Raw genomic sequence first — 57,671 nt, 5'->3', positions numbered from 1 at the left:
CGCCGAGGGCGTCGTCATGGTGATGACCGCCGAGGACCTGCCCTTTGCCAATGACGTCTCGCCCTCGGTCCATGACGAGCCGCTGCTGGCGGACGGGACGGTTCACTATGTCGGCCAGCCCGTGTTTCTGGTCGTTGCCACCAGCCATCTGGCGGCGCGCAAGGCGGCGCGGCTGGGCAAGATCGACTATGCCGAGGAAACGCCCATTCTGACCATCGAGGAGGCCCTGGCCGCCGACAGCCGGTTCGAGGACGGCCCGCGGATCTACGCCAAGGGCGATGCCGATGCGGCCATCGCGCAGGCGGCGCATGTGGTCGAAGGCACGTTCGAGATCGGCGGGCAGGAGCATTTCTACCTGGAAGGTCAGGCCGCGCTGGCGGTGCCGAACGAGGGGGGCGACATGCTGGTGCATTCCTCGACCCAGCACCCGACCGAGATTCAGCACAAAGTGGCCGACGCTCTGGGTGTTCCGATGCACGCCGTCCGGGTCGAGACCCGCCGCATGGGCGGAGGGTTTGGCGGCAAGGAAAGTCAGGGCAACGCTTTGGCAGTGGCCTGCGCCGTGGCCGCCCGCGCAACCGGCAAGGCCTGCAAGATGCGCTATGACCGTGACGATGACATGATCATCACCGGCAAGCGACATGCGTTTCGCATCAGCTACAAGGCCGGGTTCGACGCGGAGGGGCGCGTTCAGGGGGTCTCGTTCAAGCACTACGCCATCTGCGGCTGGGCACAGGACCTGTCGCTGCCGGTGGCCGACCGGGCAATGCTGCATGCCGACAATGCCTATCTGCTGCCCAATGCGCGGATCGAGAGCCATCGGCTGAAGACAAACACGCAATCGGCCACCGCCTATCGCGGCTTTGGCGGGCCGCAGGGCATGGTGGGGATCGAGCGCGTGATGGATCACGCGGCGCATGTGCTGGGGCTGGACCCGGTCGAGCTGCGGCGGCGGAATTATTATGCGGCTGCGGTCGAGGGGGGCGCTGCCCCCCGGCCTGCGGCCTCCCCCCGGAGTATTTCCGAAAAGATGAAGGAGAATACCACGCCTTACGGGCAGGTGGTCGAGGATTTCGAGCTGCACGGGATGACCGAGGCCCTGCTGGCGTCAAGCGACTATGCCGCGCGCAAGGCGGCGGTCGCGGCGTGGAATGCCGAGAACCGCGTGATCAAGAAGGGCATCGCCTTTTCGCCGGTGAAATTCGGGATCTCCTTTACCCTGACCCACCTGAACCAGGCCGGGGCGCTGGTGCATGTGTATCAGGATGGCTCGGTGCATCTGAACCATGGCGGCACCGAAATGGGCCAGGGCCTGTTTCAGAAGGTGGCGCAGGTCGCGACCGCGCGGTTCGGCATTCCGCTGGAGATGGTGAAGATCACCGCGACGGATACCGCCAAGGTGCCGAACACTTCGGCCACGGCGGCCTCGTCCGGCAGCGATCTGAACGGGATGGCCGTGAAGGCCGCCTGTGACACGATCCGCGACCGGATGGCGGCATTTCTGGCCGAACGGCATCAGGCCGATCCGGCCAGCGTGCGGTTTGCCGATGGCCATGTCGAGGTGGGTGATGCCCGCTACAGCTTTGCCGAAGCTGCGGCGCTGGCCTATCAGGGGCGTGTCAGCCTGTCGGCGACGGGGTTCTACAAGACGCCCAAGATCGAGTGGGACCGGATCAAGGGCCGGGGGCGTCCGTTCTATTACTTCGCCTATGGCGCGGCGGTGACCGAGGTGGCGGTGGATACCCTGACCGGGGAAAACCGGATTCTGCGGGCGGATATCCTGCATGATGCCGGCGCCTCGCTGAATCCGGCGCTGGATATCGGGCAGGTCGAAGGCGGCTATGTGCAGGGCGCGGGCTGGCTGACGACCGAGGAACTGGTCTGGGACGACAAGGGCCGGCTGCGTACCCATGCGCCATCGACCTACAAGATTCCGGCCTGCTCGGACCGGCCGGGCGTCTTCAACGTGGCGCTCTGGGACGGCGCGAACCGCGAGGACACGATCTATCGCTCGAAGGCGGTGGGTGAGCCGCCCTTCATGCTGGGGATCTCGGCCTGGCTGGCGCTGTCGAACGCGGTGGCGGCCTGTGGCGACGGGTATCCGGCGCTGAACGCTCCGGCTACGGCCGAAGAAGTCTGGCGTGCCATTCAACGCCTGCGTGGAGGCACCTGATGGGATTTGACCGGGAGGCATTGAGGGAGGCGGTCAGAAAACACGGCAAGGTGACACGCGTGGTCATCGCGGCAATACGCGGGTCGTCCCCGCGCGAGGTCGGCGCTGCGATGCTGGTCTGGGACGGAGGACAGTCGGGCACGATCGGCGGCGGCACGCTCGAGTTTCAGGCGGCCGAGGCGGCCCGAGCCCAGCAGGACCGGTCCCGCCTGTCCCGACATGCGCTGGGGCCGGACCTTGGGCAATGCTGCGGCGGCGCCGTTACGCTGCTGAGCGAGGTCTATGACGCGGAAGCTGTCGCGCAATTGGACCCCGAAGTGATCGCCCGCCCGGTCGCGGAAGGGCCGATGCCGCTTTCGGTGAAACGTCTGCTGGCACAGGCCCGCAACCAGGGCATACGCCCCGAGCCACAACTGATCGACGGCTGGATGGTCGAACCGGTGCACAGCCCCCACCGCCAGCTGTGGATCTGGGGGGCCGGCCATGTGGGGCGGGCGCTGGTCGATGTGATGGCCCCCCTGCCCGATCTGGCAATCACCTGGGTGGACACCGCGCCCGATCGGTTTCCCGGCACGGTCCCCGCCGGCGTGGCGGTCGTGCCTGCGGCGAAACCGGCCGAACTGGTGCAACATGTGCCGCGCGACGCCGAACATCTGGTGCTGACTTATTCACACAATCTGGATCTTGAACTGTGCAACCGGCTGCTGACGCACGGTTTTCGCTTTGCGGGGCTGATCGGCTCGGCTACGAAATGGGCGCGATTCCGTTCGCGCCTTGCCGCGCTGGGGCATTCACCGGCGCAGATCGGCCGGATCACCTGCCCCATCGGGGACCCGGCCCTGGGCAAGCACCCGCAGATGATCGCAATCGGTGTGGCGGCACAGATCCTGCGCCCCGCCCGGCAGAATGACTTGAAGAAGGACCAGAGCGCGTGACCATTCCACTTCTGAGCCTGCAGGGGCTGACCAAGGCCTATCCCGGCGTCGTGGCCAATGACCATGTGTCCTTTGATATCGGCGACGGTGAGGTCCATGCCCTGCTGGGCGAGAACGGCGCCGGCAAGTCCACCCTGGTCAAGATGATCTATGGACTGATCAAGCCCGACAGCGGCACGATGTTGATGCGCGGCCAGCCCTACGCTCCAAGCGAACCGCGCGCAGCGCGCGCCGACGGCATCGCGATGGTGTTCCAGCATTTCTCGCTGTTCGACGCGCTGAACGTGGCCGAGAACATCGCCCTGGGCATGGAAAACCCGCCGCCCATGGGCGATCTGGCTGCGCGCATCCGCGAGGTCTCGGAAAATTACGGCCTGCCGCTTGACCCGTACCGGACCGTGGGCGACCTGTCCGCGGGCGAACGCCAGCGGGTCGAGATCATCCGTTGCCTGCTGCAGGACCCCAAGCTGCTGATCATGGACGAACCCACTTCGGTTCTGACCCCGCAAGAGGTGGAAATCCTGTTCGAGACACTGAAAAAGCTGCGCTCGGAGGGCACCTCGATCCTGTACATCTCGCACAAGCTGGAAGAGATCCGTACGCTGTGCGACCACGCGACCATTCTGCGGCTGGGCAAGAACGTGGGCGAATGCGTGCCGGCCGAGACCTCGGCCCGCGACATGGCCGAACTGATGGTGGGCTCGGCCTTGCAGACACCGGAACGCGCGGGGCGCGCGCTCGGCCCGGTGGCGTTGGATGTGACCGGCCTGTCGGTGCCGTCTCCGTCCGAGTTCGGCACAGCGCTGAAAAACGTGCATCTGACCGTGCGCAAGGGCGAGGTTCTGGGCATCGGCGGCGTCGCCGGCAACGGGCAGGACGAATTGCTGGGCGCGCTGTCGGGCGAGATCACGACCGCGGCCGACGCCATCAAGTTCAACGGTCAGCCCATCGGCCGGCTGGGGCCGACCGCTCGGCGCAAGCTGGGCGTACTGACCGCACCCGAGGAACGTCTGGGTCATGCGGCGGCACCGGACATGAGCCTGACTGAAAACGCCCTGTTGACCGGATCGGTGCGGGAAAACCTTGAAACCCGCGGCTTTCTGAAATGGAGCGACGCCCGGGTGTTCGCCGAACGGATCATCAAATCCTTCGACGTCCGCACGCCCGGCCCCGAGAACGCCGCGCGGTCGCTGTCGGGCGGCAACCTGCAGAAATTCGTGATCGGCCGCGAGGTGCTGCAGAACCCCGAGGTTCTGGTGGTGAACCAGCCGACCTGGGGGGTCGATGCCGCCGCGGCCGCCGCGATCCGGCAGGCCATACTGGACCTTGCGGCCCAGGGTACGGCCGTGGTCTGCATCAGCCAGGACCTCGACGAGTTGATGGAGATTTCCGACAGTTTCGCCGCGCTGAACGAGGGGCGGCTGAGCACGCCGCGTCCAACCGCCGGGCTGACGGTCGAGGAGATCGGCCTGATGATGGGCGGCGCGCATGGCATGGAGGTGGCGCATGTATGAACGTCGGCGCAGCCTGCGGCCCGCAGAAAACAACAAAGATGAAACAGGCAGGGGGATGACGGGATGATCGTGCTGGAGAAACGGCCACAGCCGTCCAAGGCGTGGTCCTACGCCACGCCGCTGGTGGCGGTGGTGGCCACGATGGTGTTCGGGGGGCTGTTGTTCGCCATCTTGGGCAAAAACCCCGTCGAGGCGATCGGCACGATCTTCTGGGAGCCCCTGTTCGGCGAGTTCTCATTCTACTACCGGCCTCAATTGCTGGTGAAAGGCGCGCCGCTGGTCCTGATCGCCATCGGGCTGTCGCTGGGCTTTCGCGCCGGGATCTGGAATATCGGCGCCGAAGGGCAGTACATCATGGGGGCGATCTTCGGCGCGGGTGTCGGGCTGGCCTTCTATCCGCTGGATGCCTGGTATGTATTTCCGCTGATGGTCATTGCCGGGGCCTTCGGTGGCTGGATCTGGGCGATGATCCCGGCCTTTCTGAAAGTGCGCTTCGGCACCAACGAGATCCTTGTCTCGCTGATGCTGGTCTATGTGGCCGAGCAATTCCTGGCCTCGGTCTCGCTGGGGCTGCTGAAAAACCCCGAAGGCTTTGGCTTTCCCGGCTCGCGCAACCTGCAATCCTATGACGCCGCCCACAACGCCGAACTGATCGCGGGGTCCGGTATGCACTGGGGCGTGGTTGCGGCCTTCGTCTCGGTGATCTTTGCCTATGTCCTGCTGAACCGGCACATGCTGGGCTTTCACATCCGCCTGACGGGCGAGGCCCCGCGCGCAGCAAAATTCGCGGGCGTGAACCCGCCCCGGCTGATCCTGTTCTGCCTGGGGGTTTCGGGTGCCCTGGCGGGGCTGGCAGGCATGTTCGAAGTGTCCGGCCCGTCGGGTGTGGTCAGCATCGACTTCAACGTGGGCTACGGGTTTACCGCCATCATCGTGGCTTTCCTGGGCCGCCTGCATCCCATCGGCATCCTTCTGGCGGGCGGCCTGATGGCGCTGACCTATATCGGCGGCGAGATCGCGCAGTCTCAGCTGGGCCTGCCCGCGGCCGCGATTCAGGTGTTCCAGGGGATGCTGCTGTTCTTCCTGCTGGCCTTCGACCTATTGACCAACTACCGCATCCGTGCGGCCCGCAGCGAGGTGGCGTGACATGAACCTTGGTGAAATCAACCCCATTCTGCTGATCGCCTCGCTGATGGTGGCGGCCACTCCGCTGTTGCTGGCTGCGATCGGAGAGCTGGTCGTCGAGAAGGCCGGCGTGCTGAACCTTGGCGTCGAGGGCATGATGATCGTGGGCGCGATCAGCGGCTTTGCGATCTCGGTCGAGACCGGCTCGCCCTGGCTGGGTTTCGTGGCGGCGGCCATGGGCGGCGCGCTGCTGTCGCTGCTGTTCGTGCTGCTGACCCAGTTCGCACTGGCCAACCAGGTGGCCAGCGGACTGGCCCTGACCCTGTTCGGCCTGGGCCTCAGCGCGCTGTTGGGCCAAAGCTACGTGGGCATCAAACCCCCCAGTATGGGCGATATCCACATCCCCGTCCTGAGCGACCTGCCGGTGATCGGCCCGATCCTGTTCCAGCATGATCCGATCCTGTACGTCGGCATCGCGCTGACCGCAGGGGTGTGGGCGATGTTGAAATACACCCGCGCCGGCCTGATCCTGCGCGCGGTGGGCGAAAACCACGATGCCGCCCATGCGCTGGGCTACAAGGTGGTGCGCATCCGCGTTCTGGCCCTCCTGTTCGGCGGCGCCTGCGCGGGACTGGGCGGGGCCTATATCAGCCTGATCCGGGTGCCACAGTGGACCGAAGGCATGACCGCCGGCGTCGGCTGGATCGCATTGGCGCTGGTGGTCTTTGCCAGCTGGAAACCCTGGCGCACCTTGCTGGGTGCCTATCTGTTCGGCGGCATCACCGTTCTGCAGCTGAATTTGCAGGCAGCGGGCGTTGCCATCCCCGTCGAGTATCTGGCAATGTCGCCCTACATCATTACGATCCTTGTGCTCGTGATCCTTTCGGCCGACAAGAGCAGGGCACCTGCCTCACTGGGCCGCATCTTCCATGCCTCGCACTAGGTGGGGCCAACTGTACCAACTTGGGGAGTAACTCGATGAAATTCACTTCACTTCTGGCCAGCGCCGCCATGGCACTGGGCTTGGCGACGGGCGCCGTGGCCGAGGACAAGACCAAGGTCGGCTTCGTCTATGTCGGCCCGGTGGGCGACGGCGGCTGGACCTATGAACACGACAAGGGCCGCCAGGCGGTCGAAAAGCATTTCGGCGACAAGGTCGAAACCGTGTACGTGGAATCGGTGCCCGAGGGCCCCGATGCCGAGCGTGTGATGACCCAGATGGCGCTGGAAGGGGCCGATCTGATCTTTACCACCTCGTTCGGCTACATGGACCCGACCATCAACGTGGCCAAGAAATTCCCGAACGTAAAATTCGAGCACGCCACCGGCTACAAGACCGCGCCGAACGTGTCGGTCTACTCGGCCCGCTTCTATGAAGGCCGCGCGGTTCAGGGCACCATCGCGGGGCGCATGACCAAGTCGAACATCATCGGCTACATCGGGTCCTACCCGATCCCCGAAGTGATCCGCGGCATCAACTCGGCCTATATCCACGCCAAGAAGGTCAACCCGGACGTGCAGTTCAAGATCGTCTGGGCCTACACTTGGTTCGACCCGGCGAAAGAGGCCGACGCCGCCAAGGTTCTGATCGAACAGGGCGCCGACGTCATCCTGCAGCACACCGACTCGACCGCGCCGCAGGCCGCCGCGCAAGAGGCCGGCAACGTCATCACCTTCGGCCAAGCCTCGGACATGAGCGAATACGCTCCGCTGCCGCGCGTCAGCTCGATCATTGACAACTGGGCGCCGTACTACATCGCGCGCACCCAGGCGGTGATGGACGGCACCTGGGAAAGCGTGAACACCTGGCACGGCATCAAGGAAGGCATGGTCGAGATCGGCGAGATCTCCGAGGCCGTTCCGGCCGACGTAAAGGCGGAAGCACTGGCCCTGAAGGACGCGATCGCATCCGGCGAGTATCACCCCTTCACCGGCCCGCTGAACAAGCAGGACGGCAGCCCCTGGCTGGCCGAGGGTGAAGTGGCCGATGACGGCACGCTGGCCGGCATGAACTTCTATGTCGAAGGCCTGGAAGGCGAAATTCCGCAGTAAGCCGGATGGCAAAAGCACAGGAAAGCCCGCCCCATTCGGCGGGCTTTTTTATTGCCCTTTGTCCTGAAAACTGCGCCAGGCCAGAAGAACTCGTGACGCCGCCGTCAGGAAACATAGCCCCCCAAACACCCAGGCCATGGGCGCGAATGCCTGCGGCAGCAGGCAAAGCAGAACCAGGAAAGCGATCGTCTCGGTGCCTTCCAGCAGACCGCCGGTGAAATACAGCGCCTTCTTCCCCCGTGCCGCGGACTTCAGACCGTGTCGGTCGGCCAGCAGGGCAAAGCCCAGAAAGCTGGTGCCGTTGACGTAGAAAGACAGCAGCAGAAAGGCCCCGGCCAAGCCGTTGGCCGCAGGGTCGGCGACGACGAACGCGAACGGGACCGCGCCGTAGAACAGGAAATCGCAGGTAATATCCAGATAGCCGCCGAAATCGGTGCCACCCCGCGCGCGGGCCACGGCGCCATCCAGCCCATCCGCCAGACGCGAGAACAGAAGCGGGAGCAAGGCCCAGAGCGTCTTTTCCACAGCGATCAGACCGCAGGCCAGCAGCCCCAGCCCTAGCCCGATCAGCGTGATCTGGTTGGCGGTAAAGCCCAACCGGGCCAGAACGCGCCCCTGCGCGTTCAGCACCGGATCAATCATGGGGCGGATCTGTGCATCGAACATGCGCGGCACCTAGCCTGCGGTCCCGGTTTTGGCCAGACACAATGGCGCGAGCGCAGATTCCCTCACGCGGCTAGTGCCCACTGAGCACCAATGTGTTGACCGGCATCAGGATCAGCCGCAAGCGCAGACCCGCCGCATGAACGACACCAATCGTGTCGACCACATGGTAAAAGGCCCTTTGCCAGAAACCCAGGCTTTCATCCTCGAGCTTGTGGTGATTGTCGGTATAGACATTGGCCAGACAGTTGCTGCCCGGCGGGATCGTGTCGGCCATGCCGTCATACAGCGGCTCGAGATAGACGAGGATCGAGCCCGGATTGGTATTGGCCTGCACGTCGCGCAGCTCGTCCGTGGGCCGGATCTGCCCCGATGGGATCACGTCCTGCACCTGCACCACCACGACCGGGATCACCGTGAACGGCTTGGTCATGCAGCCCAGCTCTCCGATCATGCCGGGTTTGATCACCTGCGCACTCATCTGGTTGAAGGCGGCCTGGAACCTATCACGCCCCGAGGTTGAAGGTACAAGAATGCCCGCCGGACGCAGAAGCGGGCTGACATAGTCGCCGACTTGCAGCCCGAACTGCTCGACCCGGCCGGTCACGCCGGCACTGACGACCGTCTTGTCCAACTCGGCCAAGGCGGCATCCAGCTGCGCGTTTGCGCTGGCCAGTTGGGCGGGGATCAATTCTTCGATCTGCTGGACGACGGCGGCCTTCTTCGACTCGGCCGCGCGCACCTGAGCCTGACGCTCGGCCACCAGGTTTTCCAGCCGGTCGATCTCGGCCAGCCGCACGGCGCTGGAGCCCTCGTCGCGCAAAGTCGTGTTGCGCTCGAGGTCCTCAAGGGCCTGATCCAGCGCGGCCTTGGCCGCCGCAATGCCGGCCTCGGCTTCGGCCAGATCGGTCTCGGCCACTTTCAACGAGGCCTGGATCTGGGCGATCTGCGCATGGGCCGCCTCGACCTGGGCCTTCTGGGTGAAATCCTCGATCCGGAAGATCGGCTGCCCTGCGGTGACGGTCTGGTTGTTGGTCACATAGACCTCGGACACCCGCCCGCCCAACTGCGGCAGGATCGTCACCGTGCGGAAATACGACGCCGCGGTCTTGCTGGCCGGGTGAAAGTAGAACAGCGTGGTGATCACGGTCAGCGCGAGGATCGCACAGGTGGTCAGGCCCCAGCGCAGCTCGTACCACATGGTGAACAGGGTGATTTCATGCCCGATCCGCTTGCCCTGCACGAACCTGCGGAACAGGAAATCCGGCAGAACGGTGACCAACGCGCACATCAATGTTTCAAGCATCGGCCACGTCCCCCTCGGTGCGGGTCCCCTGGTCGGTCACCGGCGCTGGGGGCGCCTCCGGCTCGGGTGGCAGGCCGCGACCCGGTGCCAATGACCGGATGGCGTCGGCAATCGAACGCAGCGGCGCCGCGAAATCGGGAAACTGGAAACCCGCCACCAGGATCGCGGCAATCCAGAAGATGCCGTTGTGGGTGAACAGGGCCAGCAGCGCCAGAATCCCGACCAACTGAAATTGAGGATGGTTGTTTTCATGCGCCATCTTTTCCGGCACCGAATGCAGGGTCAGGTACCCGACCCCGATCAGAACGACCACACCCACGGTGAAGAATACCATGAAGGTGAACAGAAAGTCGCTTCCATCCGCCTGCGTCACATATGAGGGGATATGCCCCGTGGCCATCGGGTGAATGTCTGCGCCGGTCAATTCCGCCTCCTGAAAATCTTGCAGAACAGGATTGGATGGGTTGATGCGCAAATTCAACCCCGCTTTAACAAGGGGGACGGATTGTTCCGGCGTTTCGTCCAAACAGCCACCATTCGGGCGCAGACATGACCCAGTACCTTACCACCCTCAACGGCGCACCCGTGCGCGGATACGCCTTCGGCACGATGCAGTTCGGCGGCCGCGCCGACGCAGACCAGAGCCGGGAGATGTTTGATGCCTGCCGGGCGGCCGGGATCAGGCATTTCGACACGGCATATGTCTACGCCGATGGCGCCTCGGAAACCTTGCTGGGCCAGATGATCGCGCCCGAGCGCGACGATCTGCTGATTGCGACCAAGGTCGGGTATACGGGCGGCGCGGGGGCGGCAAACATCGAAAGCCAGTTCGAGATCTCGCGCGCCCGGCTTGGGCAGGACGTGATCGACCTGCTGTACCTGCACCGGTTCGATCCCGAAACCGATCTGGCCGAGACGATGGAGTGTTTCGCCCGCCTGAAACAGGCCGGCAAGATCCGATATGTGGGCCTGTCGAACTTTGCCGCCTGGCAGGTGATGAAAGCCGCACGGGTCGCCGCGCAGTTCGATCTGACGATCGACGCGCTGCAGCCGATGTACAACCTCGTCAAGCGTCAGGCCGAGGTCGAGATCCTGCCCATGTGTTCCGACCAGGGAATCGCCGTGTTTTCCTATTCTCCGCTGGGCGGCGGTCTGCTGACCGGCAAGTACGCGCGCGGCGGCGGCGGGCGGCTGGCCGAAGATGAACGCTATGCAAGCCGCTACGGGGCCGGCTGGATGGCCGAGGCCGCGACCCGGTTGGCCGAGCTGGCGGCCGAAATCGGAGTCGATCCGGCGACTTTGGCGGTGGCCTGGGTCGCGGCAAGCCCCTATCACCCGATGCCGATCATCTCGGCCCGAAACGCCGAACAACTGGCGCCGTCGTTGGCGGCGCTGTCCCATGAGCTGTCCCCCGAGCTGTATCAGACAATTACTTCCTTCAGTCCAACCCCACCGCCGGCCACGGACCGGCTGGAGGAGCAAACATGATCGACTTTCTGGTAATCGGCGGCGGCATCGCCGGGTTGAGCGCGGGCGCACGGCTGTCATCCCACGGCAAGGTGGTGGTGCTCGAGGCCGAGGAGGCGCTGGGGTATCACGCCTCGGGGCGGTCGGCGGCCCTCTATGAGGCGAATTACGGGTTGCCGGAGGTCGTGACCCTCAGCAAGGCCAGCGGCGACTATCACCGCAGCGCGAATGGCGGATATCTCAGCCCGCGAGGCCTGATGCTGGTGGCCGGCCCCGACCAGCGGGCAGATTTCGAGGCGGATACGGAAACCCTGGGGCTGACCCCGATCCCGATGGATCAGGCAATCGCCCGCGTGCCGATCCTGAACCCCGAAACCGTGGGCTTTGCCGCCTGGCACGAGGCGGCCTGGGACATCGACACCGACCGGATGCTGCAGGACTTTGCCCGCGAAATCCGTGGCAACGGCGGTCAGGTTTTGACCAGGCAGAAGGTCGCGGAAATCCGTCGTGACGGTCACTGGATCGTTCAGGCCACAGAGGCGTTCGAAGCCCGGATGCTGGTCAACGCGGCCGGGGCCTGGGCCGATGAGGTTGCAAAACTGGCGGGTGTCGCGCCAATCGGTATTACGCCCTGCCGCCGCTCGATGGCGCGCATCCCTGCCCCGGGCGGGCAGGACGTCTCGACATGGCCGATGCTCTTGGGGGTGAACGAAAGCTGGTATGCCAAGCCGGACGCCGGCAAGTTGCTGGTGTCGCCCGCCGATGCCGACCTGGTCGAGCCGCATGACGCCTGGGCCGACGACATGGTGCTGGCCGAGGGGCTGGCGCGCTACGAGGCGATGGTGACCGAGCCCGTCACCCGGCTGGAGACCAGCTGGGCCGGGCTGCGCAGTTTCTCGCCCGACCGGCGGCTGGTTCTGGGGCCCGATCCCGCGACGCCCGGCTTTGTCTGGTGCGCGGGTCAGGGCGGCTATGGCTTCCAGACCGCGCCGGCGGCGTCCAGGCTGGTGGCGGATCTGGTTGCGGGCACGGCGCCGGAACTGGATGCGGTCACGGTTGCCGCCCTGCGCCCGGGCAGGTTCAGAACATGAGCAAACGCAAGCTTCCTCCGACAGCAAGTGTCGCCGAGCCGGCGGAAGGTGCCCGCCTGTTCTCACCCTCGGCCGCGCGCAACACGGGGCCATTGAGCGAACTGCTAGAGCAGGTGGCGCCGGCGGGTGGCAAGGCGCTGGAACTGGCCAGCGGTACCGGCCAGCATGTTGCCGCTTTTGCCGAACGGCTGCCCGCGCTCAGATGGCAGCCGACCGAGATCGACGCCGCGCGGCGCGCCAGCATCGACGATTATGCCAGGGACCTGCCGAACGTAGCCCCGGCCATCGCGCTGGACGCGACCGAGCGTGGCTGGGCGGACCGGCACGGTGGGCAGGACCTGATCGTGCTGATCAACCTACTGCACCTCATCAGCCAGCCCGAGGCAGAGGCCATCATCACCGAGGCCGCCCGTGCCCTTGCACCCGGCGGGCGTTTCGTCCTGTATGGCCCGTTCATGCGGGCCGGGGAACTGACCAGCGAAGGCGATGCCAGATTTCATGCCACCCTGACCGCGCAGGATCCCGAAATCGGCTACAAGGACGATTTCGACATGATCGACCTTATGCAGGACGCGGGGCTGGAACTGGCGCGGGTCGTCGAGATGCCTGCAAACAATCTGGCCCTTGTCGCGGAAAAACCGGTCACCTGATCGAGATCAAAGAGGCAGCCCCCAGACCCTATACACATGCGGGCAATGAGATGTTTTCGAAAGGTAGCTGCACATGAGCTGGAAAGAAAAACTCTCGGCCACGCGATCGGGGCTGAGGAACCTGAACGGCGCGATCCCCGACACGGCCCGTGCCTTCGGTGCGTTGGGCAAATCCGTCAAGGAGGGCGGAACGCTTGATTTCAAGACCAAGGAATTCGTCGCCCTCGGCATCTCGGTCGCGGTGCGGTGCGAGCCCTGCATCTCGCTGCATGTCGAAGCCCTGATCAAGGCGGGCGCAACGCGCGAAGAGGTTGCCGATGTTCTGGCGATGAGCATTCAGATGGGCGGCGGGCCGTCGATGATGTATGCGGCCAAGGCGCTGGAATGTTTCGATGAACTGACCTCGGACTGAACCAGATGCCGCGCCGGGAAAGCCTGCCAAGGCAGGCTTGCCTCCGGCGGAGGTATTTTCAAACAGAAGAAGCAGCCGGATCGAGAAATGATCCAGCCCCCCGCCTGTGGCAGGGGGCCTTCTCCTGTTGCGGTCATCGGCGCCTCCGCCTGTACCGCATCTCCAGACTTGCAGAGAATGGTAAACAAATCCCTTCTTCTGTTCTAAAATACCTCTGCCGGAGGCATGGGCCGCCGCAGGCGGCGCATTCAGGGCGCGCCGCCTGACAGCGGGAGCAATCAGCCGTCCTTGCGGATGGTCTCGTTCTTGGGATCATAGGGGCTGTCGCAGGTCACGACCGCATCCCACAGCTTGTCGAACATCTTGACCTTCAGCTTCGTGCCCTCCACGGCCAGCTCGGGCTTGACGTAGCCCATGCCGATCGATTTCTCGAATGCCACCGAGTAGCCGCCCGAGGTCAGACGGCCCACACGCTCGCCTTCGGGCGTATAGAGCGCCTCGCGGCCCCACGGGTCGGCATCCTCGGGCCCGTCGATCAGCAGGGTGCAGCATTTCACCCGCACGCCGGTCTCGATCAGCTTGTCCTTGCCGTGGAACTCCTTGTCCAGATCGACGAAACGCGGCAGGTCGGCCTCGAGCGGGGTGGCGTCGCGGCCCAGTTCGGTGCCGAAGGCGCGATAGGATTTCTCCTGCCGCAGCCAGTTCTGCGCACGCGCACCGACCAGCTTCATGCCGTGCTTCTCGCCGGCCTGTTCCAGCAGGTCGAACAGGTAGTTCTGCATCTCGATCGGGTGGTGCAGCTCCCAGCCCAGTTCGCCGGTATAGGCCACGCGGATCGCATTGACCGGGCACATGCCCAGTTCGATCCGGCGGGCCGACAGCCACGGGAAACGCTTGTTCGACAGGGCGGTTTCGGGCTCGGCGTCCTTGATGACCTCTTTCAGCACGTCGCGCGATTTCGGCCCGGCGATGGCGAAGACGCCCCACTGGGTGGTCACGTCCTGGATCTCGATGTAGCCGAACTCGTCCATCTTGTCCTCGGCCGCCTTGCGCAGGAAGTCGGCGTCATACTCGGTCCAGGCACCGGCCGAGACGAGGTAATACTCGTGCTCTTTCAGGCGAACGATGGTGTATTCGGTGCGGGTGGTGCCGTGATCGGTCAGCGCATAGGTCAGGTTGATGCGGCCGACCTTGGGCAGCTTGTTGCAGGTGAACCAGTCGAGGAACTGGGTCGCACCCGGCCCTTTGACGATGTGCTTGGTAAAGGCGGTGGCGTCGATCAGGCCGACGCCGTTACGGATCGCCTTGGCCTCTTCCACGGCATATTGCCACCAGCCGCCGCGGCGGAAGCTGCGGGCGTCGTGGTCGAAATTCTCGGGCGCATCCAGCGGGCCAAAGTAGTTCGGACGTTCCCAGCCGTTGACCCAGCCGAACTGCGCGCCGCGCGCCTTCTGGCGGTCATAGGCCGGGGCGGTGCGCAGCGGGCGGCAGGCCTCGCGCTCTTCGTCCGGGTGGTGCAGGATGTAGATGTGCTCGTAGCACTCCTCGTTCTTGCGGGCCGCGAACTCGGTGGTCATCCAGTTGCTGGAATAGCGTTTCGGGTCCAGCGAGGCCATGTCGATCTCGGCCTCGCCCTCGACCATCATCTGCGCCAGGTAATAGCCGGTGCCGCCGGCGGCGGTGATGCCGAACGAGAAGCCCTCGGCCAGCCACATGTTGCGCAGACCCGGCGCGGGGCCGACCAGCGGGTTGCCGTCGGGGGTATAGCAGATCGGGCCGTTGAAATCGTCCTTGAGACCAACGGTTTCCGTGGACGGAATCCGGTGGATCATGCTCATGTATTCCTCTTCGATCCGCTCGAGATCCAGCGGGAAGAGGTCGGCGCGGAAGCTGTCGGGCACGCCATATTCGAACCGGGCCGGCGCGTTGCGCTCGTAGGGGCCCAGGATCCAGCCGCCGCGTTCCTCGCGGACATACCACTTGGCGTCGGCGTCGCGCAGAACCGGATGCTCGGGGTTGCCGGCCTCGCGGAACTTGACCAACTCGGCATCGGGTTCGGTGACGATGAACTGATGCTCGACCGGGATCGCGGGAATCTTGATCCCCAGCATCCGCGCCGTGCGCTGCGCGTGGTTGCCCGAGGCGGTCACCACATGTTCGGCCGAGACCACGATCTGCTCGTCCGACGGGACCAGGTTGCCGCCCTTTTCGACCATCTTGGTCAGGGTCACGTCCCAGTGGTCGCCTTTCCATTCAAAGGCGTCGGCCTGCCACTTGCGCTCGATCGTCACGCCGCGCTGACGGGCGCCCTTGGCCATCGCCATGGTCACGTCGGCCGGGTTGATGTAGCCGTCGGTCGGGTGATAGATCGCGCCGACCAGGTCCTCGGTCCGCACCAGCGGCCAACGCTCCTTGATCTGGGCCGGGCTCAGCCATTCATAGGGCACGCCACAGGTCTCGGCGGTCGAGGCGTAGAGCATGTATTCGTCCATACGCTCCTGCGTCTGGGCCATGCGCAGGTTGCCCACCACCGAGAAGCCCGCATTCAGACCCGTTTCCGCCTCGAGCGTCTTGTAGAAGTCCACCGAATACTTGTGGATGTGGGTCGTCGCGTAGGACATGTTGAACAGCGGCAGCAGACCCGCCGCGTGCCAGGTGGACCCCGCAGTCAGTTCGTCGCGTTCGATCAGCATGACATCGTCCCAGCCCGCCTTGGCCAGGTGATAGGCAATCGACGTGCCGATGGCGCCGCCGCCAACGATCAATGCTTTGACTTGGGTTTTCATGTGCCCGCTCTCCGGATTGAGTCTGTTTGGCAAGGTTTATGCCCAAGCGCATGGCAAACCGCCAAGTCCATCCGACGCAAAACGGTACAAAACCGACCTGCGCGCCCTCAGCGCCGGAGAATACTCGGCAAAACGGGAAGTTCGGGGGCCCGACGGCCGATGAAGCGCCGAAGCCGCGTCACCTGTTCCCGACTGCCTTTGCCAGGACCGACCATCCGGTTCAGATCAGACGATCTTGCCCGGGTTCATGATGTCGTGCGGGTCCAGCGCGGCCTTGATCGCCCGCATGCAATCGACGGCCGACCCAAGTTCCCGCACCAAGTAAGGCTTCTTGCCCTGCCCGATCCCGTGCTCGCCCGTACACGTTCCCTCCATCGAGATGGCCAGATCGTTCAGCCAGCCGACGAAATCCTCGGCCTTGGCGACCTCGTCCGGATTGTCGATGTCGATCAGCAGCAGCGTGTGGAAATTGCCGTCGCCGACGTGGCCCACGACGGGCGCCAACAGGCCAAGCTCTGCTGCCTTGTCCTGCGCCGCGGTCACGCATTCCGCCAGGCGCGAAATCGGCACGCAGACATCGGTCGAGATCCCGCGCGCGCCCGGCCGCAACTGCAACGAGGCCCAGTACATGTCGTGCCGCGCCTGCCACAGCTTGTTGCGCTCTTCCACGGTGGCGGTTGCCGCGAACCCGGTCCCACCGAATTCGTCGGCGATGTCGCCGAAAGTCTCGGCCTGTTCGGCGGCGCCCGCGTCCGAGCCGTGGAATTCGAGCAGCAGCAGCGGTGTCTCGGGCAGATCGAGGCCGGAATAGGCATTGGCGGCCCGGACGGACAGTTGGTCCAGCAGTTCGATCCGCGCCACCGGCACGCCGTATTGGATGGTGGCCATCACCGCCTGGCAGGCCGCATCGACCGACGGAAAGGAACACCGCGCCGCGGTGATCGCCTCGGGGATTCCATGCAGGCGCAAGGTCAACTGGGTGATCACCCCCAGCGTGCCCTCGGCGCCGATCAGCAACCGGGTCAGGTCATACCCGGCCGAGGATTTCTTTGCGCGGTGCCCGGTGCGGATGATCCGGCCGTCGGGCATGACGGCTTCCAGGCTCAGGACATTGTCCTTCATCGTCCCGTAGCGCACCGCGTTGGTGCCGGATGCCCGCGTTGCGGCCATGCCGCCAAGCGAGGCATTCGCACCCGGATCGATGGGAAAGAAAAGCCCCTTGTCGCGCAGGTGGGTGTTCAACTGCTCACGCGTGACACCGGGCTGGACGATGCAGTCCAGATCGCCCTCGTTCACGGCCAGAATCCGGTTCATCTGACCCAGATCGATGCAGACCCCGCCCGCCGGCGCGTTCACATGCCCTTCCAGCGACGTGCCCGTTCCGAACGGAATGACCGGCACCTTGTGCGCGGCGCAAGTGGCAACGATTGCGGCCACTTCTTCGGTCGAGGTGGCAAAGATCACTGCATCCGGGCTCTGGTTCTCGATCCAGGTCGTGGTGTGCCCGTGCTGCTCGCGCACCGAGCCGCCGGTTTGCAAACGGTCGCCGAAACGCTGCTTGAGAATGCCGATCGCGGTCTCGATCCCCGCCGCGTTTCTCTCCAATGTGGCTGCACGGCCCATGGCATCCCCCCTTTTTTGATCCAGTCTGCGCAAAGCGTTTCAATGACTAGATTGCCCGCACGCGGCGGGCAATCCCCGGCCCCTGCGACGTGATCACTCGCCCAGCGCGATCCCCTCGCGCCGGGGGTCCGCGCCGCCGCGCAACCCGTCGCGGATCTCGATCGCATGCAGGCCCGATGTCAGATCCCGCGCGTTCACCTCGAAGCCCAGTTCGGTCAGCGCATCGGCAAGCCCTTCGGCCTCGGTGCCGGCTTCGACGTCATAGGTGCCGAAGCGGTTGACCAGATGCGGCAGGGCGACCGCCTGCTGCACGTCCATGTCCCAATCGGCCCAGGCAATGATGGATTTGGCCACATAGCCGATGATCCGGCTGCCGCCGGGCGACCCGATCGCCAGAACCGGCGCTCCGTCCTGCAGGACGATGGTTGGGCTCATCGACGACCGGGGACGCTTGCCCGGCTCCAGCCGGTTGGCGATGGGCACGCCGTCCCTGTGGGTGCGGAACGAAAAATCGGTCAGTTCGTTGTTCAGCAGGAACCCGTTGGTCATCAGGCGCGAGCCGAACCCGTTCTCGATGGTCGTGGTCATCGACAGGACGTTGCCATCGGCATCGACGATGGAAATGTGCGAGGTCGAGGGCAGTTCGATCGAATCATCGTCGGCCCATTTCAGGGCGTGATCGAATTCGGGCATTCCCGGCGCAACTTCGGTCAGGGCCGCGGGGCCGGTCAGCAATGCGGCGCGCGCCGACAGATAGGCCGGATCGACCAACCCCTGCGTGGGCATGGGCACAAAATCGCTGTCGGCCATGTACCGGCCCCGATCCGCGAAGGCCAGGCGCGAGGCATCGCCGATCAACCGCCAGGCCTCGGCGCTGTCAGGGCCCAGCGCCGCCAGATCGAACCCGTTCAACAGCCCCAGGATCTGCCCCACCGTCAGCGCGCCCGAGGACGGCGGCCCCATGCCGCAGACTTCATAGGCGCGATATTCAGCGCAGACCGGTTCGCGTTCGATCACCTGATACAGCGCCAGATCCGCCCCCGACAGGACACCCGGGTTGCCCGGTGCGTTGCGGACGGTGCGGACGATATCCGCCGCGATCTCGCCGCCATAGAAACCAGCGGCCCCCTCGCGGGCCAGAATGCGCAGGGTCCGGGCGTAGTCGGGGTTGGTCAGCCGCTGGCCTTGCTGAATGGGCGTGCCGCCCGGAAGAAAGTAGTCCGCTGTTGCCGGGAACCGCGACAGGCGCTCGGCATCGGCGGCCACCAGACCGGCCAGCCGGGGCGAGACCGCGAAGCCTTCCTCGGCCAGACGGATGGCATCCTCGAACAGGCCGGGCCACGGCGTGCGCCCCCAGCGCCGGTGCGCGTCCTCCAGCAGCGCCGGTGTGCCGGGCGTACCGACCGACAACCCGCCCACAACCGCATCGAAGAACTTCAGCGGCTCGCCGTTTTCGTCCTGAAACAGGGTCGGCGTGGCAGCGCGCGGCGCGGTTTCCCGCCCGTCGAGTGTGGTCAAAGACCGCGTGGCGGCATCATACCAGACCAGGAACGCACCGCCGCCCAGGCCTGATGATTGCGGCTCGACCAACCCCAAAACAACTTGTACGGCGACCATCGCATCGGCCGCCGAGCCTCCGTTGCGCAGCACCCTGGCGCCCGCCTCGACCGCCAGAGGATTGGCTGCGGCCACCATCCAGTTCTGCGCCGAAACCGGCCGACCCGCCGCCTTGGCCTCGAGCGCGGCAACGGCCTGTTCGGTCAGCGCCTGAACCTGACCTTCCGAGGCGGCTTCGGGGGCCACGGCATCGGCGGCTTCCTGTGCAGTCAAGGGGCCGGCCAAAGCCAGCGCCGCAAGCGTCAATCCTGAAAACAAAACACGCATCCTCAAGTCCTCCCAAAAAAAATTTTGCTGTGGACCGCACATGGCGGGCCAAAAAAAAAATCTCGGCCGCGCGATGTCTGGCCGGGAGCAAATTCACAACATCGCGGGCACGACCTGATCGGGCGGGCGATGCCCATCTTCGAAGGTCTTGATGTTGATGATGACCTTTTCGCCCATCTCGATCCGGCCTTCCAGCGTGGCCGACCCCATATGCGGCAGCAACACGACGTTCGGCATCTGACGCAGGCGGGGGTTCACGTCGGTTCCGTGTTCATAGACATCCAGCCCGGCGCCCGCGATCTCGCCCGCGCGGATCATCCGGGTCAGCGCATTTTCATCCAGCACCTCGCCACGCGACGTGTTCACGATCACCGCGCTGGGTTTCATCAACTTCAACCGCCGCGCATTCATCAGGTGAAAGGTGGACGGGGTCGAGGGGCAGTTGATCGAGATCACGTCCATCCGCGCCACCATCTGGTCCAGGCTTTCCCAATAGGTGGCCTGCAACTCCTGTTCGATTTCGGGGCGCAGGCGACGACGGCTGTGATAGTGGATCTGCATGCCAAAGGCCGCGGCACGGCGCGCGACGGCTTGCCCGATACGCCCCATGCCCAGGATCCCCAGACGTCGCCCGCCGATGCGGCCGCCCAGCAAGGCGGTCGGCGCCCAGCCGGCCCAATCGCCCTTCTGCATGATCGAAAGCCCTTCGGGGATGCGGCGTGTCACCGCCAGTATCAGCGCCATGGTCATGTCGGCTGTATCATCGGTCAGCACGCCGGGGGTGTTGGACACCAGAATGCCGCGCTGTCTGGCGGTGGCGACGTCGATGTGGTCGACCCCGGCGCCGTAATTCGCAATCAGGCGCAGCCGTTCGCCGGCCTGGCCCAAAAGCCCCGCATCGATCGTGTCGGTGATCGTCGGAACCAAAACGTCGGCCTCTTTCACGGCGGCCACCAGTTCGTCGCGCGTCATGGGCGTGTCATCGTCCCGCAGCCTGACATCGAACAGCTCGCTCAGCCGTGTTTCCACCGCTTCGGGCAACCGTCGCGTTACGACAACACTCAGACGTTCTTTCGGCACCACTGCCCTCCTCCCGCTTTGCAATCCGACGCGCGCCATGGCATCGTGGCTTAGGATCAGTTGGGGCACAAGAACCCCCGGGGCTTCATCCCCACCTTTTTTTGAATCACGATCGACAGGCGTAAGAGCAGGCAGTGAGCGCTTTTTTCCGGCTGAGACGCCCGCTTCTGGGCATTGTGACAACGCTGTTCGGTGGTCTCGGCGTTTCTTTCGCCCATGCAGAGCAGCTCCGTGGCCCGGTCACCAACCTGCCGATTCCACGCTATGTCTCGATGAAGGCCGCCGAGGCCAACGTGCGCCGCGGCCCGTCGCTGACCCACCGGATCGACTGGGTGTTCAAACGGCGCGGCATGCCGCTGCAGGTGGTGGCCGAATACGGCAACTGGCGCAAGGTTCAGGACCATGACGGCGCCGGAGGCTGGGTGCATTATGCCCTGCTGTCGGGCGTTCGCACCGTTCTGGTCGAAACCGACATGCTGCCAGTGCGCGCCAGCCCCGATCCGGGCGCACTGATCAACGCGCGATTCGAATCCGGCGTGGTGGCCCGCCTGGGCAGTTGCAACATCGACTGGTGTCGCATTTCGGCCGGCGGCTATGGCGGCTGGGCACCCAAAAGCAACCTGTGGGGCGTGGACCCGGACGAAATCCGCGAATAACCCGGATCACAACGCGCCCCGGAAATAACCCGATATGGTTTTGACCGGCGCGGCGGGCACATCCTAATGCACACAATGCCCTGCGTTGGGCAGAATTTCGTGCCACCGTCCCGCTTCATCCGGGCAGAGTTTTTTTGAAACACCCGGTCCAAGCCGGCCACGATCCGATCTTCGGCGCCAAGGTCCGTCAGCACCAGCGCCCGTAGGTTTCGGATCTCGGTCGTGGCCTTGTGATTCGGTTCGGAATCCGCGTCGTCCGGCCGATCGGGTACCAATACAGAAAACAGGCGCGCACCGGAAGCATGTCGGTTGTGGGGCGGCAGTTTGAACGACACGAAACCAAGCCCGTTCTGGAGGCAAGTCGCCAACAGCCCCGCAGTGGTCCTGTCGCCAGTGTTCTGGCCCTGCGCGCGATCGAATCCCGGCATGCGGACCAGGCGAACACCCTTGTGCGCCGTCCAAATCGGATGATGGGGGCGTTCAGGATCGAAACCGAGTCCGCAAAACTGCCCGACCGGAAACAGGGCGGAGACATCACCGCCGCACACCTGGCGAGGCAGGTGCAAAAAAGTGTTCCTTCGTCCGATTTTTTTCCTCGAAAGCCCTTGAACCCCACAGACAACAATCGTAAGTAGCCGCTCACCGATGGGGTGTAGCCAAGTGGTAAGGCAGCGGTTTTTGGTACCGTGTATCGTAGGTTCGAATCCTACCACCCCAGCCACCTTTTCCAGACAGCGCAATGAAATCAACGACTTGGGTCGTCCTTCATCGCGCGCTGTGTCACAGTCCGAAGAAACTGTGACACAGACTGTAACACAAGACGTCGCGCGATATGCCCGCCGGGCCGTCGACTCGCGCCGTCGGAAACCCCGACATCGTGCCGGTCCCTACCTCCTCCGCCGGGGCCGGGTCTTCTACTTCAGAAAGCGATTGCCGACATGGGTCTCAAACAAGCATCCAAACCTGTTTCTGTGCCTTTCCCTCCGCACCGACCTTCCGCTCGAAGCCGTGAAGCGGGCCGCGAGGCTGCTCACTGCTCTTGAGCAGAAGGAACAAGACCTGATGGAAAAGAACACCGAAACCCTCACCGCAGCTGACACCAAGGCCCTGCTGACAGAGGTTCTGCGCGCGGAACTGGGCCGTATCCTGGCCGCACAGAACCAGGCAGGCGCGACTTCCGATGCGGAACTTGACCATCGCATCGCGGAGCTCGAAGAAGAGAACAGAATGCTGCGCCGGGCCGCGCGCAGTGAGAACTGGAACAGCGTTCAGGAACTTCTCGAGAAGGCGAGCCAGCTGATCGCGATCTCCCTCCCACAGCCAATTTCGAGCGACTTGGGGCGTCAGGCAAGTTCACTCAAGCGCCGGATCAACGATGTCGAACTCGACGTAATCGAGGGTGATGACGTCCGGCACGCAAGCCGTTCCCTTATCTCCGAGCAGGGCATTTCTGACTTTGACGCCTTCGTCAAAGCTCCCGTCCTGGTGTCCCGGGCCTTTGCGCAGGTGCGGGTGAATTACCCCAAGCCATCGATGCAGGGGAATATCAACGCACTGGAAAACCTCATGTTGGAGTTCTTCGGCGACATCCCAGTCACCGCGATCACCAAGGAGCGTCAGAAAGAGTTCTTCGCCTGGCAGGCCCGCTTGCCGCGGGTTCAGGGCAGAGCTCATGGCAAGAACCGTTTCAACAAGGTCGGCAAAATCCGCTCGAAATCTGAGGAAATCTCGGATGCCGATGCCCATGACATGATGGTGACCGAAGAGCTCAGGGAAAGAGATGACATCTCGGTTGCGGAAAAGCGGGCGCTTCTCGGCGAGAGACTGGTCCCAAGACGAACATTCGCCACAATCAAGCGGGATCGGGACGGATTGAACCGCTTATTCAAGAGCGCTGTCGACCTTGGCGTCGAGCCACCCGCAGTTCTGTCCTACAAGGAGATCGAACGCCATATTGCGGCCCAGGCACCAACAGACGAACTGTATGTGCGAGTCACAAAACCCAAGCTTCGTAAGCCGTGGACCGAAGAACGGCTGGCCAAGCTCCTGACCTCATCGATCTACACCGGGTGCCAGTCAAAACATCGGCGTTGGAAACGCGGTCCTCTGATTATTCGCGATGCGACCTATTGGGTGCCACTCATTGTCCTGACCATCGGATCCCGAATTGCCGAGATTTTGCTGCTGAAACGCAGTGACATCCTGTATCGCAATGGCCACTATTGCTTTGCGATTTCGAGTGGCCCCGCCGAACCTGGAAAAACCGAAGACAGCAGACGTGTCATCCCGATTCCGCAACTTCTTCTGGATCTGGGATTTGTCGAGTGGTTCCATGCGCTGCCCGAAGACCACGGCGTGCTCTTGTTCCCCGAGGCGGTCAAAAGATCATCAAACGGCGACGTCACAAGTGCCTTCGGCAAACATCTCCGCAGAATTTTCGACCACCTCGACCTTGGTGATTTCGACGAAGATTTCTACGCCATGCGCAAGACTTTCCATAGCATTCTGCGAAGCGAGGAAGTCAATGATGGGCAGCGCAAAGCTATTGCCGGGCATAGGCATGGCGACGTGCTGAATATCCACTACACGGCCCACCAAACAAAGGACCTGAAAGCTGCAGTGGACAAGGTCAACTTAAAGATCGAAATCGGTCGACGCAGACAATACGGTTTCCCGGTGATCAAAAGCTGCGCTCTCGCGAAGTCATCCGCTCTGGATGTTGAGGTAACCCTAAACGATCACTCGGAAGCCGCCAGCATCATCATCCGCGACAAGCAGTTGGTCGACCCCTTGTTCAAATATGACCAACGTTTGCAAAAAAAGGCGGAAGACCGGAAACACGCTGCGCGACAATTACGCGACATCATAGCTCAGCGACCACTTAACTTCCCCAAAAACACTCTGAAAAGAGCTGCTTTCGAGCACCTCATGGCATTGGCATGAAATTGTCTCCAGAACTCCGTGTCATAGGCTCATCTCTGCCAACCTATTGCGCTCTGCTTCAGGGGATTAAAGTGTGTTGTTTTCTTAATGACACCTCCGGGTTCCACGCCACCAATCCCCAATGATAGGGGGCCGCAACTTCCACACGAATTTGGGGAGGGTGCATTTCCACCCAAAGGATTGCAACTGGACGGCTAATTCTGTGGCTTTCATCTTGAAACCTCAGGGAATATGGGGATGCTCATTGAAAAAGTGCCGGCTTGGCCGGCACTACAATCACGGCAGGGGCAAATCATGCGCGCGTTTGAATTCGACGCATCAGTTTTGGACGAATATGCAAACTTTTCGCGGTCATTTTCCAAGATTCGCGCCGAGGATCTCGCTCGAGAGATCGACCGTCACTACGATGACGGGCACTTCTGGCCGGCCCCCCTCCTGTCGCTCAACCCGGCCTATGAACACGGCCCCTCGGTTGAAAAGCTGGCCGCTGAAGGCATTTTGGCGCCGGAAACCGCTGCCGTTTTTCGCAGCAATGGCGCACCGCTTCGTCTTCATCGGCACCAGGGAGAGGCAGTCGCCAAGGCCACAGCGGGTCAAAGCTTCGTGGTCACGACGGGCACCGGCTCAGGCAAATCTCTTTGCTTTTTCATTCCGATTATCGACCAAATCTTGAAGGCAAGAACCGACGGAGAGGCTGCACGCACCCGAGCAATCATTGTCTATCCGATGAACGCGCTCGCCAACAGCCAGCTTGGCGAAATCGAAAAGTTCGTCGATCAGTCGGACCTACCGGAGACAATGCGCCCAACTGTTGCTCGTTACACAGGGCAGGAATCCGAGGCAGAGCGAAAAACGGTAGCAGCAAATCCGCCGGACATCCTGCTGACCAACTACATGATGCTGGAGCTCCTGCTCACGCGCCAAGACGCCACCGATACTCGAGTCATACAGAACTGTCACGGCCTCGAGTTTATCGTTCTCGACGAATTGCACACCTACCGGGGGCGCCAGGGGGCAGACGTTTCCCTCCTCGTCAGGCGACTGAAGGACAAGTGCAGAAACAGCAAGGATCCTGTCTGCATCGGCACATCCGCGACCATGGCCAGCGAAGATGTCGCTGCAGAACCTCGTGAAGCTGTCGCTCGAGTGGCTTCGCGCATCTTCGGAACCAAGATTTCATCGGATGCCGTTATAACTGAGAGCCTGCGCCGCGCAACTCGCGACGATCTCAGCGCAGACTGGGCGCGTGAACGGTTAAAAGAAACATTGGCCAAGGAGATACCGGATCACCTTCCAGATTCCGAACTCCAGGAACATCCCCTGGCAGTTTGGGCAGAGCTCGAGCTGGGCATTGACGAAGCAAAATCCCGAGCGCGTCGCCCCCCTACTCCACTCGATGAGGCTGTATCCAAGTTGGCGGCCGACAGTAGTGTCAGCAAAGAAATCGCGGCCAAGCGACTGGCGGAGTTTCTTGCCCGAACAGCACTGCCGGAAACGGAACGAGGGGGCAGCGGTGGAGAAGCGTTCATGGCATTCAAGCTTCACCGGTTCATTTCCGGCGCGGGTGATGTTCTGACAACCCTCAAGTCAAGACCGCGAAACGTCTTGCTCGAGGGGCAGCGGCGAGACCCCAAAGACCCGAATGCACGGCTTTATCCGACGCGGTTCTGCCGAGCGTGCGGTCAGGAATACCATGTCATTTCACTTCACGAGCGGGGAGAAGGCCTCGTTGCCCTCCCTCGTGACATCGACGACACGCCATCATCGACACAAGCCGCAGAAGAGGAACCCGGCTACCTCACGCCCTTTGAGCCGGAAAATGACAACTTCTTGTTTTCCGGAGACATCGAAACCTTTCCCGAGGAATGGCGCGAGGAAAGGCGCGGCGTCTTCGTGCTGCGCCAGAACCGAAAGAAGCAGCAACCTCGGCTTGTCTCGGTCAGGCCCGACGGTCTGCTCGCGGAGGATGGCGCGCCGTTCTGGTTTCTCCCCGGGCGTTTCGGTTTCTGCTTGGCTTGCCACGACCAACCATCGCCACAAGCACGCGAACGCAACAAGCTCGGCGGGCTGTCGGCGGAAGGGCGTAGTTCCGCAACAACGACAATCGTCACGGCGATGCTGCGTGCAATGAGCCAACCTGAAACCGGAATCGAGGATGAGCACAAGCGCAAGACGCTCGGCTTTGGTGACAACCGCCAGGATTCCGCATTGCAAGCTGGACATTTCAACGACTCTGTCTTTGTCACACTACTCCGCGGCGCGATACTTCGGGCGGTGCTCGATGCGGGCGCCGGTGGGCTTGCAGACGACGAGTTCGGAACTAAGGTCCAAAAGGCGCTGGGGTATCTGCCCGAAAACAAGGATCTGCGCGCTTTCTGGATGGCTCATCCAGAGACCAAGGGCGCGACAGTCAACATTGCTGCCGGAACACTTGCCAAGGTTCTCGAACACCGCGTCTGGGCGGACATGCGACGTGGTTGGCGCTTCACCTACCCCAACCTGTTCGGGGTGGGCTTACTGCGGGCCGAGTTCATTGCCCTGGATGATTTTCTTCAGGACACGGAAATTCTTGCCGAGGCGCCAGACGTCTGGCGGAGACAGGATGCTTCCGCCCGGGAGGAAATCGCGCGTAAAATCCTCTCTGCGATGATGGAAGGGCTGGCGTTTGCAACCTCGGCGCTGGATCCGATGGAGACGGAACCCATGAAGGGGCGTGCACGCACGCTGCTATGTTCCCCTTGGTCCATCGACCCTCGTGAAGAGTTGCGCGGGCAAGCCGCGCTGGTATTGGATGCACCACCAAGGCGCGAACAATCCAAGCGAGACGACCTTCTGATCATGCGTGCAGGGTTCCGCAGCGGACTTGCCCGGAGCATCAACAAGGTTGGCTTGTTGGGAGAGCGCCTGCGCGAAGAGAACTATCACGGTCTTATGACCTGGCTCTTGGGCGCATTGGAGACGTGGGGGATCCTGCGCGCTGTCCGAACAACATCCGACCTTGATGGTTGGCAGATCATGCCAAGCGTGCTGCGCCTCCTGCCGGGACCAGCTGTCGCCGACGACGGCGCCGCTCAAAATTCCTATTTTCGAAATCTCTACCTCGACGTCGCCCGGGACCTGAAGGAGGGTCGCAGCGCGCTGATGGGGATGGAGTCGCGCGAACACACGGCACAAGTAACGGCGACGCAAAGGGAATGGCGGGAATGGCGGTTCCGCTACGGCGAACCCGACCAAAAAAAGATTGCGGAACACCGCGCCGAAATGATCAAGGACGGCGAAGGCACTTCATTCCTGCCAGCTCTTTTCTGCTCGCCAACCATGGAGCTTGGTGTCGATATCTCGTCCTTGAACGCCGTCTACCTTCGGAATGTGCCTCCCACGCCAGCCAATTATGCGCAGCGCGCAGGCCGCGCAGGCCGTTCTGGTCAGGCAGCAACGATCACTACCTACTGCGCGGCCCAAAGCCCCCACGACCAGTATTATTTCCGTCGCATTCCGGAAATGGTAGCGGGCAGTGTCCGTCCCCCCGCACTGGACTTGGCAAACGAAGACCTGGTGCGAGCTCATCTGCAAGCAATATGGCTGGCAGAAACCAAGTTTCCTCTCTCGGCCAATATTCCCGAGGTTCTCGACCTCGAGCAGGAAGGCCTGCCGCTACGCAATGACCTTAAGTCGGCGATCCTTGATCCCGCTGTCGTCAACCGCGCACGCCCGGCGATGAAGCACATAGTCGAAGCAATCCTTGAGCACTTTGACGGCCCCAAACCGGAGTGGCTCGAAGATGTGGACGCATGGGTGGAAGCGACCGCTGCGAACTCGGCCTCCGTATTCAATAAGTCGTTCGATCGGTGGCGCACCCTGCATGCGTCCGCTCATGCGCAACTGAAAGAAACTCAGGAGAAACTGCGCGGGGCCGGCCTGTCAGGGCGGGATCGAGCCCGGCTTGATGCGCAGGCTCAGTCTGCCAGTCAACAGATAGGGATCCTGGAGAATGGCAAGGCCAAGAACGGCTCTGATTTCTACACCTACCGGTATCTGGCGACCGAAGGCTTCCTTCCCGGTTACAATTTCCCCCGGCTACCTCTCTATGCCTTTGTGCCCTCAGGCGGGTCGGATAATCGCTCGGCCTTTCTGCAACGCGCGCGGTTCCTCGCGATCTCCGAGTTCGGACCTCGTAGCCTGATCTATCATGAAGGGCGTGCTTACCGCGTCCACAAGGCCAAGCTGCCACCAGGGGCTGTGTCTGCCGATGGGAAGTCGCTCGCTACTGAGAAGGTGTTTATTTGCCCCACTTGCGGTGCTGGCCATACCGTCGAACGTGAGCGCTGCCATGCATGCAACACCCCCATGGCCGGATGCCTCGCCATTCACAAGACACTCAGGATCGACAACGTCGAAACCCTGCCGGCAGAGCGCATTACTGCAAACGACGAGGAAAGGGTGCGCCAAGGTTTCGAGATCCGGACGGTGTTTTCATGGCCGGAGAGAAGTGGGCGCAAGGATCTGGCAGAATGCCGCCTTTCCCTTGATGGCGCGCTCTTCGCGACGCTGCAATATGCAAACTCCGCTGACATCATGCGGTTGAATCTTGGCCTGAAGCGCCGCTCCAACACAGATAGCCATGGTTTCCTGATCGATCCCAGCACTGGACGATGGGCCCGGTTGCAGGACGAAGTCAGTGAGGCGGACCGAGATCCCGATCAGACCTACCCAGATCGGATCGTTCCCATCGTTCACGACCGAAAGAACGCGCTCCTTATCCGTTTCGCGAGCCCGGAGGCTTGGTCATCCGCTGCGATCGCGACGGCACAGCACGCGCTCCTGCGTGGTATCGAAGTCGTTTTCCAGCTTGAGGAGGGTGAGATCCTCGGCGAACCCCTTCCGGACCGCGACCAGAGGCGGGCTATTCTGGTCTACGAAGCCACGGAAGGCGGAGCCGGTGTCCTGAGCCGAATGATGCGCGATCCGTCCCTGCTGGATCAGGTCGTCAGAGAAGCATTGAGCCTGATGCACTACGAAGGCGGCAAAGACGCTGTTGCCAAGCGCGACCGAAGCCTTCTGACCGACAAGGACGCGCCCTGCGTCGCTGGCTGTTACCGCTGCTTGCTTTCCTATTTCAACCAGCCGGATCATGATCTGATCGATCGCCAGGATGAAGAAGCGCTCGACCTCCTGATCTCTCTTGCCGCAGCCACACCAGAACTGGTCGAAACCACGACCGCAGGCGACGGCTGGGTCTCAACCTTCGAAGCTGCCGGAATGCGCGCTCCCGATAGCGAACCTTTGACCATTGGTGGTTCGGAAGTGCCGTATGTATGGCGCGAAGATACAGTCGCGGCTTTTCCGGGAAAGGTATCAGAGGAACTCAAAAAAGCTGCGGAACTGATGGGGTTTGACCTCTTCCAACTCCCCGACAACCCGGAACTTGGGATCCCGGAAGAATTGCGCAGTATTTTGGGAGGTGACGCATGACAGTGAACTTCGCACCCGGAGATCTCGTTCACGCACGAGGAAGAGAATGGGTAGCCCTTCCTTCCCCTAAGGATGGGTGGTTGCATTTGCGCCCCCTTTCCGGCTCGGAAGGCGACGCGACACTACTCATCCCGGATCTCGAACTCACGCCCCCCAAGCCGGCACGATTTGAATTGCCACATGATGCACGCCCCGCTGTCCAAGCAACGGCAGAACTTCTCTCCGAGGCATTGCGGCTGTCCCTTCGACGAGGGGCCGGCCCCTTCCGCTCGGCTGCCAGCCTGAACTTCGAGCCGCGCTCCTATCAGTTGGTGCCGCTCCTGATGGCACTCAGGCTCGAAACACCTCGGCTGCTGATCGCTGACGATGTCGGCATCGGCAAAACCATTGAGGCCGGGCTGATCCTGCGTGAGTTTATGGATCGCGGCGAGGTAGAGGCATTCTCTGTGCTTTGCCCACCGCATCTGGTGGAACAATGGACGCGCGAACTGAAGGACCGGTTCGGCATCGACGCGACCACCGTGACCGCCGCTTCGGCAGCCCGGCTCGAACGTGGCCTGCCGATCTCCCAATCGCTTTTTGACGCGCACCGCCATACGGTGGTCAGCCTTGACTACATCAAATCGGAAAAACGCCGGGATGCCTTCGCCCGCGCTTGTCCAGGTTTTGTCATCGTGGACGAGGCGCATTCATGCGTCGGAACGCACAAGGGAAAACAGCAACGCTTTGCTCTATTGCGAGGACTTGCCCAAAACATGGATCGGGCAATGGTCATGTTGACGGCCACTCCCCATTCCGGCGACGAAGATGCCTTTGCGCGGCTTCTCTCGTTGATCCAGCCGGAATTCGGGTCGCTCAACTTCGAGGATGAAAAATACCGCGAACGACTGTCGCGCCATTTCGTGCAACGCCGCCGCAGAGATCTGACCGAAGATTCCTGGCAGGAAGCGTCGGCATTCCCGCGGCACCTGACCCGTGAAGAACCTTACGACCTGTCTCCGGATCATCGCGCGTTCCACGAGGCTGTGCTCGACTACTGCTTCGGGGTGGTCGAAAAAGCCGGGTCAGAGCAGCGCGAACGGCGCTTGGCCTTCTGGGGAACGCTTGCGCTGATGCGGTGCGTCGGCTCTTCGCCAGCGGCTGCATTGTCAGCCCTGCGCAATCGCGCCGGTCTTGAGGAAGATCGCCTCGAACCCCAGCTCTATGACGAGGACGGCGACGACGAAGACGCCGTCGATGTGGAGCCAACTCCACTGGAAATAGAGGATTCCGCTCTGGCAGACCTGATCGCCCGGGCCGACGCTTTGACAACAACATCAGACCCCAAGGCCGAGCGTCTTAAGAAGATCTTGGCACCTTTGGTGAAGGAGGGGGCATGCCCGGTCGTCTTCTGCCGGTATATCGCCACGGCGGAACATGTAGGCCAGATACTCCGTTCGGCATTCCCGAAGGCGCGTGTCGAGGTGGTCACGGGGCTTTTGACGCCGGATGAGCGCCGGGACCGGGTCACCGAAATGACCGAGGATCCATCGCGCATTCTGGTCGCCACGGATTGCCTTTCGGAAGGTATCAACCTCCAGCTCTTGTTCGACACGGTGGTTCACTATGACCTCAGTTGGAACCCGACCCGGCACCAACAGCGGGAAGGCCGTGTGGACCGCTTCGGCCAACCGTCGCCGACTGTTCGATCTATCCTGATGTATTCCCCGGACAGCGCGATCGACGGGGCTGTGCTTGATGTGATCCTGCGCAAGGCCGAAGCTATCCGTAAGGCGACGGGTGTGACTGTGCCGCTGCCGGATGAGCGGGGTCCCGTGACCGACGCGCTCATGGCCGCGATGCTGCTCAAGCGGCAGGACCGCCGCCAATACGACTTCCTCGACACGCTCACCCAAGGGCAGCGAGAGGTTGAGGCAATGTGGCGGGATGCCGAGGAGAACGAGAAGAAATCTCGCTCCCGGTTTGCCCAGAACGCGCTGAAACCCGAGCATGTAACTCCAGAATGGGACAAGACCCGCGACGTGATCGGAGATCCGACCGCCGCCCGGGAGTTCATTTCCCGGGCGATGTCCCGGTTCGACACCCCGATCACTCGAAAAGGCGGCTTGGTTCACGCTTCAATGGACAGCCTGCCGCACATCCTGCGGGAACGGCTTGCTGAGCGCGGTCTGAAGGGCACCGTGCGCCTTGCCGAGAAGGAGCCGGCCCCCTCCGGCACGGCACTTGCAGGGCGGGCACACCCGCTTGTGGCAACGCTCTCCGAATCTCTACTTGAAGCCGCGCTTGAGCCAGATGCCCTGCCCGGACTTGAGATCGGGCGCGTCGGCGCTTGGTCAACGCCTGCCGTAAAAACCGTGACAACGGTTGTCCTTGCTCGTCTACGCTTCAAGATCACAGTGCATGCGCGATCTGGAAGACTGCTTCTCGCCGAGGAAGCAGCCCTGATCGCCGTTGGCCCCGACGGCCGCACCCTATCCGGCCAGGCGGTCCGGGACATGCTGTCAACGACGGCATCCGGGGACCTCACCCCCGCCGCACGGGATCGCCAGGTCCAGAAGGCGCGTGAACGCCTCGACTCCCTCATGGCCGGCCCCATCGCGGACCATGTTCGGGCCCGCGCAGAGGAATTGGCCGATGATCATGGGAGAGTTCGCTCGGCCATCAAGGGCATTTCGCGGGTCAGCGTCGATCCGGTCTTGCCGCCAGATATCATCGGACTGTTCGTATTGATCCCGGGGGACGTGTGATGGCACGCAAGACGACTCACAGCGCCACGTTCCCTTCCCTCACGGTCGAGGGCAACCTGCTGACGTCCGCCATGCTCGGCGCGATTTATTCGCTCGAGGCGGAAGAGCAATCGCCCGAGGCCTACAGGGTCCGCAAGGGCCTGTCCCTTCGCGACGAGTTCTCCCTGTCCTTCCGCGTAGCCCAAGCGCATTTCGACAAGTTCGCCAAGATTGAAACACCCACAGCTCGCGCCACCAAGACTTTCATCCAGGGGCTTCTGAGCGAGGCGTTCGGCTTCGACGATCTGACCGAGGCGTCGCTCCCGCTTGCCCTGATAGCCGGCGCCGACCGGGTGCCGGTCGTCGTTGTCCCCACTTCTGACGAACTCGACAAGGCCTCCGATGCCCTGTCGCATGACCGCCGCCGCTCAGCCGCCTTCGCTTTGCAGGACTATCTCAACGACCGCGAGGAAGCGCTTTGGGGCCTGGTCACCAACGGGCGCAAGCTGCGGCTGATGCGGGACAACGCCTCACTCACCCGCCCGGCCTATATCGAGGCCGACCTCGCCCAAATCTTCGAGACCGAGGACATCGCCTCCTTCGCAACGCTCTGGCTGCTGATCCACCGCACACGCTTTGGCAAGACAGGCACACCGGCCACCGACTGCGCGCTCGAGCGTTGGCGCGACTCCGGTGCGCGCGAGGGCGAAGCAGCACGCGACCGTCTGGCCGTGCAGGTCGAGGACGCGCTTCGCACCCTCGGTTCCGGTTTCCTGGCCGAAAACCCGGAGTTGCGTGCCCGCATCCAGTCGGGCGAGCTGAAACTGACCGACTTCTTCAACGAACTCCTAAAACTCGTCTACCGCCTGATCTTCCTCATGGTGGCCGAGGATCGCAGCCTCCTGCATCCCGACAGCGCCAGCGCCCCGGCCCGCGAGGTCTTCGAGCGCGGCTATTCGCTTCGGATGCTGCGCCAGTTCGCCCTCCGCCGCAGCGCCTGGGACCGGCACCACGACCGCTTCGAGGGGATGAAAATCATCTTCTCTGCACTGTCCGAGGGCGAGAAGCGTCTCGGCCTGCCCGCGCTCGGCGGCCTCTTTGCCAAGGGCCAGATGCCGGACCTGCGCGCTGCCCGACTGCCCAACCGCGCCTTCCTCGAGGCGATCTTCAAGCTCGGCTGGCTCCGGCAGGACGGAACCCTCGTCCCGGTCAACTGGCGCGCGATGGAGACCGAGGAACTGGGCTCAGTCTATGAATCCCTGCTTGAACTTCAGCCGCAGGTCGAAACCGATGGCCGCACCCTGACCTTCGCCACCGACGTGGCCGAGCAAAAAGGCAACCAGCGCAAGACCACAGGCTCTTACTACACGCCGGACAGCCTGGTGCAGGCGCTCCTGGATACCGCGCTCGACCCGGTGCTCGACCGGACCGAGGCCGAAGCGGAAGATCCCGCCGACGCGCTATTGAACCTCACCGTCATCGATCCGGCCTGCGGATCCGGCCACTTCCTGCTGGCCGCCGCCCGCCGCATCGCCACCCGCGTTGCGCGTCACCGCGCCGAAGGCACCCCCTCGGCCGCGGATTTCCGCCATGCCCTGCGTGACGTGGCCCGGCGCTGTATCCACGGGGTGGACCGCAACCCTATGGCCGTGGAACTGACCAAGGTCGCGCTGTGGATCGAGACGGTGGACCCGGGCCTGCCGCTTGGCTTCTTCGATGCGCAGATCCGCTGCGGTGACGCGCTGCTCGGCGTGTTCGACATGAAGGTGCTGGAAGACGGCATCCCAGACGATGCCTACAAGCCGCTGACCGGTGACGACAAGGACGTCGCCAAATTCTACCTCAAGGCCAACCGCGACGCGAAATCGGGCCAGGGCAGTCTCGACTTTACCGGCGGCCCCTCGACCCTACCGACCGCGCCGATGGCGGCCGAGTTCGCCGATCTGCGCGACCTGCCCGAGGAAACAGTGGCCGATATCGAGGCCAAGAAATCCGCATGGAAATCTCTGCGCCAGAAACAGGCGTTCCAGCGGGCGCGCATGGGCTGCAACCTCTACACCGCCGCCTTCCTGCTGCCGAAAACCGGCGAGGTGCCGCGCGGCGATGGCGAGCGCACGGTGCCCACATCCGAAGACGTCTGGCTGGCCGTGGGTCAGGGCAAGGGGCGGCGCAAGGTGATGGAAAACGCCCGCGCCGCCAGCCGCGCCCGCGCGCTGCACTGGCCGCTGGAATTTCCCGATGTCATGGCGCGCGGTGGCTTTGACGTGGTGCTGGGCAACCCGCCGTGGGAGGTGATGCAACTATCTGACAAGGAATATTTCGCCGCCCGCAAGCCCGAGATCGCGGCCCTCGCCGGGGCCGCGCGCAAACGCGTCATCGAGGCATTGCGAGAGACCGACCCGCCCGCATGGGACGAGTTTGTTGCCGCCAAGCGCCAGTTCGATGCGGTCAACGAGTTTACCCGCGCCTCCGGGCGCTTTGATCTCACCGCCAAGGGCAAGGTGAACACCTACAGCCTATTCGCCGAACTCTTCGCCAATCTCGCCCGGGGCCGCGCCGGGGTCATCGTGCCCACCGGCATCGCCACCGACGCCACCACCGCGCCCTTCTTTGCCCATCTGGTGGAAACGAAACGTCTGGCGCGGCTGGTGGATTTCGAGAACCGCGCAGGGCTTTTCCCGGCGGTGGACAGCCGCATGAAATTCTGCCTACTCACCCTGGGGCGCGACGAGCCCACGGCGCATTTCGCCTTTTTCCTGACCGAACCGGCCCAAGTGGCCGAGCCCGAGCGCAACTTCACCCTCTCGCCCGATCAAATCGCTGCGATCAACCCCAACACCCGCACAGCACCCGTCTTCCGCTCCCGCGCCGATGCGGAGCTGACGGCGAAGATCTACAGAGGCGCCCCGGTGCTGATTGACGAGGGCAAGGGTGCAGCGGGCAACCCGTGGGGCGTGGAGTTCCGGCAGGGGCTGTTCAACATGACCTCCGACAGCGCCCTGTTCCGCACCGCCGCGCAGTTGCAGGCCGAGGGGTTTGAACGCTGTGGCACCGACTGGATCGCGACAGGCGCCCACCCCGCGCAAGGGTCGCTGGCGGTGGAGGGCACGGATACGACCAGCCTCGCGCTCACCGGCGGCGGCCCGCGCGGGCCACGGCGCTACGTGCCGCTTTACGAGGCGAAGATGGTGTCGTTCTTCGACCATCGGGCAGCGGGATACGGCGAACGCGGTGACGACCGCGGTTATCGCGTGCTACCCGAGACGACCTTGGACCAGCACCAAGACCCAGCTTTTGAGCCGGAACCCTACTATTGGGTTGAAAAGTCCGAACTGGAAGAGCGCCTTTCCTCAAGGACGAAGGCCGCTTGGCTTCTGGGCTTCAAGGACGTCACATCCGCCACGAACGAGAGAACGGCCATTTTTGCTATTATTCCGCGTGTAGGCGTCGGGCACACAATGCCTTTGATGTTCAGCGATCAGCCCGCAAACCAAGTTACCGGCCTATATGCCTCGCTGAATTCGATGGTCTGCGACTACACGGCTCGGATTAAGGTTGCGGGTCTCCACCTGACTTACGGCTACCTCAAGCAATTCCCCGTCCTCCCCCCCAGCTTCTACACCGAGCCCCGCCTCGGCTTCGTCACCAAGCGGGTGCTGGAACTCACCTACACCTCCCATTCCCTCGCCCCCTTCGCTCGCGACCTGGGCCATGACGGCCCGCCCTTCCCCTGGGACGAGGACCGCCGCGCCCATCTGCGCGCCGAGCTCGACGCCTTCTACGCCCGCGCCTATGGCGTGACCCGCGACGAGCTGCGCTACATCCTCGACCCGGCCGACGTGAAGGGCGAGGACTACCCCTCGGAAACCTTCCGCGTGCTGAAGGAAAAGGAAATCCGCGCATTCGGCGAATACCGCACCCGCCGCCTGGTGCTGGAGGCCTGGGACCGGATGGAGGCAAGCGGCGACTTCACCGCGATGGGGATGTAGCGGATGGCAGCGATCAATCCCGAGGTCTATGCCCACGTGGCCGATTTCCTGCGCGGCGCCGTCCGCAACATATTCGACTCCAGATTTGACTGGACGCCCGATGCCGACTCCATCCTTGTCACGATGCGCGACGGAGGGATGACCGAAGAACAGGAGCAGCGGTTCCGCCCCTATTTCGACCTTTTCGTGGACCAGTGTCGGCGGGGGATCGCCAGCGGCTTTTCCCCACCGTCTGATGACGAAAGCTTTGAGGAGTATCCCCCGAGATTTGATCTGGAGCGGTTGCTGGCTGACCCTTTGCGCCCCGGAGAACAAGGAGACCTGTTCGGCCGGCCTGAAATGGACGGCCACGACCCGGATCGTGCACTGATCGACCAACTGATCGCCGATACCCAGCTCTATTCGAACAGCGGCGCGCTCAAGGAGCTTTTTGATTTCACGGCGCGGCTCAGATACATGGCGCCGTTCAACGCGATGCTGCTGCACGCCCAGAAGCCCGGGATCAGCCACGCGATGACCGTGCAGGACTGGTGGACCCGCTTTCGCCGCCGACCGAAAGAAGGCGCACGTCCTCTCGTCATCCTGCGCAACTTTGGCCCGGTGAACTTCGTCTATGACGTGCTGGATACGGAGGGAGATGACTTGCCGGAAGCCGCGTTCTCGTTTCCCACTGCGGGCAAGCTACCATCCAGGTTCCTGCGTGCCTGTGAGCAGGCGATGGCGGAAGAGGATCTGCGCCTGATCTGGCTCGACAAGGGCGACCGTTCCGCCGGGTTCGCACGGCGCATCACTGACCATGGCGATCCGAAAATGCTCCAGACCTTTGAGGTTGGCGTGAATCGCAATCACCCGGAACCCACTCAGGTCGTGACGCTTGTGCACGAGTTGGCTCATATCTTCCTGGGACACTGCGGCACGGACTTCGCAAGGCGGATCAAACCCTATCGCCCGGCGGACCTTGCGCTGCGTGAAATCGAGGCGGAAAGCGTCGCCTATGTTGTTGCGAAACGGTCAGGCCTTGCACCGCGCAGCGAGTCATACCTGGACACCTACAAGGGAGCCTTTGAAGCTCTTGACGTGCACAGGGTGCTGACCTGTGCCCATCGGATTGAAAAGCTGCTTGGCATGCCGTTCGAGGATGGAGGTTTGACCGGATGAAGCCAGAAAATCCGCCAAGTTTCATTGTGGCGACCGAATGCCAGAAGTCAGCTTGGGACAACGGGTGGCGGGTGGCGCTCGAAACAACAGATGGATGGATGCTGCATGCCAGCCACGACGCGCCCGGCCAGATAGGGCTGGCAGCGGCCAGTCCGCAGGGTCCGTGGTTTCTCGCAGTGGACCACGCCGGTGTCGCCAAAGAACTTGGAACAACGGTGGACTTGCCCGGCCCGGGCTTGGCACGGTTTGCCTATCCAACGGCCACGGAACTTTATAGGGCGGTCTCTCGGGCCTACGATTTGGCCAAGGCTTTACCGAATGACCCTTTGCAGAAATTCAAGCAACGGACGCGCTCGATGCCAACATCGACCGAAGCCGAGCGCTTGGTTGTTCAGCGTGTCGGACAAGATCTATTCAGGGACGCGCTGATGCGGTTCTGGAAGGGGCGCTGTCCTCTCACCGGGATCTCGGATCCCGCCCTGCTTCGAGCGAGTCACATGAAGCCATGGGCAGAGTGTGAAAACGATGCTGAACGGCTCGACGTCTACAACGGGCTTTTGTTGTCGGCTCTCTGGGACGCTGCCTTCGACCGCCACCTCGTGACCTTCGGCGAGGATGGTTGGCCGCAGTTCTCGCCCCGATTGACAGCCAAAGCGCGCGAGAGGCTGGAGCACGAACTGGACGCTCCGATCTCACTATCCGAGGGGCATATGAAGTATCTCGCAGTTCACCGCAAAACCTTCGCGCTTTCTGTTTCCTGATTTGCGTCAGAAGTTGAGCCCCTGCTCCACCGTTTAGACTGTGACGAAACAGCCAGCGCCAAAATGGTGCCACTGATTTTTTTCGTGGTGAAACCAATGGCTTCGAACCGGCACATGATTTGTCGGCGAAATGTCGGCTGCATGATATCGCTTTTTTTCGTTTTATTTCATTTAATTACGATAATTGTCGGCTGTCGACTGACGTTCCCACTTTTACCGGGAGCAACCAATCAAACCCGGCTCTCGGGTTTACTTTTCCGGATCGATTTCCCCAGCACGCAATCAGCAAGAAAGGCGTGCACATGGCACAGAAGACCACTCCCGCCCCGGCGCGGAAACGCAACAAGAAAGCGAAGGACGAGATCTTCGCAGACGTCCGCGTCAATGACGGTAAGAAGAGCCGTCCGCTAACCCCCCAGGAAAAGAGCGATCTCGCCGCAATGCTGGCTGTGAAAGAGCGACCCGAAGCACTGGACGTCACCCCGCTGATCCCGCGCGGTTCTTTCATTGAACGCCTACTGAAGCACTTCAGAGATACCGATACCAGCTATGCCTTGCCGTTGTTCAAATTGATCATGGTCGCGTCATCGTGGCTCACACAAAACGGCGCGGTGGTCGAAATCCCCGGTCTCGCGCCACGTCGCCCAATTCTTTGGACTATTGCCCTGGCAGCCTCTGGAAGCTCCAAGACCCTCGCGACCGATCGTGTTGCGGAAACGCTGGCAGGCGAGGGTGCAAAGGAGCCCGTGAGGATGTTTCCAACTGGCTGCACCGATGCGGAATGGATCGTCAGCCTGAAAAACAACAACGGGAGCTATTGGTTCCAGGACGAAGTCGGGCAGTTCTTTAACCAAATCCGCACCCAGTCGAACTACGCTCGGATCAAACCCTGGATGCTCGATGCATACTCGCAAAAGACCATCGCCAACCGCCTGAAAAGCGAAAAAGAGAAGATGGTCGTCGAAGATCCTCACTTCACCTTCTTCGGCCTGACTGTCCGAGAGACGTGGAAGATGAATGTGGATCTGGCGAGTATGCTTGATGGCCTGTGCCAGCGCTTCAACTACGTCGTGGCCGAGCCCCGGAAAGACACCGATATGTTCGAGCATCTCCTGTTTTTCAAAGGCGAGAAGAGCGCACGCGAGCAGGAAAAGCTGCGTGAAGTGTGGTTCGCGCTCTGCGCGCAAGCGAACGGCTGTGGCACTTACACGCTCTATGACGAAGTTCTGCCGTATCTCGAGGCCTGGTGGCGCGGGCTGCGCACAGCGTGGGGAATGAGCCAACTGCCGGGTTCTTTCATCCGGCGCATTGGATATTCGGTTTTCAGCTATCTCCCCGTGATCCATTTCCTGCTGGGTCGCTCGCGCCATCCGATCGACGTTGAAACCGCCGAAATTGCAACAAAATATGCGGAATTCCACATGGAAAGCGCCTTGGTCATGATCCGCGAATACGACAACCCTTGGAGTGGCCAGATCCGCACCGTTGTTGCGCACCGAGACCGCTTGATGGCGGCTGGCGCCACTTCGATCTCGGCACGGGATATCAGCCGGAAACTCAGCGCCAAGGCTCGGGCAGAACTGAACTCGGCGCGGATCCGCGAGATCTTGGAACTTCTGGAACAGGTCGAAATGCCAGCTGGGCTTGCAGGGGCCCAGAATCCGCAGGATGCAAGGGTCTCCGATCAGCTATTCGCCCGCCATTCGTCCCGGAAAGAACGTTTGAAGCAGCAGGAAAAGACGAGGAACCAAAAGCGGCTTGAGAGAGTGCTGAAGGCATATCGGAATCAGGCATCTCTTGGATTTGGTGACGGCAGCAATGAAGCCCACGAAAAAGCCGATGACACGTTCAATGTTATTGAACTTCCCCGCGTTCTCGAAAGTCGTTGAAAGGCTGACTCGGCTGCAATCGAGTTGCCGCGAATTGGGGAGCCGGTTTCATATTTACCGGCTTCCTTGACTCTACGGCTTTAACGAGCCCTATTTCCGAAACGCCCATTACCGGTCGAGCGCCCACATGGCGAAGTGTTTTACCACATCGGCAGCCTTTCAACACATAACACTGGCTCCATTACACCCGACGTTTTCGCTTGCCAAAGAGGCTCCCCCCTTCATTGCGAGAGGCTGTAAGTTTTTGAAGCGACAACCATCTCCGGAGCAGCGGCGAGTAAGGTTTTCCGAACTCGGTCAGTGTGACAGACTGGCGGTATCCCTTCAAAAGGTGGATGGAACTCGAGCGCATAGAGCCGCAGGAGCACAAGGCCGCAACGATGAGCGCGAGGTGACCCAGCCCTTTTCGTCCATTCGCCTCGCCAAACCAGCTTGGCAACCGTCTCGATTTCGTGTTGGCATCCCTCCTTCCAACAATTTCAGGGTCCAAAAGTTTTTCCGAAACTTGGCAAAAGACCCACCTCCTTGGCGAATACCCAAGGGACCAACCTATGCCCAATCTTACCGAGACTGCCGCGCTTACAAAGCTCATCTCCGTTCCGCAGTTGGCGGAATTCTTCGATTGTTCCGAGACAATGGCACGTCGCGTCATGCGGAGGATCGAAATTCCCAAACGTGGCGGGGGATATTCCAAACAACGGCTCTGGGCTGCACTTGGTTTTTCCGGATCATGTCCCGCAGAGTCTGACTCAACGTGGCAACCACTTCTGGATGTGCCGGCCGTAGCAAAAATCGCAAACTCGTCTGCGAGAACAATCGGCCGTATGTTCGACGGTCACCATGCCGACAAAACCTTCACAAACTTTCTCTGGCTGGGCCCAAGAAAGCGGCTGATCTTTCGTTTTGAACTTGAAGCGTGGCTGACCGGCCAAGCACCACGGTTTGAGCGTCCCGTGGAACGCATCCATCCAGGGCTGCGACCCGGTGTCTTCGTCGTTGTTGGATCGCGCAACAAACCTGACCGTGCAGGAAAGGTTGCTCCGCCCACTTCAGGCCTGTTCCTTTCGCCGGGAATGTCTTGTTAATTTTTTCAAATCGTTTTTCCAAATTGTCATTTGAACCCATCTCCTCCTTGCCGCGGAAAGGAGACGTGCTGCGGCACATGCGCCACTAAACTGATCAACAACCAAGTCGCCAATGACAATCCAAAACGAAATTGGCTCGATAACGGACAATGACACCTGCTGCGGACAAAATGACAAACACCACTGAACATTCGGCTCCGGTAAATACACGGCAGTCTGTCATTTTCTGCTTCGGTTTTTGCGATAACGGCCAATTTGTCATTTAGCGGACAAGAAAAGGGGCCAAAATGAGCTTTCAAAAACCAATAACCACAATGACCCTGCAGGACGTTCAGGATTGGGCCAAACGGAACGGCAACACCGACTATGCCAATGCTGTGGGGCGTTTTTCCAAAATGACCGACGGCACGCCGCTCAACCTGGTCCCTGCGGACCTGAGCGCAATCAAAAAAACCCTGAAGATCGACGGTTTTGATCCTGCCCGCAGCAAAAGCGAAAACGCCTACAAGGCCACGCGCCGCAAGATCATAGCAGCCGTGAAAGGCGCCACCGGCGAGCTGGCCGCAGCCCAAGAACGCCGGTGCCGCAAAGATGCGTGGGCGGACCTTCTCGAACGTCTGGAAGCATGTGCGCCTGAGCTTTGTTCCGAAAACGCCCGCCCGCCCCTCATTCTAATCCCCGTGCGCAAACTGGCCGATCTCGCCCGGCAGTATCGGGTCGAGCCGCGCGATGTCAGCCAGGAATGGCTGTTGGCGCACAGTTCGGTTCTCGAATCCAACGAATGGAAAACGCTGCAACGCGCGTTGAAAACGTTGAACCGGGCGCGGGCATTTGAAGAGATCGCAGTGCATCTGCCGCCCAACCCCTTCGCTACCCCGCCTCGGCGGCGGAACGAAAATCTCGGCATCATCCCTGCGCATCTGGCGGCGGAAATCATGACTTGGGTCGAGAACGCGACGCAATCCACTTACGATCCGGTTGAACAGGAATACGTGACCACGGCGTCCAAGTCAGACATCGACTTCAAACTGGCTGCCTTGCGCAAATTCGTCAGCACGCTGATCCGGTCCGGTGCTTTGCCAGCCGATACCACAACACCGCTTGCGGATCTCTTCACCTGCGCTGCGGCTGCCGCGGTCGTCCGCTATTGGTCGAAACACGAAGGCGAACCCGGCCACGTTACCGCGCGCACCGCACATGACTATATGAAAGCCAACTATGTGGTGATGGCCCGCAATGGTGTGGACCCCGAACCGATCAAGGCGCATCTAAAAGCCAATCGGTTCCTCGCGCGCGGCAAAACTGCAAGCAGCGAAATGTCCCCAAGCTCCCGCAAGTTCTGCGAAGCACTATTGTCGTCGACGCGCCAGACGATGACCTTCCTTTCGTTGCACGTGCAATTTCGCAACAAGACGGAACAGATGATCCGCGAGATCGAAGGCGCCGGGCGCCCATGGACAATGGGAGAATCCGAGACCATCCGCCAGCTCGGCACCGTTGCCGCCATCTGCGCGATAGAGACGCGTGGGGCACCGCTGCGGATTGACAGTGCTCTAAACCTCGTCTTCCGCGGACCGAAAGCAACGTTCCTATTACCGACTCCGCAGACCCGTCACGCAACGCTTCATCTTTCGCCAGAGCACACGAAAAACAACGTCGAAATCTGGGCCCCGATCGAGCCGGGAAACCTGAACGGTCTCGAAACAATTCTCTGGTATCTCGACCGGATCCGTCCCCTGTTCCCCGATCACGACACAAGCGAGTTTCTTTTTCCAAGCGTGAAGTCTGCTGGTTCGCTTCACTATCGAACCTTCCTCGGATGGTTCAAACGCCACACCCGGGCCGCCGGCCTGCCGATGACGCCACACAATTTCCGCCACGGCCTCGCGTCTCTGTTGCTGCAAAAGAACCCGGGCCGCTGGGACCTGCTGGAGCGGCTGCTCGATGACACGCCCGGCACCGTGCGGAGGAATTATGCATGGGTGAACACCCGAGCGCAGCGCGAAGAAGTGCAGAAATATATCTTGAATCTGTCGGAGATCCGCTCATGAACCCGCCGGATCGCCGCACCAAAGCAGAGATTCTGCAACATCCACGCTGGGATCCCTTGCTCGGGGATCCCAAGATCGACACCGCCACGGTCGACAACCTGCGCATCCTCGATGATTTCCTGCGATACATCGAAGAGCGGCAGATTGCCGACACATGCGCGCTCACGGCTGCAGATTTCCTGAACTATGACCACAAGAACACGTCTTCCTCGCGTCTGGCGCGGTTGAGGCGCGGCATGGAAGCGATATTCCCAGGACACCCCGCTGTCCTGCCGCTCCGGGAGGCAATCCGCCAAAAGGACCACGCTTATTTGTCGACAACGGCCATACCAAAGGCGAAGCCACGCAAACTGTCGAAGTCCGTGCCATATTCTGAGCTGCCCGGGGTGTGGCGGTCCGCATTTGACGACATGGAAGCAGGCTTCGATCGAAACGGCGAGATACCCCCGACCGCAGGCATGATGCCAACGCTCAAAATGAAAGCCCGGCAACTATTGCGTTCGGCAAGAGATGCCGGATTGCCCGACGAGTTGTCGGCCCGAACGGTCCGCGCCTACGCGCGGGATCTTCGTGAACGCCAGCTTGCTGCGGCAACGCTGCGGGCCTCTTTTTCGGCCTTACTCAAATTCGCGCGCTACATCGGTGCCGACGCACATACCGTTGAGCTATTGTCTGATCTTTCTCGGGTTTACGAGACAGAAGCCCAAAAGGCGCCCAAGCAGAAATTCAAGCATCTGCAGAACACAGGCTATTCGACGGTCGCTTTGATAAAAAAGGCAGAGCACCTTCTGAGCGACGCCAACACCCTGCCCTGCCCGCGCCGCCGCCATGCGCAACGCAATCGCGCGGCAGCCATCGCACTTTTTTCGGTCATGCCGGTGCGACTGGCAGATACGCGGTTGCGATTTGGCGAAACCCTGTTCTGGACAGACGGAAGCTATCTGATTGACACGAGACTGTCGAAAAACAGCTACACTTGGTCCGCCAAGATAGACCTGCGGCTGAACAAATTCATCGACGCCCTGATCCTACGCGACTGCGCTGCAGACTGGCTGGACCAGATGCGAAATGAATGCCTGTCGTCAAACCGGGCCCTGTTCATCACACATGACGAAAAACCCGTCGCCTACAACTACGTCTCGGACGCTTGGCGCCGAGAGGTCGGCACTGGCGAACACATTGCTCGCACGGTTCTCCACACCTTGCTTGGTGTCGAACTGGGTCAGGCAGGCACCGACAAAGCGATGGCAGCCTGCGGTCAGATCAGCCACGAGACCGCATCCGCCTATCAGGGCCGGGCGCTCGCGATGGCGCAGCGTATGAAGGGCCAGCAAGAGATTGCCGGAATTTCCGATCCGACAGATGAAAAGCTTTTTGCGTTCATATGAAAGCCAAATTGCCGGGGAATGACCAAGCGTTCCATGCGCATCCGAACGAGAAATGATGACTGACCGGAAGAGCTCCGGGTCCTCGTTGTGAGACCCGGAGCTCTTCCGGTGCAGCCATACAAGGAAACAAGCGGAGGAAAGGAGGAAACAATCCGCTCTTGAAGCCACCAGCATAACGCCGGGGCAAAAAAGGAGATGATCCATGTTCGATCTGTCTCATGACCCGCTTTTTGAACTGCGGGATTTCTTCAACCTCCACAACGAAGCAATCCAGAACGCGGCCTTGCTGCTCGGATCCAGACCGGCATTACGCCGCAACCAGGCGCTTCTCGACGACATCGCGGCAGCACCGAGGCTGAACAACCGCCTTCGCCGGGAACTCGCTGCGCTTCATGCGCTATTGACGTTGAAACATGCCCACGATCCGGATCGGATCGAGGCCGCGTGCTTTGCCGAGATCGACCCGGCATCGCCGATCGTCGAAGACCTGTGTCTGCTCACTGAAGCGTATCAGGACGTGCTCATCCGCACGGATGACAATTTCTTTCCCGATCATTTGGCCACCTGATCGCGCTTCAAGGTCCAACCCACCTGCCACATCCGCCAGCCCTGCTCTCCGAGGGCTGGCGTCTTGAGAGCCGCGCATCCAGCCGGCTCACCTCAAGGAGACAACTATGCATAGTGAAATCGAACGTGAATTGCATGATCTGATGCTGACAGCGGTCACACAAGGCCGCCATCTCGCTGAAGAATGGCTGACCTCCGGCGCGGTTCCAACAGGTTCAACGAAAAACCGCACTCTCGAAGTCCTGAAAGCGCTGAGCGAGAGGGAACGCCTGTTGGACATCGACGACGCAACCATCGAGTTGATGGGCATGCAAATCCGGCAGGTTTTGAACGAACACCGGGACGGCATCGGAGATCAGGCTATCGCCGGCGACGTCGACACGACATGGATCGAGGACACCAAAACCGTCGAATTAGTCAACCTCGCGTGGCGATGGAAGAAATTCCAGACCGCCAAGCAGTCACTGGATGACAGGATCGCAGCAATCCGGGCTGTGGAAAGTATGATTGCGAGCCTCGATTAAGGACGCTCAACAATTGCGCTTGTGGCGCGCAGTCAGATCGGCCCGAATGATACGAAAAAGCATAGGAAAGAAATTCGGGCCTCTTCATCACCTTTCTTCAAGTTGGAGCAAATACTTGACCCCTTTCGCGACGAAATCAGGTGTATCGACCTGGAATATCTGTGCAATCACTTGCAAAGCGGCCAGATCGATTTCCGCGTCTTGGCCTGAAATCAGCTTTTCAAGCCATGTTTCCGAGCACTTTGCTTCATGGGCCAAGCCCGCAAAAGAGATGCTCCGCACCTCTATCAATGCTCTGAGAAGGTCCGGGAATTCAATTTTGGGATCATTCATCAAGTCGTATGCCGACTTGGAGACATGCGTCTTCGGGTTGCGCTCTCGATTTGGGATGAAGCCGCGTCGTCTGGAAAGCCAGACTATAGCGTCGTCGGCCGAAAGCCGAGCGGTGCTGCCATCATCGCGCCGACTGTCACTTCCTCTGAGTTGCTCGAGTTTGAAACCTTCCTTGCTCAGAGATGTGCGCACAGCTGGGATTGTCATATTTGCCAGCAATGACAGCTGACGAATGGTCAGATCAAATCCCTCCTCGTGCCAGCTCCACCTTGCAAAATAGGTTTCAAGCACACGGCGCAGCGGAAAGTCGTTCCGCGGACAAAGGGGCGATGGCTCGCCGAGAAAATCCGTCTGCGGAAAGCCTTCCAGAAGACCCGCCGTTTCGTGCCAATCGTCCCCGCTTGCCTGTTCGAAACCGTCAAGTTGATAGGCGTAGAGATATGCGCGTTTTACTTGGTGGTATATTTGGTGGCGCTCAAGCGGAATGGCCGCGGCCTGCCCTTCGTCCATGTAGTCGGCTTGCCATGTGTCGGTATCAATGCCGAGATAGCTTTGGAAAACAGTCGGGTCACTTGGGCCGAACTGGCCAAGGATGGACGCTTGGGCGAGAATGGCCAGGCGGATCTGTTCTTCGATCTCTTCCCAGGTATAAGGCACGGTGTTGCCGCTCATGCAGCGGCTCCTTTCAGGCTGGCAATCTGCTTCTTCAATTGCACAGATGCGGCAAGCAATGAAACAGGATTGGTTTTTGCTGATGCGTCTTCTGGTTTCTTTCTCCCAAGAAAGACGGCCACGCGTTCCGCGTTTGCCCCGCTGGGGTGCGGGAGACCGGCCAAGATACGACTTTCGCTGATCAGCCCCTTGTCAGAAAGATGGCGGATGGCCATTTCCGCCTTCGGTCCGAGCGGCAACCATATCGCATTGGGCAGCAATGCGGCCTCTTCCGCCAGATGCGTCTCGATCATGGACCGCAGAATTGGTGTTTTCAGCATGTTAGGCGCTCCGTTGTAGTTTTTTCCGGATACGAACACCGGATAACGCAACGCCGATGTGAAATGGACATCAGTAGAGCCTGGACGGAACATTTCCGAGGTGCTTTGCAGCCCAAAGTGCGTGGCGACACCAATTGCATCGAGCATCGACACCAAGTTGTTTCTGATTGCTCCACCACTGAAACTGGCGGTCAGTTTGGCGTCCGCAAGGCTCGCCTGAAGTGTCTTGCCGGCACACCTCGCCCGGACCGCAGCATTTATTGCGTTCACGGCCTGCGTCATTCCGGGCGTGATGCCGACGACGACAAGACATGCCTTCCTTTCGACGTGATCGAACGGCGCATAAACGACGTCGATATTCCCGTCCCGAGCAAGGCTCAGTTCACTGCGATCCAAGAGTTGGTCGGCCTTGGTCTCACTGAGTTGGTGGAAATATTCCGAAGCGATGGAAAGTTCTTGGGCCAAGATCGGGTCTCCTTTGAGATTGATTAACGACGGAAGTGGCGCAGTCGACGCGCGACCGTGATCACACGATCTTCGCCAGACACCACGAGATATGCGCCGCGGTATCGTGACAGTTCGTTTCTGCGACGCGGACATCCGTCTGCGGCCAGGGAAATGGACTCATCGTCAAGCGTCAAACTGACGGCTCCTTTTGAATGTGCGCTCGATCCATAGGCATGAATGACCGACATTATGTGCGCCGGAATGTTGCGCTGTATTGAGCGTTGGTATGCATGAGGTGTGGTTCTCATGGCGAATCTCCATTGATGATGTCGATATATCACTCACATTATTCACATTCGTCAAGGTAAAATAATATTGATGACTTATCATAGTTATCTTTTGTGAGGTGACCCAAAAAGACTAAGGCTGGGATATTGCGCTATCCAGGCGCGTAGAAACGCGGCCTACTTTCCGGCGAACGGCGTGCTTCCTCGCCTCAAGTTCCCGGGCAGGAACCTTGAGGCGCAACCTGAATTATGGATCTTGAACGATTGGGAATAACTGGATGCATGGACCAAATGACTGATGGACGGCACCTGGAGTTTTACCCTGCCGCCCCATTGAATTTCCGTATAGTCCACTTTGCCAAAGGGACCGCAGTCATATCTGGCCAGCTACTCCCGCATTCCACGACTAAGAGGCAGGATCGACCCAGAACTGCGGGGGCACAGGCAATCGATGATGCCGGCACGCGGTCAGAACCAGAGGGTAGAGCCCGCGTTGAACGGCCTCCCATTCAAGGATCCGGCCATGCATGGAGCAGATGTTGGCAATTTCGGACGACATCGATGCATTGGAGCCATCCCCACTCTGAAGCCCCAAGGCTATTCCAAGGCAGATGCTCTGCCCCGCCTTCCAAAACGAATCCGCAGTCTTTTCGTGCGGCACCCAAGTCTGGAAGGTGGAATGCGCCAACGTGTCCTGAATGTCTCTTTCAAACTGTGCCTGGGCACCTGATTTCCCAAGTCGGTCAAGCGCGACCAGGACGAATGGCACAAGGACGCTTCCGATGGTCGAACGACGGAAATAGGCGTCGCTGCGATCAATGGGATGCCGTGCAAGGTGCTGATACTCGCGAAAACACGTCACCCAATGAGATCGGCGTCGATACCCATAGGCAATTCGGTTGGCGACTTCTTCCAGATATCCAGACACGTTTTCCAAGCGACCGCAGGATTGGGCAAGGCTCGTCAGCATCGCGATCTCGATCTGATGATCATCCCGCATGGGGGCGACAAGTGTCGGGTTGTTATTGATGGTCTGAATGGCAAGATCCAGCAACTCATCGCGCTTGGCCAAATGCACCTGCGCTTCCCCGCCCTCAGCACGACATGCGATCGCGTGGTGCCAGTGGCCCAAAAGAACCAAACGTCCCAAGAGGTCAAACAGGGACAGGTTTACATCCATTGGCGAGCGTGACTGCACGGCGGCCGAGAGGGCAAATCTTTTGCCAGCATGTGGACCGATCTTGTCGACAAGAAATGCCTGCCCAACCGACAGATAAAGTGACACGACATTCTGGAAGATCTCCCACCGTTCCGCATATCGTTTACGCTTTCGCTCGGGGCATTGCCGCACCGCATCCCAGACGTGCAGCATGGCAAGCTCGCAGGCGCGGTAAGGGGCGTCGAGATTCTCCGCATCAAAACCGCTGGTGACAAGGATCCAGAGGCAGATCATCATCTGACGCAGCCGGGTTGTTCCGGCTTGGTCTGGTTGAAGCCCATCCGAAAGATCATCCAGTAACGCCCGAAAATTCTGGTAGGATTCATCAGGTTCGCTAACCAATGCGATGGCTTTTTGGAAATTTGCCCGTTGCGTAGGAGGCAAGAGCTGATGGGTCAGGACACCGGACAGGATCAGGTTGGCAATCCGATCGCCGTTCCATTCTCTGAAACTCAAACCGTCGCGGGTGTTGTTGTTCACGAAGCCACGCCAGGCAGCGCGGATACCTTCCTCAATTTCGCCGCCCATACACACGCATACGGTAATGGGAAGCCCTCGGAACTGCTCGGGAATGCGGTTGGGAATATAGTCGTCAATCACCTCGCCCAGCGATGGACGAACAGCTTGCAAAGAACCGTCCCAGTCCGCCCTGCCCACATTCCCCGACTTGATGACAAACAGCAGTAACGACTTTTTGTTCTCGGTATCGGGGTCAGGTCCGACAGCGGCAACATCCACACCCGCTTGTCGTCCGCCTATGCGCGGACGATGGATAACCTCATATCCAAGCTCGCTCAGAAGCTGCGGCAGAAGCACATCCAGCCCGTCGCGCTCTTTCATGCTTTCCAAATGCTGGCGGAGGAGCAGTTTCATGGCGCGACCTTCCGTTCATATCGCATCTGTTCGATCATCATCTCGGTGCCGATGGGATCGAAAATGGTGCCCAAGGGGATTTCGGTTCTGACCGAAAACTCGGCCATCTGAATTTCCTTGGTGTGCATCTTGCCTTCGCCGTCGTGGATGCTGAACGCCGACCGGTCCCCATAAAGCAGCGTCTGGGTGGTCACCAGGCTTGCCAATACCGATCGCCCCTGTGCCTCTTCCTGAATGCGGTGGTTTTCCTCGGCTTCGCGAAAGGCGACCAGCGCGCGGCACGATGTTGACGGCTCAAGTTCTACAACATCTCCGGCGGCGTTCATCCCGTCCCGGATCTCCTGTGCCACTTTCAACGCGTCTGCGATCAGATCATTGCCCAGTGCGTCATGTTCAAGCTGCGTTTCCAGCCACTCGCGAAGGGCACCACCGTAGTTGATCAAAAGCGGGTTCAGCAAAAGCTCTGCGACCTGTTCCGAAACAGCGCTGCCTCTCCGCAAAGCGGCAACACACCAGGCCGCTGCCGTCATCGGAGCCAGAATGAAAAATCCGACCGCCTTGCGGCAGACAAAAAGCTGATCGCGAGGTTCGTCGGGCAACACTTCAGGTGTGACATCGAACCAGGGTGTCGTGCGATTGATTTCCGAAATATACCCAGCAATAGCGGCGCAGACCGACGGATTCCCCTCATACAACCAGCTTGTCACCAACCTCACTGCCAGCGCATGCTGTTCTGGCTTGTCGGCGTTGAGAATTCGCTCAAGTGCCCCTTTTCCAACTTTACCCTCAGACCGAGACAGAAGGTCAGACAACACATCCTGCACCTTGCCCGGGACAACCGGCCACATCATACCCAGCGTGAAATCCAGTTGCTGAACGGTGCCCGCGTTATCGGGGTCGATATTGCGAATGACCTGAAGGCACAGGTCGATCTCACTCTCGCTCATTGTTGTGCCATGCTGGTGCAAAGCGGTCGTCAGGATGTGTATCACGACCGGATCGGTCGAACCTTGAAGTTGCTTCAAGGCCTCGATCAATGGGCTGCGGTCCAGGTTATGCTTTGCGGCGATGTCCAGCATGGCCTTTGCCATCCCTGCCCTTTCCTTGTCTGTCTGGTCTTTCAGTTGCGCCGTGATCGCTGTGAGCGCCCGGGCCGCATCACCGGCTGACAGATCCATCCGGGACAACGCCAGCACGCCTGCTATCTGCTCGTCGCACCTGGCTTCCACCGATTGCAGGGCCTCGGAAACATCGCCCTTGGCTTCCAGCGCGAACACGAGATGCTGCAACGCGAGTTCATCGCCGCCCCTGGCCATTGCAATCACTTCATCGGAGCGCGATTTTTCCGCCGCACACCATTTGCGAAAAGCTGCATTCGGTTGGTTTGCCGCCAAATCTTCACCTCCCTTTTCGACAAGCGCGGACACCAATGTCATAAGATCACCCGGCGCAGCATCGAGATACGGGATGATGTCGCAGATCACGGGCAGACGCTGAAAGAACTCCGAATTGCTGAGCTTGGACAATGATTGGGCGTCTTCCTCGGAAAACAGGTGCTCGCGCGCGGCGGCGCCGTGCGCGAAGGCCGTCAGGACGTTTACGCCAATTTGTCGCTTGCTCCAAAGCAGCTCGGCACCCTGCAAGATGCCCTGTTCACGAGCCCATTTTTCGACCTCTGCAGGTCGCAGTTTGTTGTCAGCATCCACTCGATCAATCTCCCTCTTCGCTATGCGCATCAGTCACCCCGAATTCCCCTGCGACTGGGCCCATGCAAACAAATCATCCGTATCGTCGGCACGTCGGCGGCTGAGCCCTTCACCCACGTGCAGGCAGGGATGTTTGATCCGGCCCAGCCCCTTGCCGCCCTCGAAATGCACCCGGCCGCCATTGGGCATCGGCACGCTGACAATCGCCGCACCACACCTTGGGCACCTGCTGCGAAAACTCTTCTTGCGATCTGCCTCGGGATGGCGCGGCACCCAGGTTTCGCGCACGTGGGTTTCTCTGCCGCCCGGCAAACGGCGTCTGTGCGCCCGGCGTCTGAACCAATCCTCGGCCATCATGCCTGCCCTCTGACTTCCAGTTCACTGCCCGCCAGCCCTTTGCGCACGTAAAACCCGTTTGGCACCGCTTCCTGCACCTGGGGCACGTGGCTGATGAGGCCCACGGCGCGGTTCTGGCTGACATGCGCGGTCAGGACCTGCAGAACCTGTTCCAGCGTCCCGCTGCCATCAGCGGCATCAAGGCTGCCGAAACCTTCGTCGATGAACACCGTATCCAGCCGCACCTTGCCGCTGGCGCTTTCCACGACATCCGCCAGCCCAAGGGCGAGCGACAGCGCCGCGATGAAGCTTTCCCCGCCCGATAGCGTGTTGGTGTCCCGGGTCCGGCCGGTATGCGTGTCCAGCACCACGATGCCCAACCCCTGCGCCCCGCGCCCGCCGCCTTCGGGGTCGCGTTCAAGCTGATAACGGGCCGAGGTCATCGGCCCCAGCCGCAGATTGGCCGCCTCGAGCACTTGGTCGAACATCGCCCAGATGGCGAAGATCTCAAGCGTCACTTTGCGCGGGTTCTGACCATTGACCAGCGCCGCAAGATTGCGCAGTGGGCCGGACGCCTGTTCGGCATCGTCCAGCTTGCGCAAGGTGTCTTCAAGGCCATCGCGCAGTTTGGTCAGGTGCTGATGACGCGCCTCCGCCTCGATGCGGGTTTCGGTCGCTTTTTTCGTCCTTCTTTCGGTATCCGCCAATGCGGTCTTCAGCGCGTCAATATCCGGCAGTTCAAGGCCGGCAACCGCCGCTTCTGACCGCTCCAGCGCATCCTCGGCGCTTTTGACGTTCTGCGCGTGGAGGGTGACCGTTTCGCGATCCACCTCAAGTGTTTCAATGGCAGGGGTCAGGTCGTGGTATTGCTCAATTGTCAAACCAACGGCCTTGAGCCGATCAGAAAACTGGCCTTCCGCGCCTTTAAGGCGGTTTTGACATTTTTCTATGGCTGTTTTGGCAGCTTCAAGCTTTGTCTGTGCCCCAATCACCGCTTTTTCTGCATCCTGCGCGGCTTTCTCCGCCTTGGCGCGGGCCTTTTCAAACAAACGCAGCGCGTCTGCCGCCTTGTCCCGCTCGATCGCAAGAACGGCTTCGTCGCGCAACGCTTCGGGCACGTCTTTCAGCCTGGCAGCCAAAGACGTCTGGACCCTGGCATTTTCTTCTCGGCATTTGTCCCACGCGCTGCGATATGTCTCACAGTCCTGCGCCAGCTCGTCCCGGTCCGCTTCCAGCTTGGATAGCGCGGCCTCAGCGGCTTCGATATCCATAACAGGTCCAAGCGCGTCCTGTTGCTCTTTGATCTCGGCAATCTCCTGCGACAGCGCCGCCGCGGTCCGGCCCGGAGCCTCCAGCCCCGACAACCGATTGCGACGGTCGCGCAGCGTCGCCTCCATCCCCGCCAGCTTCTGTTTGGTGTCCTGAAGCGCCCGATCCGCCTGTTCCCATTCCGATTTTGCATCCCGAAAGGCCCTGTCGCGCCCCGCGTCCTCGACCCCGCCCTGTGCCGGTGCGGGATGGTCGCACGACCCGCAGACCGGGCATGGTTTGCCCGGCTTCAGCTTGGCCGCCAGATGAAGGGCCTGGGCAGAAGCAAGGCGTTGCTCGGCCAGACCGAACTTGTCTTTGGCATCTTCTGCCGCTCCTGCGGCGGCATCCACCTCGGCCTGTTGCGTTTCCACCCAGCCCTGCGCCTCGGCCACTGCGGTCTGCGCCCGCTCGAACTCCACAGCCAATCTGTGTTCGGCAGTCAGGTCGGCAGTGGACACGGCAAACTCCTGGCGCTGTTTTTCCCGCCCTCGCGCGTTAGCCAACACCTGTTTGTCGCTGAAAATCGTCCGATCCATGCCGTTGAGCTGGGTCTTGGCGTCGTCATACGCCTTCTTGGCCTCTTTCTCGGCCTTTTCCGCATCGGCAAGCGCCTCCCGGTCACCTTCCGCTTCGGCCAAGAGGCTGGCGAAACGGCCCAGCTCATCCAACCGGCGCCGCAGGTCTTCCCCTTCCTCTGCCCGGCCCTGTTCTATTTCAAGAGTCTCCCGGGCCGTCTGTGCGGCGCGGGTTGCGGATTTTACTTCCTCTTCCGCTTTGCTGCGGGTGTCGATCGCTTCACCAAGTTCTGTATTCGCGGTGTCCACCTGCCGCGCGACATCGCGCAGGGACAGGGCGCGTTCGGCCTGTTTGACCTGTTCGGCCAGTTTCGCCATGCGGTCGCTCTCTGCCTGCAATCCGTCAAGAAGTTGCCTGGCTTCGCCCAAGGCGCGAAACTTCTCGGCGACTTTCTCGGCTTCGGCAAGCGCCTCACGGGCAGCGCCCTGGATCTTTTGCGCCGTGGTTTCCTCATCCGCGCACTCGGTCGCGACTGCCTCAGCATCAGCAATGCCGTCCGCCAGAGCCTCGGCGCTTTCAAACCCCTCCGCGGCCAGTTGTCGTGCGCAGAGGTCACGCTCGGTCTTGATCCGGTTTTCCTCGGCACTCGCCTCGGCCTTCAGATCATCAGCAATAGCGGCATAGGCTGAGACATCGAACAAATCACGCAGAATTTCGGCGCGTTCCCGCGTCTTGGCCGACAGGAATGCCTCGAACCGACCCTGTGGTAACAGGACGATCTGGCGGAACTGGGTGGCACCATAGCCAAGCAGCCCCTCGATCGCCTCGTCCACCTCCCGCACTTTTCTTTCCGCAATGACCTTGCCGCGATTGTCGGCGTCGATCTGGTCCGGCGCGATCCCGGTCACATCGAACAGCCATACCTCATGGGCGCTACTGGTCATGCCTTCGCCCCGCGTCTTGGGCCGGTCCTGTGCGGGCTGGCGGATCGCCAGATAGCGCCGGTCACCAATCTCAAAAATGAATTCGACCCGCGTAACAACGCCCGGGTCGGCGTGATCGGAGCGCAGCGAACTCGTGTCCTGCTCTTCCCGCGCGGCCTCACCAAACAGGGCAAATGTCATGGCGCTGAAGATCGTGGATTTGCCCGACCCGGTCTGCCCGTAGATCCCGAACAGCCCGGCTTCCAGGGCATCGCGAAAGTCGATCTCGACCCGGTTGGGATAGGGGCCGAAGGCCTGAAGGGTCAGTTTCACCGGCTTCATTGGCGCGCCTCCTCTTTGGCGATCCGGCGCAGCGCATCGGCAAGGATCTCGACCTCGGGCGGCGACACCCCCTCTCCGCGCACTTCGGACAGGAAATTGTTGACCACCTCCACCGGATCGGCCACTGCCGATGGCCGAGCTGCCAGCGCCTTGGTTTCAGTCGCGCGGTCGCGCCGCTCATAGGTCAGCTTGCAGGCATTGGGAAACACCTCGCGCAGGCGCTTCATCCCGTCGATCACCAGAGCTTCGTCGGTCAGAACGACCTTGATGAAATCCTCGGACGGGGGGTTTTGCAAGAGCTCGGTGAATTTGCCGCGTAGGATTCGCACGTCGCGGATCGGTCGGAACGGCAGGGTTTCGATCGACACCTTTCCGGCGCCGTCGAGATCGACCAGCGTCATGGATTTCTGCCCGCCCGCCTCATCGAACCCATAGGCCAGCGGGGCCCCGCTATAGCGGATATGGGGCGCACCGACCTGTTGCGGGCGGTGCAGATGACCCAGGGCGACGTAATGCGCCCCGGAAAACACCTCGGACGGCACGGTTTCGATCCCGCCGACACGGGTCAGTGGCCGCTCGGTATCGCCCACCTCGCCCCCGGCGACGAAGGCATGGGCCAGCACCACCCAGCGCGCGCCCTCGGGCACCGTTTCGCGAGCCGCAACTGCCTGGGCGGCCAGCACGTCATGCGGGGTGGTGATGTTGGTATCGCCGAAACACTCCTGCGCGGCGTGCTCATAGGCAAAGGGCAGCGCCGAAAATGCAACCGGGCCTGCCTCGTCCAAGAGGATCAACGGCTCCTCATCTGCCCGCACCGCGCCGCGCACCAAAACCCGGGCACGATCCGGAAGAATCGCCATCGATTCGATGCGGTCGGCGGAATCGTGATTGCCGGCAATCATCACAATCGCCGCGTCCGTCTCTTGCACAATCCGGCTCAGAAAGCTGTTGAACATCCTCACGGCACTGGCCGGCGGCACCGCACGGTCAAAAATATCCCCTGCAATTACAAGCACATCTGTCTTGTGCTCCCGCACCGCCGCGCGGATCTGATCCAGAATCGCAGCCTGGTCCGCTTCCAAAGAAATCCCTTCGAACATTCGGCCCAGATGCAGGTCCGCTGTGTGAAGAATACGCATTTTTCTACTCATACAGTTTCTATACGTATTTTTTCTATATGGACAATTGATCCAGCGTCAAGTTATCTGTCGCGAATGACGCTTGATCACCTCAAACACGCGCAACGGGCCCGGCTGGTCTTTCTCGATCACTGCCTGACGTGGCGCGGCGTGGCGAACCGGCGCGACCTTGAAGAACGGTTCGGGATTTCGACGGCGCAGGCGGCGGTGGATTTCCGGGTCTATCTCGACCTGACGGCGACGCCGCCGGTGTATGATCCGACGCGCAAGACCTATGTCGCCACACCCGACCACGCGCCACTTGCCCCGGCCGACGCACTGCAGGCCTTTGACCTGCTCAGTGACGATGTTGGCACCGCCAGCCTGCCGCGACCGACCCGACAGGCGGATCCCGCCATCATCGCGCGGCTTTACCAAACCATGCGCGCGCAAAAGGCGCTGCGCCTGTGCTATACCTCGATCACGTCCGGTGAAAGCCCGGATCAGTGGATTGCGCCGGTGCGCTTCACCTCTGATGGCGAGGCCGTGCATCTGCGCGCCTACAGTTACAAACACCAGACATACCGCAACTATCTGCCCATCCGCATCGCGCCCGACAGCCCATTTGAGCAGCGCGAGATTGCCCCCCCTTTGCCCCGTGACACCGACTGGCACACCAAAGCGCTCATCAAGCTGCGCCCCGCAAGCCACCTGACCGACGCACAGGCCCAAGTGGTGCGGCGCGAATTCGGGTTCCGGGGAACCTACCTGCTGGTTGAGACCCGCAAGGCGCTCGAATTCTTCCTGGATCACCGGTGGGGGCTGGATCGACCGGATGCGCGGTTAGAACGGGCGGGCACCGAGTATGTTTCGATCCCCCAGACAGACACAGATTGAGGCCGATACGCCCAAACGCCGCCGCTCACCCCCCCTGCCCTGCCCAACCATGGAAGGATGTGCTTGATGACCGCCAAGAAGCAAGAACTATATGAGGGTTTGCTCAGCCGCCAAACGTTAGCGGCGGAAGGTGATAATCACTACGAGTCTTGTTGGTTTGCATACGCAATTCTCGAGAACAGGACGCATAGTAAGAGGTGGTCCGAGAAATCTGAACAGATGAGTTAGGTGGATTTTCCGCTCCTGATCCGGCAGCGTGCCGGGACGAAGGAGTGAATATGGCAAGACGACCGAGACGGAACCACAGCCCTGCATTCAAGGCGAAAGTGGCATTGGCAGCTTTGAAGGGCGACAAAACGATGAGCGAATTGGCGTCGCAGTTTGACGTTCATCCGAACCAG

General features: G+C 61.3%; 39 protein-coding genes and 1 tRNA gene (1 of these 40 running past the window's edge). 26 read left to right on the top strand and 14 right to left on the bottom strand.

What is annotated here, in order from left to right; all coding sequences use genetic code 11:
* From xdhB to F3H26_RS11310, 6 genes are all read left to right on the top strand, one after another.
* Positions 1-2,173, top strand: the 3' portion of a protein-coding gene (gene xdhB / locus F3H26_RS11335) for a xanthine dehydrogenase molybdopterin binding subunit (RefSeq protein ID WP_149776166.1). 170 nt of this gene lie to the left of the window's left edge; the window shows 2,173 of its 2,343 coding nt (coding positions 171-2,343); its start codon lies off the left edge, out of view; its stop codon occupies positions 2,171-2,173.
* The gene (gene xdhC, locus F3H26_RS11330; protein ID WP_149776165.1) at positions 2,173-3,108 is read left to right on the top strand and encodes a xanthine dehydrogenase accessory protein XdhC; all 936 of its coding nucleotides are present in this window, start codon (positions 2,173-2,175) and stop codon (positions 3,106-3,108) included. The genes xdhB and xdhC overlap by 1 nt, the downstream gene beginning before the upstream one ends.
* Positions 3,105-4,622: an ABC transporter ATP-binding protein gene (locus tag F3H26_RS11325; protein WP_149776164.1), complete on the top strand. Its 1,518-nt coding sequence runs from the start codon at positions 3,105-3,107 to the stop codon at positions 4,620-4,622. Before xdhC ends, F3H26_RS11325 begins: the two co-directional genes overlap by 4 nt.
* Positions 4,623-4,685: 63 nt before the next feature.
* Positions 4,686-5,768, top strand: coding sequence for an ABC transporter permease (locus tag F3H26_RS11320; RefSeq protein WP_149776163.1), 1,083 nt, complete (start codon positions 4,686-4,688; stop codon positions 5,766-5,768).
* 1 nt (position 5,769) lies between these two features.
* Positions 5,770-6,690, top strand: coding sequence for an ABC transporter permease (locus tag F3H26_RS11315; RefSeq protein WP_149776162.1), 921 nt, complete (start codon positions 5,770-5,772; stop codon positions 6,688-6,690).
* Positions 6,691-6,725: 35 nt separating this feature from the next.
* Positions 6,726-7,799, top strand: a complete 1,074-nt coding sequence (locus F3H26_RS11310; RefSeq protein WP_149776161.1) for a BMP family ABC transporter substrate-binding protein — start codon at positions 6,726-6,728, stop codon at positions 7,797-7,799.
* A gap of 48 nt (positions 7,800-7,847) precedes the next feature.
* Here the strand turns inward: F3H26_RS11310 and F3H26_RS11305 are convergent, their stop codons facing one another.
* The 3 genes from F3H26_RS11305 to F3H26_RS11295 form a co-directional block, all read right to left on the bottom strand.
* Complete coding sequence (locus F3H26_RS11305; protein ID WP_149776160.1) at positions 7,848-8,465, bottom strand: CDP-alcohol phosphatidyltransferase family protein; 618 nt, start codon at positions 8,463-8,465, stop codon at positions 7,848-7,850.
* Positions 8,466-8,535: 70 nt separating this feature from the next.
* Positions 8,536-9,768, bottom strand: a complete 1,233-nt coding sequence (locus F3H26_RS11300; protein WP_149776159.1) for an HlyD family secretion protein — start codon at positions 9,766-9,768, stop codon at positions 8,536-8,538.
* The gene (locus tag F3H26_RS11295) at positions 9,761-10,168 is read right to left on the bottom strand and encodes a hypothetical protein (protein WP_149776202.1); all 408 of its coding nucleotides are present in this window, start codon (positions 10,166-10,168) and stop codon (positions 9,761-9,763) included. Before F3H26_RS11295 ends, F3H26_RS11300 begins: the two co-directional genes overlap by 8 nt.
* A gap of 149 nt (positions 10,169-10,317) precedes the next feature.
* On the opposite strand from F3H26_RS11295, the gene F3H26_RS11290 reads away from it, so the two are divergent.
* The 4 genes from F3H26_RS11290 to F3H26_RS11275 all read left to right on the top strand — a co-directional run bounded on the left by F3H26_RS11290 (position 10,318) and on the right by F3H26_RS11275 (position 13,388).
* On the top strand, positions 10,318-11,256 hold the full coding sequence (locus tag F3H26_RS11290; RefSeq protein WP_149776158.1) for an aldo/keto reductase: 939 nt from the start codon (positions 10,318-10,320) through the stop codon (positions 11,254-11,256).
* Positions 11,253-12,326 (top strand): NAD(P)/FAD-dependent oxidoreductase, encoded by a 1,074-nt coding sequence (locus tag F3H26_RS11285; protein WP_149776157.1) that lies wholly within the window; start codon positions 11,253-11,255, stop codon positions 12,324-12,326. The genes F3H26_RS11290 and F3H26_RS11285 overlap by 4 nt, the downstream gene beginning before the upstream one ends.
* Positions 12,323-12,976, top strand: coding sequence for a DUF938 domain-containing protein (locus tag F3H26_RS11280; RefSeq protein ID WP_149776156.1), 654 nt, complete (start codon positions 12,323-12,325; stop codon positions 12,974-12,976). The genes F3H26_RS11285 and F3H26_RS11280 overlap by 4 nt, the downstream gene beginning before the upstream one ends.
* Positions 12,977-13,049: 73 nt before the next feature.
* Positions 13,050-13,388 carry a carboxymuconolactone decarboxylase family protein gene (locus F3H26_RS11275; RefSeq protein ID WP_149776155.1) on the top strand — a complete coding sequence of 113 codons (339 nt, stop codon included), beginning with the start codon at positions 13,050-13,052 and terminating at the stop codon, positions 13,386-13,388.
* Between the two features lie 278 nt (positions 13,389-13,666).
* Here F3H26_RS11275 and F3H26_RS11270 read toward each other — a convergent pair whose 3' ends face one another.
* The 4 genes from F3H26_RS11270 to F3H26_RS11255 all read right to left on the bottom strand — a co-directional run bounded on the left by F3H26_RS11270 (position 13,667) and on the right by F3H26_RS11255 (position 20,761).
* A complete protein-coding gene (locus F3H26_RS11270) occupies positions 13,667-16,174 on the bottom strand; it encodes a GcvT family protein (RefSeq protein ID WP_149776154.1) in 2,508 nt (835 codons plus the stop codon).
* Between the two features lie 225 nt (positions 16,175-16,399).
* On the bottom strand, positions 16,400-17,797 hold the full coding sequence (locus tag F3H26_RS11265; RefSeq protein ID WP_149776153.1) for an FAD-binding oxidoreductase: 1,398 nt from the start codon (positions 17,795-17,797) through the stop codon (positions 16,400-16,402).
* A gap of 93 nt (positions 17,798-17,890) precedes the next feature.
* Positions 17,891-19,681, bottom strand: a complete 1,791-nt coding sequence (gene ggt, locus F3H26_RS11260) for a gamma-glutamyltransferase (protein WP_149776152.1) — start codon at positions 19,679-19,681, stop codon at positions 17,891-17,893.
* Positions 19,682-19,774: 93 nt separating this feature from the next.
* Positions 19,775-20,761: a 2-hydroxyacid dehydrogenase gene (locus F3H26_RS11255; RefSeq protein ID WP_149776151.1), complete on the bottom strand. Its 987-nt coding sequence runs from the start codon at positions 20,759-20,761 to the stop codon at positions 19,775-19,777.
* 173 nt (positions 20,762-20,934) lie between these two features.
* On the opposite strand from F3H26_RS11255, the gene F3H26_RS11250 reads away from it, so the two are divergent.
* The 14 genes from F3H26_RS11250 (at position 20,935) to F3H26_RS11185 (ending at position 45,970) form a co-directional block, all read left to right on the top strand.
* On the top strand, positions 20,935-21,417 hold the full coding sequence (locus F3H26_RS11250) for an SH3 domain-containing protein (RefSeq protein WP_223162490.1): 483 nt from the start codon (positions 20,935-20,937) through the stop codon (positions 21,415-21,417).
* 646 nt (positions 21,418-22,063) lie between these two features.
* Positions 22,064-22,138: transfer RNA gene (locus F3H26_RS11245), tRNA-Gln, on the top strand.
* 56 nt (positions 22,139-22,194) lie between these two features.
* Positions 22,195-24,360 carry a DUF6538 domain-containing protein gene (locus F3H26_RS11240; RefSeq protein ID WP_316635436.1) on the top strand — a complete coding sequence of 722 codons (2,166 nt, stop codon included), beginning with the start codon at positions 22,195-22,197 and terminating at the stop codon, positions 24,358-24,360.
* A gap of 231 nt (positions 24,361-24,591) precedes the next feature.
* Positions 24,592-29,832: a DEAD/DEAH box helicase gene (locus tag F3H26_RS11235; RefSeq protein ID WP_223162487.1), complete on the top strand. Its 5,241-nt coding sequence runs from the start codon at positions 24,592-24,594 to the stop codon at positions 29,830-29,832.
* An 80-nt stretch (positions 29,833-29,912) separates the two neighbouring features.
* The gene (locus F3H26_RS11230; protein ID WP_223162486.1) at positions 29,913-32,579 is read left to right on the top strand and encodes a DEAD/DEAH box helicase; all 2,667 of its coding nucleotides are present in this window, start codon (positions 29,913-29,915) and stop codon (positions 32,577-32,579) included.
* Complete coding sequence (locus F3H26_RS11225) at positions 32,579-36,547, top strand: Eco57I restriction-modification methylase domain-containing protein (protein ID WP_149776149.1); 3,969 nt, start codon at positions 32,579-32,581, stop codon at positions 36,545-36,547. Before F3H26_RS11230 ends, F3H26_RS11225 begins: the two co-directional genes overlap by 1 nt.
* Positions 36,548-36,550: 3 nt before the next feature.
* Complete coding sequence (locus F3H26_RS11220) at positions 36,551-37,705, top strand: ImmA/IrrE family metallo-endopeptidase (protein ID WP_149776148.1); 1,155 nt, start codon at positions 36,551-36,553, stop codon at positions 37,703-37,705.
* The gene (locus tag F3H26_RS11215; protein ID WP_149776147.1) at positions 37,702-38,466 is read left to right on the top strand and encodes an HNH endonuclease; all 765 of its coding nucleotides are present in this window, start codon (positions 37,702-37,704) and stop codon (positions 38,464-38,466) included. Before F3H26_RS11220 ends, F3H26_RS11215 begins: the two co-directional genes overlap by 4 nt.
* A gap of 302 nt (positions 38,467-38,768) precedes the next feature.
* Positions 38,769-40,355, top strand: coding sequence for a DUF3987 domain-containing protein (locus F3H26_RS11210; protein WP_149776146.1), 1,587 nt, complete (start codon positions 38,769-38,771; stop codon positions 40,353-40,355).
* Between the two features lie 551 nt (positions 40,356-40,906).
* A complete protein-coding gene (locus F3H26_RS11205) occupies positions 40,907-41,440 on the top strand; it encodes a hypothetical protein (RefSeq protein ID WP_149776145.1) in 534 nt (177 codons plus the stop codon).
* A gap of 314 nt (positions 41,441-41,754) precedes the next feature.
* A complete protein-coding gene (locus F3H26_RS11200) occupies positions 41,755-43,491 on the top strand; it encodes a site-specific integrase (protein ID WP_188127749.1) in 1,737 nt (578 codons plus the stop codon).
* Positions 43,488-44,879 carry a hypothetical protein gene (locus tag F3H26_RS11195; RefSeq protein WP_149776143.1) on the top strand — a complete coding sequence of 464 codons (1,392 nt, stop codon included), beginning with the start codon at positions 43,488-43,490 and terminating at the stop codon, positions 44,877-44,879. Before F3H26_RS11200 ends, F3H26_RS11195 begins: the two co-directional genes overlap by 4 nt.
* Before the next feature lie 202 nt (positions 44,880-45,081).
* Positions 45,082-45,447 carry a hypothetical protein gene (locus tag F3H26_RS11190; RefSeq protein WP_149776142.1) on the top strand — a complete coding sequence of 122 codons (366 nt, stop codon included), beginning with the start codon at positions 45,082-45,084 and terminating at the stop codon, positions 45,445-45,447.
* Positions 45,448-45,553: 106 nt separating this feature from the next.
* The gene (locus F3H26_RS11185; protein ID WP_149776141.1) at positions 45,554-45,970 is read left to right on the top strand and encodes a hypothetical protein; all 417 of its coding nucleotides are present in this window, start codon (positions 45,554-45,556) and stop codon (positions 45,968-45,970) included.
* 87 nt (positions 45,971-46,057) lie between these two features.
* Here the strand turns inward: F3H26_RS11185 and F3H26_RS11180 are convergent, their stop codons facing one another.
* The 7 genes from F3H26_RS11180 to F3H26_RS11150 form a co-directional block, all read right to left on the bottom strand.
* Positions 46,058-46,975: a hypothetical protein gene (locus F3H26_RS11180; RefSeq protein WP_149776140.1), complete on the bottom strand. Its 918-nt coding sequence runs from the start codon at positions 46,973-46,975 to the stop codon at positions 46,058-46,060.
* Positions 46,972-47,760, bottom strand: a complete 789-nt coding sequence (locus tag F3H26_RS11175; protein ID WP_149776139.1) for a hypothetical protein — start codon at positions 47,758-47,760, stop codon at positions 46,972-46,974. The genes F3H26_RS11180 and F3H26_RS11175 overlap by 4 nt, the downstream gene beginning before the upstream one ends.
* A 675-nt stretch (positions 47,761-48,435) precedes the next feature.
* Entirely contained in the window at positions 48,436-50,121 is a 1,686-nt protein-coding gene (locus F3H26_RS11170) for a hypothetical protein (protein WP_149776138.1), read from the bottom strand.
* Positions 50,118-51,827: a hypothetical protein gene (locus F3H26_RS11165; RefSeq protein WP_149776137.1), complete on the bottom strand. Its 1,710-nt coding sequence runs from the start codon at positions 51,825-51,827 to the stop codon at positions 50,118-50,120. Before F3H26_RS11165 ends, F3H26_RS11170 begins: the two co-directional genes overlap by 4 nt.
* Positions 51,828-51,860: 33 nt before the next feature.
* Positions 51,861-52,184 carry a hypothetical protein gene (locus tag F3H26_RS11160; protein ID WP_149776136.1) on the bottom strand — a complete coding sequence of 108 codons (324 nt, stop codon included), beginning with the start codon at positions 52,182-52,184 and terminating at the stop codon, positions 51,861-51,863.
* Positions 52,181-55,255 carry an AAA family ATPase gene (locus F3H26_RS11155; protein ID WP_149776135.1) on the bottom strand — a complete coding sequence of 1,025 codons (3,075 nt, stop codon included), beginning with the start codon at positions 55,253-55,255 and terminating at the stop codon, positions 52,181-52,183. The genes F3H26_RS11160 and F3H26_RS11155 overlap by 4 nt, the downstream gene beginning before the upstream one ends.
* Complete coding sequence (locus F3H26_RS11150) at positions 55,252-56,355, bottom strand: exonuclease SbcCD subunit D (protein WP_262504555.1); 1,104 nt, start codon at positions 56,353-56,355, stop codon at positions 55,252-55,254. Before F3H26_RS11150 ends, F3H26_RS11155 begins: the two co-directional genes overlap by 4 nt.
* Positions 56,356-56,379: 24 nt before the next feature.
* Between F3H26_RS11150 and F3H26_RS11145 the strand changes: the two genes are divergently transcribed.
* Together F3H26_RS11145 and F3H26_RS11140 are read left to right on the top strand one after the other, a co-directional pair.
* Positions 56,380-57,270: a hypothetical protein gene (locus tag F3H26_RS11145; RefSeq protein WP_149776133.1), complete on the top strand. Its 891-nt coding sequence runs from the start codon at positions 56,380-56,382 to the stop codon at positions 57,268-57,270.
* Positions 57,271-57,548: 278 nt separating this feature from the next.
* The coding region (locus F3H26_RS11140) for a transposase (protein WP_149776132.1) at positions 57,549-57,671 on the top strand (123 nt) is incomplete at its 3' end.

Source organism: Ruegeria intermedia (genome assembly GCF_900129345.1).
Taxonomy (GTDB): domain Bacteria; phylum Pseudomonadota; class Alphaproteobacteria; order Rhodobacterales; family Rhodobacteraceae; genus Ruegeria; species Ruegeria intermedia.
The sequence above is the reverse complement of the archived record's forward strand: the minus strand, read 5'-3'. Positions and strand labels throughout refer to the sequence as shown.

Bases quoted from the DNA above. Each gene is read 5' to 3' on its own strand.
- F3H26_RS11205 (WP_149776145.1), top strand. From the start codon at position 40,907: ATGCCCAATCTTACCGAGACTGCCGCGCTTACAAAGCTCATCTCCGTT.
- F3H26_RS11270 (WP_149776154.1), bottom strand. From the start codon at position 16,174: ATGAAAACCCAAGTCAAAGCATTGATCGTTGGCGGCGGCGCCATCGGC.
- F3H26_RS11225 (WP_149776149.1), top strand. From the start codon at position 32,579: ATGGCACGCAAGACGACTCACAGCGCCACGTTCCCTTCCCTCACGGTC.
- F3H26_RS11295 (WP_149776202.1), bottom strand. From the start codon at position 10,168: ATGGCCACGGGGCATATCCCCTCATATGTGACGCAGGCGGATGGAAGC.
- F3H26_RS11265 (WP_149776153.1), bottom strand. From the start codon at position 17,797: ATGGGCCGTGCAGCCACATTGGAGAGAAACGCGGCGGGGATCGAGACC.
- ggt (WP_149776152.1), bottom strand. From the start codon at position 19,681: ATGCGTGTTTTGTTTTCAGGATTGACGCTTGCGGCGCTGGCTTTGGCC.
- F3H26_RS11150 (WP_262504555.1), bottom strand. From the start codon at position 56,355: ATGTTCGAAGGGATTTCTTTGGAAGCGGACCAGGCTGCGATTCTGGAT.
- F3H26_RS11200 (WP_188127749.1), top strand. From the start codon at position 41,755: ATGACCCTGCAGGACGTTCAGGATTGGGCCAAACGGAACGGCAACACC.
- F3H26_RS11280 (WP_149776156.1), top strand. From the start codon at position 12,323: ATGAGCAAACGCAAGCTTCCTCCGACAGCAAGTGTCGCCGAGCCGGCG.
- F3H26_RS11300 (WP_149776159.1), bottom strand. From the start codon at position 9,768: ATGCTTGAAACATTGATGTGCGCGTTGGTCACCGTTCTGCCGGATTTC.
- F3H26_RS11315 (WP_149776162.1), top strand. From the start codon at position 5,770: ATGAACCTTGGTGAAATCAACCCCATTCTGCTGATCGCCTCGCTGATG.
- F3H26_RS11290 (WP_149776158.1), top strand. From the start codon at position 10,318: ATGACCCAGTACCTTACCACCCTCAACGGCGCACCCGTGCGCGGATAC.
- F3H26_RS11160 (WP_149776136.1), bottom strand. From the start codon at position 52,184: ATGATGGCCGAGGATTGGTTCAGACGCCGGGCGCACAGACGCCGTTTG.
- F3H26_RS11215 (WP_149776147.1), top strand. From the start codon at position 37,702: ATGAAGCCAGAAAATCCGCCAAGTTTCATTGTGGCGACCGAATGCCAG.
- F3H26_RS11190 (WP_149776142.1), top strand. From the start codon at position 45,082: ATGTTCGATCTGTCTCATGACCCGCTTTTTGAACTGCGGGATTTCTTC.
- F3H26_RS11305 (WP_149776160.1), bottom strand. From the start codon at position 8,465: ATGTTCGATGCACAGATCCGCCCCATGATTGATCCGGTGCTGAACGCG.
- F3H26_RS11310 (WP_149776161.1), top strand. From the start codon at position 6,726: ATGAAATTCACTTCACTTCTGGCCAGCGCCGCCATGGCACTGGGCTTG.
- xdhC (WP_149776165.1), top strand. From the start codon at position 2,173: ATGGGATTTGACCGGGAGGCATTGAGGGAGGCGGTCAGAAAACACGGC.
- F3H26_RS11285 (WP_149776157.1), top strand. From the start codon at position 11,253: ATGATCGACTTTCTGGTAATCGGCGGCGGCATCGCCGGGTTGAGCGCG.
- F3H26_RS11180 (WP_149776140.1), bottom strand. From the start codon at position 46,975: ATGAGCGGCAACACCGTGCCTTATACCTGGGAAGAGATCGAAGAACAG.
- F3H26_RS11275 (WP_149776155.1), top strand. From the start codon at position 13,050: ATGAGCTGGAAAGAAAAACTCTCGGCCACGCGATCGGGGCTGAGGAAC.
- F3H26_RS11155 (WP_149776135.1), bottom strand. From the start codon at position 55,255: ATGAAGCCGGTGAAACTGACCCTTCAGGCCTTCGGCCCCTATCCCAAC.
- F3H26_RS11210 (WP_149776146.1), top strand. From the start codon at position 38,769: ATGGCACAGAAGACCACTCCCGCCCCGGCGCGGAAACGCAACAAGAAA.
- F3H26_RS11220 (WP_149776148.1), top strand. From the start codon at position 36,551: ATGGCAGCGATCAATCCCGAGGTCTATGCCCACGTGGCCGATTTCCTG.
- F3H26_RS11235 (WP_223162487.1), top strand. From the start codon at position 24,592: ATGGGGATGCTCATTGAAAAAGTGCCGGCTTGGCCGGCACTACAATCA.
- F3H26_RS11170 (WP_149776138.1), bottom strand. From the start codon at position 50,121: ATGAAACTGCTCCTCCGCCAGCATTTGGAAAGCATGAAAGAGCGCGAC.
- F3H26_RS11320 (WP_149776163.1), top strand. From the start codon at position 4,686: ATGATCGTGCTGGAGAAACGGCCACAGCCGTCCAAGGCGTGGTCCTAC.
- F3H26_RS11185 (WP_149776141.1), top strand. From the start codon at position 45,554: ATGCATAGTGAAATCGAACGTGAATTGCATGATCTGATGCTGACAGCG.
- F3H26_RS11195 (WP_149776143.1), top strand. From the start codon at position 43,488: ATGAACCCGCCGGATCGCCGCACCAAAGCAGAGATTCTGCAACATCCA.